Below are 57,671 nucleotides of genomic sequence, written 5' to 3' on the forward strand. Positions count from 1 at the left end.
GCAGTTTGTTGCGCCAGCCGCTGCCGTCCTGGGTCACCGGGTGGGCAACGACCGGTTGAGTGGTGAACGTTGCGCCCATGGCGATGGGCAAACAGAGCAGTACGAAAGCGGCGGCGCCGAGGAAAAACATGCTTGGGGTCAACAGGGGCGAGAGCAGGATCAACCCCGCCAGCAGGCTGCCCATGTTCATGGCGACGCGGTTGTAGGCCGCGCCCTCTTTGGTCTGAGCGGCTTCGCTCTTGATCAGGTAACCGGCAATGGCGATGCCGTAGGCAAACAACGCGGCGGCGAACATCACCATGCCCTGGTTGCTGGTGACCGCGAGCAGGACCAATCCGAGGGCGGCGCAGAGCAACGTGACACTCAGCGAACGCCGGCCCAACACCAACAAGGTCAACGGCAACAGCAACAGCAAGGCCCGATAACCGAGGGCGAGGATGCTGTTGGTGGCGGTGTCGAGCCAGACGTTGGCCTTGCCCAGCACGGCAAACAGCGACACGGCCGTGATGATTCGGATTGTGAACAGGCGAATGTTAATCACCGGTTTGGCGATGGCGACCGTTGTTTCTACACTCATGCAACACCTCTGGAACCAAGCGATTGCCAAGGCCACAGGCGCTGACAATCAAGAAAGTCTGTAAGGTGATGGTAGAGAGAGACGTTTGTTTTCATCAGAGCAAGTTCGTATAGAATCCAACGAACTTTACTGCCGGAGAGACCAGTAAAATGCAGGTTCAGCGTGCAGTGATCGCCGCCATCGAGTTCCAGCAGGGTGTACCGCTGGTTCAGCAGATCGTCGATCAGTTATCGGAGGCCATCAGCCACGGAGGCCTGCCTCACGGCTCCCGGCTGCCGCCGATTCGCGAACTCTCCGAGTTGATGAACGTGGGCAAATCCACGGTGGTGGATGCGCTGGACCGCTTACGGGCCAAGGGTTTGGTGGTTTCACGCCAGGGCTCGGGGCATTACGTGCACCGTTCCAGCACCTCGATCAAGACCGATGCCGGCCCGGACCTGCAACCTCAAGACACCCTCAGCGTGGTCCGCCGCGCGGTACTGCTGGACAATGGCGCGCTGCGCCCTGGGGCCGGTTTCCTGCCGTCCTCGTGGCTGCCGGCTGAAGAGTTGCTGAAAGCCGTGCGCGGCACGTTGCGCGCAACCTCCCTGCGCATGGGCGAATACGGCGTCGCCAGCGGTTATCTGCCGCTGCGCGAGGCGTTGCAAGTCAAGCTGGCGGCCTTGGGCATCGAAGTGCCGGTGGCCCAGATCATCACCACGGCCAACACCGTGCAGGCCATCGACATGCTGATGCGCCTGCTGGTCAAACCCGGCGACACCGTGCTGCTCGACGATCCGTGTTACTTCACCATGCACACCAATCTGGCGTTGCATGGTGTCAGGGTCATCACCATCCCTCGCGGGAGTGACGGCATGGACCTTGAGGCCTTCGAGCGACTGCTGATTGCCCATCGTCCCGTGCTCTACATGACCAACAATACCTTGCACAACCCGACCGGGCATTCATTCACCCCGGCGCAGGTTTATCGCTTGCTGGAGTTGAGTCACCGCTATGGTTTTCACATCGTCGAAGACGACTTGTATTGCGACTTGCAGCAACGAAGCACGCCGCGTCTGGCAGCGGGCGGGCTGGACAATGTCAGCTACGTGTCCGGTTTCTCCAAGACCCTGACGGCTAACAGCCGTGTCAGCTACGCGGTACTGTCACCGCAACTGGCTGCGCGGCTGGTTGCGCTCAAAATGGCCGCCGGTGGCATGACCTCGGAACTGGCGGAGCAGATTATCTGCACGATGCTCAGTGATGGCAGCTATGCCAAACATACCCGGCGCACGGTGGATCGGCTTTACGAGTCGAGCAGTCGGGTGACGAGTTGGCTGGAGGAGGCAGGTTGCTCGGTGTCTTCGCTGCCGGGGGAAGGGTTGTTTATCTGGACGCGTCTGCCCGAAGGGCTGGATGCCGAAACACTGGCCAGGAAAGGCCTGGAAATCGACCTTGTACTGGCGCCCGGCACCCTGCTCAGCAAAGCGCCGAGCGCCAGCCACTTCCTGCGTTTCAACGTGGCGCACAGCGATAACAGCCAGGTGCGGGAACGGTTCTTTCGGTTGCTAGACACACAAAGTAAATAACTACCCGACACCGTCCCTGTGGGAGCGGGCTTGCTCGCGAATGGGGCAACTCGGTCCACCAGAGCACACCCAATAAAAAGCCCCGCTCTTCTCTCGAAGGCGGGGCTTTTTGTGCAGCATCCGGATCTTAAGGCGCGTACGTCAGCAACAGCTCACTCGGCACTTTAAAGTCCAGCGACATCATCACACTCAACGCGGTAATGGTGAAGATCGAGAACACGAACAGCTTGCGTGCCCAGACCGTGTCATCCACTGCCTTGTAACCGGTCCAGGCCATGTACAACCAGTACATGCCCATGGCCGCGGCGACGGCGAGGTAGCTCATGCCGGCGTAGCCGCTGAAGGTCAGCATCAAGGTCGCCACGAGGAACGCCAGGATGTAGAGCAGGATGTGCTTCTTCGCCACTTCAATACCGCGCTTCACCGGCAACACCGGAATCGATGCAGCCAGGTAATCGTTGAAGCGAAAGATCGCGATGGCGTAGGAATGCGGCATCTGCCACAGGCTGAACATCACCAGCAACGTCAGTGCGGCCATGTCGAAGCTGTTCGTCACAGCGACGTAGCCAATCACCGGCGGCATGGCGCCCGACAGACTGCCCACCAGCGTGCCGTGAACCGACTTGCGCTTGAGGTACAGGCTGTAGAAGCCGACGTAGATGACAAAACCGATCACCGCGAACAAAGCGGCCAACGGGTTGGCCACTTTGTACAACAGTGCAACGCCGAAAACACCAAGGACGGTCGCAAACGCCAGGGCCAGTTTCAGGGAGATCAAGCCCTGGACCAGCGCCCGGTTTTTGGTGCGTTCCATCTTCAGGTCGATGTCGCGGTCGATGCAGTTGTTGAACACGCAACCGGAAGCCACCACCAGCGACGTGCCGATCATGGCGGCCAGGAAAATGGCCAGATCGACATGCCCTTTCGAGGCCAGGAAAAATCCGCCTGCCACAGAAAGCACGTTACCGAAAATGATCCCCGGTTTGGTGATTTGGATAAAGTGCTTAAAGGACATCCGGACTTTCCTCAGTGCGCCATCATGTTGGAGTGGATGCTGAACATGATCCACAGCGACAGGCCTACCAACAGGACGATGACCAGTGCAGCGAAGACAAACGCGATCACGTTGTTACGCTGGGCAGCGGAGCGGTCCAGGTGGAGGAAGTACACCAGGTGCACCAGCACCTGGATGACTGCGAAGGCCAGTACGATCCACAGGGTCAGGGCTTTCGGCAGCGATGGGTACATCACCAGGCCGAAAGGAATGACCGTCAGGATCACCGACAGAATGAAACCGATAGCGTAAGACTTGACGCTGCCGTGGCTGGCGTCGTGGCTATCGTGGGAATGAGCGTTAGCCATTTACATAGTCCCCATCAGATAAACAACGGTGAATACGCAGATCCACACCACGTCCAGGAAGTGCCAGAACAGGCTCAGGCAGCTCAGACGGGTCTTGTTGGTCGCCGTCAGGCCGTTTTTCTGCACCTGGTACATCATGATCGCCATCCAGATCAGACCGCTGGTCACGTGCAGACCGTGGGTGCCGACCAGGGTGAAGAACCCGGACAGGAAGCCGCTGCGGCTAGGACCGAAGCCCTCGGAGATCAGCATGTGGAACTCGTTGATCTCCATGCCGATGAAGCCGGCACCGAACAGGAAGGTCATGCCCAGCCAGCCCAGGACCTGGTTCTTCTTGCCCTTGAACAACGCCAGCATGGCGAAGCCGTAGGTGATCGAACTGAACAGCAGCAGAGCGGTTTCGCCCAGTACGTACGGCAGTTCGAAGATGTCGTGGCCCGACGGGCCACCTGCTACGTTGTTAACCAGTACCGCGTACGCTGCGAAGATCGATGCAAACAGAATGCAGTCGGTCATCAGGTAGAGCCAGAAACCGAATACGGTCATCTCGCCCGAGTCGTGGTGATGGTCGTCGTGCCCATGGTCCGTGCCATGGGCGTGTCCAGCAGTGGTCACTAAGTTCGACATGGTTTAAGCCTGTTCCAACGAGGTTTCAACACGGGTGGCGGTGGCTGGAACTTTCCCGGCCGCTACCAGACGCTTGTGCTGCTCGGCTTCGATGCGCTCGATCACGTCGACCGGCACCATGTAGCCTTGATCATCACGTGCAGCGTGGATCACGAAGTAGCCCACGGTGCCAACCAGGCCAACGATGGCCAACCACCAGATGTGCCAGATCATCGCGAAACCGAACACGGTCAACAGAGCGCCCATGACCACACCGGTCGCGGTGTTGTTTGGCATGTGGATCGGTTCGTAACGGGCCGGAGCCTTGTACGCGGTACCGTTTTCCTTGGCTTCGGTGAACGGATCGATGGTGTCCGCTTTTGGCAGCACGGCAAAGTTGTAGAACGGTGGTGGCGACGAGGTCGACCATTCCAGCGTGTGGGCATTCCACGGGTCACCGTGGTCGCACATGTTTTCTGGCTTGTTGCGATCACGCACGCTGACGTACAGCTGGATCAGCTGGCAGGCGATACCGACCGCGATCATCACCGCACCGAACATGGCGACGTACAGGTACGGCACCCACTCAGGGTTGGTGGTGGCGTTCAGGCGACGGGTCATGCCCATGAAGCCCAGTGCATAGAGCGGCATGAACGCGACGAAGAAGCCCGAGATCCAGAACCAGAACGCTGCCTTGCCCCAACCTTCGTGCAGCTTGAAGCCGAACGCTTTAGGGAAGTAGAAGCCGAAGCCTGCGATGTAGCCGAATACCGCGCCGCCGATGATCACGTTGTGGAAGTGAGCGATCACGAACAGGCTGTTGTGCAGGACGAAGTCCGCACCCGGGATGGCCAGCAGTACGCCGGTCATGCCGCCGATGGCGAAGGTCACCATGAAGCCCAGGGTCCACAGAACCTGGCTGGTGAAACGCAGACGCCCTTGATAAATGGTGAACAGCCAGTTGAATAGCTTCACCCCCGTCGGGATCGAAATCAGCATCGTCGCCAGACCGAAGAAGGCGTTGACGCTGGCACCCGAACCCATGGTGAAGAAGTGGTGCAGCCAGACCATGAAGCCCAGGATCGAGATCGCGCCCGATGCGTAGACCATCGAGTGGTGGCCGAACAGACGCTTGCCAGTGAAGGTCGAGATGACTTCGGAGAAGATCCCGAACGCCGGCAGAATCAGGATGTAAACCTCGGGGTGACCCCAGGCCCAGAACAGGTTGACGTACATCATCGGATTGCCACCAAGTTCATTGGTGAAAATGTGGAAATCCATGTAACGGTCAAGCGTCAGCAGTGCCAGGGTAGCGGTCAGGATCGGGAACGAGGCCACGATCAGGACGTTGGCCCAGGTGCAGGTCCAGGTGAAGATCGGCATGTCCATCAGCTTCATGCCCGGGGTACGCATTTTCAGCACGGTAGCCAGGAAGTTGACCCCCGTCAGCGTCGTACCTAACCCGGATAGCTGTAGCGCCCAGATGTAGTAATCCATCCCCACGCCCGGGCTGTATTGCAGGCCCGACAGCGGCGGATAGGCAACCCAACCGGTCTTGGCGAATTCGCCGACGCCCAGGGACAGGTTGATCAGCACCACACCCGACACCAGCAGCCAGAAGCTCAGGGAGTTCAGGAACGGGAAGGCAACGTCACGCGCGCCGATCTGCAGCGGCACTGCAAGGTTCATCAGGCCGGTGAAGAATGGCATCGCCATGAAGATGATCATGATCACACCGTGAGCGGTGAAGATCTGGTCATAGTGTTCAGGCGGCAGGTAGCCAGGCGAACCCTCGGTGGCCATGGCCAACTGGGTACGCATCATGATGGCGTCGGCAAAACCGCGCAGCAGCATGACCATGGCAACGATGATGTACATCACGCCGATTTTCTTGTGGTCGACCGAGGTCAGCCACTCGGACCACAGGTAGGTCCACTTCTTGAAATAGGTGATTGCAGCGAACAGCGCCAGACCACCGAGCGCGATCATGGCGATGGTTATCATCACGATCGGTTCGTGGAACGGGACCGCTTCCCAACTTAATTTACCAAACATCGTTTACTCCTCTGCCCCGGCAGCTGAATGCGAACTCATGTCCATCCCTTCCATGGCGGCCATTTCGTGCTCTTTCTTCTCGTGGTGCATCGGCTTGCCCGGATTCATACCTTCGTACTTGTCGACGATGATCTGGAACAGGTTTGGCGTGACCGAGGAGTAGAGCTCGACTGGGTTGTTCTGGCTTGGCTTGGAAAGGGCTTCGTATTCAGCTTTTTCAAGCTGTTTAGGTGCCTTTTTGACTTCGCTGACCCAGGCGTCGAAATCTTCCTGAGAGGTGGCGATAGCTTTGAATTTCATGCCGGTGAAACCAGCGCCGCTGTAGTTGGCGGAGATACCGTCCATTTCAGCGTTCTGGTTGGCGATCAGGTGCAGTTTGGTCTGCATGCCGGCCATCGCGTAGATCTGGCCGCCCAGCGCCGGGATGAAGAACGAGTTCATCACGGAGTCCGAAGTTACCTTGAAGTTGATCGGCGTGTGCGCCGGGAACACGATCTTGTTGACGGTGGCGATGCCTTGCTCTGGATAGATGAACATCCATTTCCAGTCCAGCGCGACGACTTCAATGGTGATCGGCTTGACGTCGGACTCCAGCGGCTTGTAAGGATCCAGCGCGTGGGTCGACTTGTAGGTGACATAACCCAGGGCAATGATGATCAGCACTGGAACAGCCCACACCGCGATTTCAATCTTGGTGGAGTGCGACCATTTCGGCGTGTAGACGGCGTCGGTGTTGGACGCGCGGTATTTCCAGGCGAACAGGAAGGTCATGACGATGACCGGAACCACGACCAACAGCATCAGCAGCGTTGCGGTGATGATCAGGTTTCGCTCGTCCAGGCCGACCTGGCCCTTGGGATCGAGCAAGGTCATGTTGCAGCCTGACAGCAACAACGTGCCGATCAGCGGCAATAAGCCTAGTAGTCTGGGGTACCTGTTTTTACTCATCTCACGACCTCTAAAGCAGCTTGCGCAATGCAGTTGGGTTTTGATCGCCAACACTTCACCCTGCCAAGGGTTGGCATTTTTCTTGGATTGAATAAGTGGCTGCCCGTCGCGCGTCAGACGCTGTTCGACAAATCCTGGGCCAGCGTTGAGTTCTTATTCGAATTCGTGGTCAAAGGCCTTGTTACAGACCAATTCCATTTGGTGCGGATAGTTGGAAGGCACCGACACCTGGGAGTCGCATGAAGCCAATTGGCCTCTCGACGCCCTATTCCTGCTCAGGGATGAGCAGTGCCGGGAATTCAGTGCGGGCGATTGTAGATATGTAACGTTTTATAAACCATGTCTCATCCCGAAATAATTTTTATCCATTCCAGCAACAATCATTAACGGTATTTGCAAAAGTGCGCCATGGTATCGAAATTCATTCTCAACAAAAACACCAAAAATTGTAGGTCTACCTCAGGTAGTTCAGACAGTATCGAAGGCTCTGCGCCCTCCTTCGATCCTGCCAAGGCCCCCATGTGACAAGGGCTTCGCCGATTCGCCAGGGCCTGTTAAAACTGCCTGTTCCGGATTATTCGGGCTGAAGTTACCAGACGCTAAAACAGGCCAATTTTGTTGCGTAGTCATGTACCAATCCGGCACCCTGAAATGCCTTGCGACACTCCCGCTGTGACAACATGTCGCACACGTGCCACACCCAGACTTATCGCGCATCAAGGTCATTTTACCTGTGTCCTGAAATGCAAAACGCCCCGGCCCCCTCAACGAGGGCCGGGGCGTTTTTTTGTGTGGCAGCGATGGCGGCGGATGACTTCAGCGCAGTGCTTTGCGGTTACGCGAAGTGAGCAGCGGCACCAGCACCACGATCAGCACAAAGGCTAGCAGCGCCCACTGTGCAAGCGACAGACCGAGGATCGGCGGGTACGGCGTGGAGCAGAAGCCGTCGACCTGGAAGCCCAGCGGGAAGATCTTCGCCAGTGGCAAACCGTCGACAATCGGTTGCAGTACATCGATACCGCAACTGACCGCCGGATAGAACTGGGTATAGACGTGATGCCCGGCCACTCCGACGCCTGCCAGGGCGCAGATCACCACCAGGGTTTCAAATACGGTGATGCTGCGACGGGTGCGCATGGCCGCGCCGATGAACGCGAAGAGCGCGATCAGCAGCAACGCATAACGTTGCAGGATGCACAGCGGGCATGGCGCCTCGCCCAGAACAATTTGCATGTACAGCGCGCCACCGATCAGCGCCAGGCAAATGATGCCCAGCAACACCAGATAGCGCCGTTCACGGCCCAACCGCATCGTTTCCTCGCTCATTGCGTTTCCCTTCTAAATATCGATTGCCCGGAAGTCTACACGCTGGCCCTGACCTTTGAGAGTCCGGCGCGCACAGCGGGGTATCGGGGAATAGACGACAAGCCGGTTAAGAAGGGATTAAATCTCAAGCCATCTGGAGCAGGCGAACTAATGCTTAACGCTAATTCATTGTAGGAGCGAGCCTGCTCGCGAAAAACGCCTGAACAACGCGTTCATTCAGACAGCCCGCGTTATCGTTGACGTCCATCGCGAGCAGGCTCGCTCCTACAGGGGGAAGCGTGCTTGATCAGTCGCCGTAGATATCAGACTTGAAGTACTTCTCTGAAATCTTCTGGTACTCGCCACTGGCGCGAATGCCGTCGATGGCCGTGTTCAGCTCGGAGACCAACTCGGTGTTGCCCTTGCGCACCGCAATCCCGGCGCCCTCGCCCACGTATTTCGGATCCTTGAGCTCCGGCCCGACAAAGGCATAACCCTTGCCACGAGGCATCATCAGGAAGTCATTCAGCGGGATGGTGTCGGCAAAAATGGCATCGAGGCGACCGGCAGCCAGGTCCATGTAGATCTCTTCGTTGTTGCCGTAACGCTTGACGTTGATACCCTTCGGTTCAAAAACCTCAGTGGCATAACGGTCGGTGGTGGTTGCACGCTGCACACCGACCGTCTTGCCCTTGAGGCTGGCGTATTGGTCATCCACGACTGCGCCTTCCTTCATCACCAGACGCGATGAAGTGAAGTAGTACTTGTGGGTGAAATCCACCGACTTCTTGCGGTCTTCGTTGATGGTCATGGACGACAGCGCCATGTCGATTTTCTTCACTTTAAGCGAAGGAATCAGACCGTCGAACTCACCTTCGACCCAGACGCACTTGACCTTCATCTGCGCGCACAGGGCATTGCCGATGTCGTAGTCGAACCCGACAATCTCACCTTTATCGGTTTTGGACGCGAACGGTGGATAAGCTGCTTCGATGCCGACACGCAGGGTTTTATCGGCGGCGAACAGGCTGCTGCACGCCAACAGGCTCAGGGCCAGACCGGTGATGAGGGGGAATCTCTTCATGTTCGTTCTCTCGCGGGTTGTTGTTGGTTTGGCAAGACAGAAGAAAGAGCAGAAACGGGGAAGCGCTTTTTTGTACTTATAAATCCATACTGGACTTTTATGTATTGATCGTCAATCAGGACGCCAGCAGTTCTGCCAGCCGATGGTCGGGAGGGGAATTCAGGGGGAATTGATCGCTCCCACGCAGGAGCATGGGAACGATCTTTATCGGCTACTTACTGCTTCCAGCGATCCGCCGCCGCATGATCACTGTCGCGCCCTTCAACCCAACGCGCCCCGTCAGGGGTGCTTTCTTTCTTCCAGAACGGTGCGCGGGTTTTCAGGTAGTCCATGACAAAGGCGCAGGCATCGAACGCCGCTTGGCGGTGGGCGCTGGCAGCGCCGACGAAGACGATCGGCTCCCCCGGTTCCAGGGCGCCGATGCGATGCAGCACTTCAAGTTTGAGCAGCGGCCAGCGTTGCTCGGCCTCTGTGGCGATCTTGGCGAGGGCTTTTTCGGTCATGCCCGGGTAGTGCTCAAGGAACATCCCGGCGACGTCGAGTCCGTCATTGAAGTCGCGAACATAGCCGACAAAACTCACCACCGCCCCCACGCCCACATTGGCGGCATGCATGGCGTTGACTTCAGCACCCGGATCAAACGCCGTGGATTGCACGCGAATCGCCATGGCTCAGCCTCCGGTCACGGTCGGGAAAAAGGCCACTTCATCGCCATCGCTCACCGGCTCATCGAGCTGGCACAGGTCTTCGTTGCGAGCACACATCAGGTTCTGCTCGCTCAACACTTCGGCACCCTCTCGCTGGGCCAGCAGCGCTCGCACATCGTCGACGGTGGCAAAGCTGCCTTCAACCTTCACCGAATCCACGCCGAGCGCTTCACGGTAACGGGCAAAAAACTTCACGGTGACGTTCATGGTTGATCCGCCTGAAAATGGCCGCTCTTGCCGCCGAGTTTCTCCAGCAGCCGCACGCTTTCAATAGTCATGCCGCGATCCACGGCTTTGCACATGTCGTAGATGGTCAGCGCCGCGACGCTGGCGGCGGTCAGGGCTTCCATCTCCACGCCGGTTTGTCCGGACAACTTGCAGCGCGCCACGATGCGCACGGTGTCGTCGCCTTCGGCACTGAGCTCGACCTTGACGCCGGTGAGCAGCAGCGGGTGGCACAGAGGGATCAGATCGCTGGTTTTCTTCGCGGCCTGAATGCCGGCGATACGCGCCACGGCGAACACATCACCCTTGGGGTGACCGCCGCTGACGATCATCTGCAGGGTTTCGGGCAGCATGCGCACCAGCGCTTGGGCCGTTGCTTCACGGAACGTCACGGCTTTTTCAGTGACGTCGACCATATTGGCGCGACCTTGGGAATCGAGATGAGTCAGCACAGGGATACTCCTGATCAGGAGCACCGATTGTAAACCTGTGGGTCAAAATTCCGCACGTTTGATTATCGGATCACCACTAAACCCTGTGGGAGCGAGCTTGGTCCGGGCGGCGTTCCGACGATGACGGTGTATCAGTCAACATCAATACTGAATGTCAGACCTCTATCGTCGGAACGCCGCCCGGACCAAGCTCGCTCCCACAGGGGTTATGTGTCAGGCATAAAAAAACCGGGCGGCCTGTGAGGTCGCCCGGTTTTGGTGAAGGTTACAAATGCGATTCGGCGTATTCGGCCAGAATCGAACGTGGCACCCCTTGCAGGGTGATGTGCACACCGTTGGGGAAATCCTTGAAGCGTTCTGTCAGGTACGTCAGCCCGGAACTGGTCGCGGACAGGTAAGGGGTGTCGATCTGCGCCAGGTTGCCCAGGCACACTACTTTGGAACCGGCGCCGGCACGGGTGATGATGGTTTTCATCTGGTGCGGCGTGAGGTTCTGGCATTCATCGATCAGGATCAGACTCTGCTGGAAGCTGCGGCCTCGAATGTAGTTGAGGGATTTGAACTGCAACGGCACTTTGCTGAGGATGTAATCGACGCTGCCATGGGTGTTTTCGTCATCCATGTGCAAGGCTTCGAGGTTGTCGGTGATGGCGCCCAGCCAAGGCTCCATTTTTTCTGCTTCGGTGCCGGGCAGGAAACCGATCTCCTGATCCAGGCCCTGCACGCTACGGGTCGCGATGATCCGGCGATAGCGCTTGCTGACCATGGTCTGCTCGATCGCAGCCGCCAGTGCGAGGATGGTTTTACCCGAACCTGCTGCCCCGGTCAGGTTGACCAGGTGGATATCCGGGTCGAGCAAGGCGTACAGCGCCAGGCTTTGATAGATGTCACGCGGTTTCAGGCCCCAGGCTTCCTGGTGCAACAGGGGTTCCTGATGCAGGTCGAGAATCAGCAGCTTGTCTTCCTCGATCTCCTTGATCCAGCCGACAAAGCCCTGTTCATCGATGATGAACTCGTTGACGTGTACCGCCGGCAGGTTGTCGATCAACTGCACCTGGTGCCAGGTGCGGCCATGGTCCTGACGGGTGTCGACATTCCTCACACGGTCCCAGAAGGAGCCGGTCATGTTGTGATAACCGTTGGGCAGCAGCGACACGTCGTCGACCAGTTGGTCGGTGCTGTAATCCTCGGCCGCGATCCCGCAAGCCCGGGCCTTGAGGCGCATGTTGATGTCTTTGGTGACCAGCACCACGGGCAGCTTTGGTTCACGCGCGTGCAGGTCGATCAACTGGTTGATGATGATGTTGTCGTTCAGGTGCTCGGGCAGAATGAGGTTCGGTTCCGCACGCTTGCTCATCAGAATTGACAGCAAGCCCTTGGGACCGCTTTTACCACGCTGGATCGGAACGCCGAGCTCGACGTCTTCAGGACTGGCATCGCCCAGGGTCTTGTCGATCAGGCGAATCGCCTGACGGCATTCCGCAGCCACGCTGTGATGCCCGCTCTTGAGCTTGTCGAGCTCCTCAAGCACGGTCATCGGGATGGCGACGTGGTGTTCTTCGAAGTTAAGCAGGGCGTTTGGATCGTGAATCAATACGTTGGTATCGAGTACATAAAGGATTGGCTGGTTGGAGGAAGAACTACGTCCGTGATCATCCATACTCGGTCACCTTTGTGGGAGCCAGTCGACGCAATACCGTGACAGTGCTGCGCCTCGAAGTGGCCACCGAATTCACCTGCGAGGACTCAAGTGAACTGCACACAAATGGGGGTCTTGGAAGACGCCACCTGTCTGCAGGTTTCGGCGGTCTGTCTTCGTAATACTCCAAAACCTGTGACAGAAAAAAGTACTTTGACGTTTTTTTGAAGTTTATTTTTCAGAGTGACCAATAGCACTAGGCGGATTGCCATCACCCCGTTAAAGTCGGAAGTCCGCCTGCATCGAATTCTCGCCCAAAATCACCCTTCGCCCAATGTTTACGGCCTTTCACCGTTTTCAGCGAAACGCGTCCTGACAGTCTTCCCAGCCGATTCCGCTTTGCGCCGTTTGCGTGATGAGCCAGGGCATCGCCGTTTTCAGCGCATCCTGCTTCACGTTGAAGTTGATCACCCCGTGGCGCCACAACAACATCAGGCTCAACACCCGTTGCGCGCTCTGATTGGCTTTCAGCTTGCCGGCACCATCCTGGGCATCGATATCCCACAGCGCCACCTGCAAACCCTGGGATTCGAAGAATCCTTCAGCGTCAGACCGACGCTGGCCATCGGGCGGCCGAAACAATGGCACGTAGTTCTCGGGCAGTTTGCTTTTGACCAGTTCGACGCTGCGTCGCACCGAGTCCTGCCAGTCCTGCCAGTGACTGTGGGAGCGAAATTCCCAGCCTTGCGCGCCAATGCATTGTTTGGAGTACGTCGCTTGCAGGCTGGCTACCGAACGATCGGCCAGACGGGCCTGGATGTCCTTGCCGAGGACGAAGAACGTGCCGGTCATGTTCGACTTGCGCAGGTATTCCGTGGCCCAGGCGGTGTTATCCGGCGTGGCATTGGCGGCACTGTCGAAGGTCAGCAAAAACAGCCGGTCATGCATCTGATCGCCGTTGCGCTCATAGTCGCCAAAACGATCGACTTCGCTACTGGTTTGCGGAAACAGCGCAGCCTTGCGCAATTGCTCGTCCAGGTACTGGGCGTGGAACAGTCGGCTCGGCTCGGCCCACTTTATGTAGTAGCTCTCATCGCTGATCTGAAACTTGGCGGCTTGCTGACGCAGGGTGTCCATGTCCTCGACCAGGAAACAGAAGGAGGCATCCTGATCGCAGCTCTGCTGGGCGTAGTTGTAGTTGGTCAGCAGCCGCTGCCACATGCGCTGGCGCAGGTTGTTGATCGATTCCAGATTGACCGTGCGCAACCCCAGGCGCTGGGCCAGACTCACTTCATCCAGGGATTCGCTGGCCAACAAGACGCGAGAAAACATGAGGATCTCGGCCCGAGACGCCACATCAAACAGGGTCGGGCTGTTGAGTTGTTCAGGCCAGGTGCTGCGATCAAGCGTCGCCACATCGCCCGGCGCCGCCATGGCACCGAAGCTCAACAGCCAGGCCGAGAATAGAAAAACGATACGCAATGGGATGTCTCCATAACAAAACCCGCGCGGCACTATAGCTGATCCAGCCCCAACTCCCGCAGAAGCACCTAAATCCCTGTGGCGAGGGAGCTTGCTCCCGCTGGGCTGCGAAGCAGCCCCCAACCTGCAACCTCATTCCTTCAGCTAAAACCAGTGCACCATTTTTGCGACCGCTTCGCGCTCGAGCGGGAGCAAGCTCCCTCGCCACAAAAGCCGCCCCTAGCAAAAACCACGTTCCGCCGCCGATCACCTATGGACTTGATAGCTGGAGTCAACACGGACAACCCCCTAGAATCGCCCCCACGATTAAAGGAGACGACTTCATGCTGATGGTGATTTCCCCCGCCAAGACCCTCGATTACGAAACACCGCCGGCGACCCAACGCTTCACCCAGCCGCAATACCTCGACCATTCCCAGGAGCTGATCCTGCAATTGCGCGAGCTGGCCCCTGCGCAGATCAGCGAGTTGATGCACGTCTCCGACAAGATCGGCGGGCTCAACGCCGCGCGTTTCGGCAGCTGGACGCCTGCGTTCACTCCGGAAAACGCCAAACAGGCACTGCTGGCATTCAAGGGCGACGTCTACACCGGGTTGAATGCTCAAACCTTCAGCGAGGCCGATTTCGATTACGCCCAGCAGCACTTGCGCATGTTATCCGGCCTGTACGGCCTGCTGCGCCCACTGGACCTGATGCAGCCGTATCGACTGGAGATGGGCACCAAACTGGCGAATGCCCGGGGCAAGGACCTGTATGCCTTCTGGGGCACACGGATCAGCGAATGGCTGAACGAAGCCCTGGCCGATCAAGGCGATGATGTGCTGCTGAACCTGGCCTCCAACGAGTACTTCTCGGCAGTCAAACGCAACGCCTTGAACGCGCGCATCATCAATACGGAATTCAAGGATCTGAAGAACGGCCAGTACAAGATCATCAGCTTCTACGCGAAAAAGGCCCGCGGCATGATGAGTCGCTTCGTCATTGAAGAGCGCATCAACGACCCGCAAGCCCTCAAGCAGTTCGATGTACAAGGTTATCGCTACAGCGCCGAACAGTCTAAACCGGACAATCTGGTGTTCCTGCGCGATCACGCGCCCGAGTAAACATCCACTTGGCGCACACCTCATTAACGGGGCGTGCGCCATGTCCAATCGTCCAACAATTCCCCGCCCCATTCGTCACTTTGCTGACGCCAATAATCAATCACTCTATTTTCTAACTTTAGTTTCACTCGACATCGCTGATTTTTTTCAGTAGTGGCACTTAATTTTTTTATCGGTAGTGGCACATGACCATCTAACCCGACAATAACCTTATGTATCAAGGGCGAAACAGGTGTTGCTATCAATATGAAGGCAGTGCCATCTTTTTCAATATTTCAAGAAATTTCAGAATTCGCGATGGGCGGACTGGAACTATGTCCAGATGCGTCGTTCATACCATCGGTAACCATTCTCCCTGAGCTTGTACGAGATAACTTACGCAGAGAAGAGACTCACATAGCAAAGTTGTCACATTAACTTCTGCTTACTGATCCCTGATTTGGGCAACACATGAAGGATAGGAGATAAGCATCATAAGTATCCCCTACAAGGCCAAGGCAGCGCCCCTATAAACGTGCTCACCTGAGCACCCAACCGCTTGATTTACGGGCTTATGGCCTGGCATTGAGCGCGCAAGACCTTTGCACGAATGTCTTCTGACTGGAAGATCTGCTGCATAACAGGGCACGCCATAACAATAAAAGCCTAGTTGCGCACCTTTTGAGTGAACTTATTTAGACACTCGGAACTTATATGCCTGCACGCGGCATCGTGACGCCTTTAAGGCGCACTTCCGAGTGCACTACAACCGCTGAACACCATTAACTCCGGCCATGTGATGGCTTGATAAACACAGAGGTAATTGCGATGCGCATCAGCATATTTGGTTTAGGTTACGTCGGCGCAGTATGTGCCGGTTGCCTGTCTGCACGGGGCCATGACGTCGTTGGCGTCGATGTTGCCAAGGACAAAATCGATATGATCAACGCCGGTAAATCGCCGATCGTTGAGCCGGGTCTGGGCGAGCTTCTGCAGAAGGGTATCGAGACGGGCAAACTGCGCGGCACGACCAACTTCGCCGAGGCGATTCGTGACACCGACCTGTCGATGATCTGCGTCGGCACGCCGAGCAAGAAGAACGGCGATCTGGAACTGAACTACATCGAAGCTGTGTGCCGCGAGATCGGTTTTGTCCTGCGTGACAAGACCACCCGTCACACCATCGTGGTTCGCAGCACCGTACTGCCAGGCACTGTGGCAAACGTAGTGATCCCGATCCTCGAAGACTGCTCCGGCAAGAAAGCCGGCGTCGACTTCGGCGTTGCAGTGAACCCTGAGTTCCTGCGTGAAAGCACCGCGATCGCCGACTACGACCTGCCGCCTATGACTGTTATCGGCGAGTTCGACAAGGCTTCCGGCGACGTTCTGCAATCGCTGTACGAAGAACTCGACGCTCCGATCATCCGCAAGGACATCGCAGTGGCCGAGATGATCAAGTACACCTGCAACGTGTGGCACGCCACCAAGGTGACCTTCGCCAACGAGATCGGCAACATCGCCAAGGCCGTCGGCGTCGATGGTCGCGAAGTGATGGAAGTGGTCTGCCAGGACAAGACGCTGAACCTGTCCCAGTACTACATGCGCCCTGGTTTCGCGTTCGGCGGTTCCTGCCTGCCGAAGGACGTTCGCGCCCTGACCTACCGCGCCGGTTCCCTGGACGTGGAAGCACCGCTGCTGAACTCGCTGATGCGCAGTAACGAGTCCCAGGTGCAGAACGCCTTCGACATCGTCACCAGCCACGGCAAACGCAAAGTCGCCCTGCTGGGTCTGAGCTTCAAGGCCGGTACTGACGACCTGCGCGAAAGTCCACTGGTTGATCTGGCAGAAATGCTGATCGGCAAGGGCTACGACCTGAGCATCTACGACACCAACGTCGAATACGCCCGTGTCCACGGTGCGAACAAGGATTACATCGAGTCGAAGATCCCTCACGTCTCGTCCTTGCTCAACGCTGACTTCGACGACGTGATCAACAAGTCCGACGTGATCATCCTCGGCAACCGTGACGAGAAGTTCCGCGCCCTGGCGCAGAACGCTCCACACGGCAAGCAAGTGATCGATCTGGTTGGTTTCATGTCCCAAGCCACCAGCGTGAGTGGCCGGACTGAAGGCATCTGCTGGTAACAAGCGGCATCGGGAGGGTTTGCGGGGCTCACAAAGCCCGCAACCCTCCCGGCTTTTTCGCCTGCCTTAACCCCATCGGGCCACCCCACAGGCTCGCCCGAGATAGAGACGGATGCAGATTATGCACAGGCTAAAGCACGGCCTACTTCAGGTCGCCGGTTGGCTGTTTTACCTAAGTTTATTGATGGGCATCGCCATGGCGTTGCCTGCGTCCACGTTCGACTCCGAGTCGAAGGACTTCATCTTCCTGATCGGTATCGTCGGTATCTGGCGCTACTCGATGGGTGCTACGCACTTTCTGCGCGGCATGCTGTTTCTGTACGTGGTCTACCCGCACCTGCGGCGCAAAGTGCGCAAGCTGGGTAAAGCGGCAGACCCGTCCCATGTGTTTCTGATGGTCACCAGTTTTCGTATCGACGCGCTGACCACCGCCCAGGTCTACGCCTCGGTGATTCGCGAAGCGATCGACTGCGGACTGCCGACCACCATGGTCTGCTCCATCGTGGAAATGTCCGATGAGAAGCTGGTGAAAAGCCTTTGGGCCAAAATGAATCCACCGGCTCGCGTCAAGCTCGACTTCGTGCGCATTCCTGGCACCGGCAAGCGCGACGGCCTGGCCTACGGTTTCCGCGCCATCTCCCGCCACCTGCCGGATGATCGCGCAGTGGTTGCAGTGATCGATGGCGACACCGTGCTCGCTGAAGGCGTCGTGCTCAAGACCGTGCCGTGGTTCCAGCTGTTCGGCAATGTCGGCGGCCTGACCACCAACGAGTTCTGCGAAGTGCGCGGCGGCTACATCATGAGCGAGTGGCACAAACTGCGCTTCGCCCAGCGCCACATCAACATGTGCTCGATGGCCCTGTCCAAGCGCGTGCTGACCATGACCGGGCGGATGTCGGTATTCCGCGCCACCGTGGTGACCAACCCGGACTTCATCGCCGACGTGGAAAGCGACTCGCTGCAACACTGGCGCCTGGGTCGCTTCAAGTTCCTCACCGGTGATGACAAGTCGAGCTGGTTCAGCTTGATGCGCCTGGGCTATGACACGTTTTATGTACCGGACGCCGCGATTCACACCGTGGAACACCCGCCGGAAAAAAGCTTCATCAAGGCCAGTCGCAAACTGATGTTCCGCTGGTACGGCAACAACCTGCGGCAGAACTCCCGCGCCTTGGGCCTGGGGATGAAACGTCTCGGCCTGTTCACTTCGGTGGTGCTGTTCGATCAGCGCGTGTCGATGTGGACGTCGTTGCTGGGCCTGACCGTCGCGCTCATCGCCACCTTCAAGTACGGCGCCGCGTTCATCCTGGTTTACCTGCTGTGGATCGGCATTACCCGCCTGATCCTGACCGTGCTGTTGTCTTTGTCCGGTCACACGATCGGCCCGGCCTACCCTGCGATTCTCTATTACAACCAGATCGTCGGTGCGCTGGTGAAGATCTACGTGTTCTTCCGCCTCGACCAACAGTCCTGGACTCGCCAGCCCACTTCCCTGACCCGTGATCTCGCCAGCTTTCAAGGTTGGTTCAACACTTGGTCGTCTCGGACCATGACCTTCTCCGCCGGCAGCATTTTTGTTGCTGTGCTGCTGATGATGGTCTGACCGAACTCGCCTGAATTAACTAGGAAATCGCCCATATGAATACCGCCGTCAACGCCAACGTAGTGCATGAATCAGAAGCCCAGCGCCAGCACGCCCGGGTAAAAATCCCGGCCAAGCTGCGCTTCTTCGGTCCTGACCGGACCCCGGTAGAAGCTCGGGTCCTCGACCTCTCCGCTGGCGGCCTGGCTTTCAACGCCGGTCAGCTGCCATTGAAGATCGGCGACGTGTACAAGGCTCGCCTGCAGTTCGTCATCGATAACCTCGGCCTGGCCATGGACGTCGAATTACTGGTGCGCTCCCACGACCGCGAAACCGGTCGTACCGGTTGCCAGTTCCAGAACCTCGAATCCCAGGACATTTCCACCCTGCGCCACCTGATCACTTCTCACCTGGCCGGCGACATCGTCACCATGGGTGAAGTGTTGGCCACCCTGCAACGCGACAACTTCACCAAGGCGCGCAAGGCCAAAGATGGCGGCCACGGCATGACCCCGTTCGGTCGTCTGCGTGCAGTGACCTTCAGCTTCGCGATTTTCCTCGTCGGTCTGACGGCATTCGGCTTCATCTTCAAGTCGGTGTACGGCATGTACTTCGTCAGCCACGCCCAGGCCGGTCTGGTCAGCGTAGCAGGCATGAACATCACCATGCCGCGCGACGGCACGGTGAAGAGCCTGATCAAAACCGACGGTATCGCCGCCAAAGGCGCCCCGCTGGCGACGTTCAGCACCAGCATGCTCGACGTACTCAAGGGCCATCTGGACGAAGACCAGCTGCAACCGGCCAAGGTTGAAGAACTGTTCGGCAAGCAAATGACCGGCACCCTGACGTCGCCGTGCGATTGCACCGTAGCGCAGCAAATGGTCGCCGACGGTCAGTACGCCAGCAAAGGCGACGTGATCTTCCAACTGGTGCCGCGTAACAGCGAAGCCAACGTTGAAGCGCGCTTCTCCTATCGCCAGTTCGGCGACGTACTGCCAGGCAGCACGGTCAGCTTCCAGATCGCCGGCGAAGACAAAACCCGCTCCGGCACGATCATCAGCAGCACCAGCCTGAAAAGCGCCGACCTGTCGTCCGACATTCGCGTGCAGATCAAGCCTGACGAGCCGCTGGACAGCAAGTTCGCCGGTCGCCCGGTTGAAGTCAACGCCACCCGTGGTCCGAACCTGAACTGGCTGATCGACAAAGCCATGGCCGCCGGTCGTTAAAAACAAGAGGACATGCCCGTGACTAGCCCACTCAGAATCCTGCCAGTCCCGCTGACTCTGGCCATGGCAATCGCCCTGGCCGGATGCGCCGGCCTGCCCGACCAGCGTCTGGCCAACGAAGCCCTCAAGCGCGGTGATACCACGCTGGCGGCGCAGAATTACCAGCAACTGGCAGACCTGGGCTACAGCGAAGCACAGGTTGGCCTCGCCGATATCCAGGTCGACAGCCGTGACCCGGCGCAGATCAAGAAAGCCGAGGCGACTTATCGCGCTGCAGCCAGTGTCTCGCCGCGAGCTCAGGCTCGCCTGGGTCGTCTGCTGGTGGCCAAACCCGGCTCCACCGAAGCCGAACAGCACGAAGCTGAAGGCCTGTTGAAGAAAGCCACTGCCGCAGGCGAAGGCAACACCCTGATCCCGCTGGCGATGCTGTACCTGCAATACCCGCACAGTTTCCCGAACGTCAACGCGCAACAGCAGATCAGCCAATGGCGTGCCGAAGGCAAGCCGGAAGCGGGCCTGGCCCAAGTGCTGCTCTATCGCACCCAGGGCACTTACGACCAGCATCTGGACGAAGTGGAAACGATCTGCAAAGCCGCGTTGAACACCACCGACATCTGTTACGTCGAACTGGCCACGGTCTATCAGAAAAAAGCCCAGCCAGAGAAACAGGCCGAGCTGATCAAGCAAATGCAAGCCGCTCAGGCTCGCGGCGCAGTTTCCGCCCAGCGGGTGGACAGCGTGGCCCGTGTATTGGGCGATGCATCCCTGGGCAAGACCGACGAGAAAACCGCCCAGTCGCTGCTCGAAAGCATCGCACCTGGCTACCCCGCTTCCTGGGTCAGCCTGGCGCAACTGCTCTACGACTTCCCGGAACTGGGTGACGTCGACACGATGATGAAGTACCTGGACAACGGCCGCGCCGCCGACCAGCCGCGCGCCGAGCTGTTGCTGGGCAAGCTCTACTACGAAGGCAAAATGGTACCGGTTGACGCGAAAGTCGCCGAAGAACACTTCAAGAAAGCCGTCGACAGAGAAGTGGCCGCCGATTACTACCTCGGCCAGATTTACCGTCGCGGTTATCTGGGCAAGGTCTATCCGCAAAAAGCGCTGGACCACCTGCTCAAGGCTGCGCGTAACGGCCAGAGCAGCGCCGACTTCGCCATTGCCCAACTGTTCTCCCAAGGCAAGGGCACCCGGCCCGACCCGCTTAACGCTTATGTCTTCAGCCAATTGGCCAAGGCCCAGAACACCCCGCAAGCCACCGAGCTTGCGCAAACACTCGAAACCCAACTGCCGCCTGCCCAGCTCGCCGAGGCCCAACGTCTGTTGAAACAAGAACAGGCCGTTCGTGGTGCCTTGAGTCAGAACACGCTGGAACTGCATGCCCTGGAAGAAGAAGACGGCGAGGAATCCCTATGAAGTTGAATCCATTTGTGAAGGCCGGTATCGGCCTGTCGTTCGCCCTCTTGTGGTCGTGCCCGACCCTGGCGGCCCTGACTGAAAGCAAGAACTACGGCCTGGACGTGAAAGTTACCGCCCAGTCCGAAGACGACACTGACCTCGGTACGGCGAGCGGCGGCGACGTCAATGGCGTCGGCCTTGACCTGCGTCCATGGATCTACGGCGAGAGCGGCGCGTGGAGCGGCTACGCCATGGGTCAGGCCGTGACGTCCACCGACATCATCGAGACGGACACCCTGCAACAGTCCGACAGCGACGGCACCCAGGCCACCGACAGCGGTGATCGCAAGAGCAAGAAAAACTACCTGGCGATGCGCGAGTTCTGGGTCGGTTACAGCGGCCTTACGCCCTACCCCGGCGAGATACTCAAACTCGGTCGCCAGCGTCTGCGCAATGACGATGGCCAATGGCGCGACACCAACATCGAAGCCCTGAACTGGACCTTCGACACCACCCTGTTGCGCGCCAACGCCGGTGTTGCCGAACGCTTCAGCGAATACCGCACCGACCTCACTGAGCTCGCGCCCAAGGACAAGGATCGCCTGCACGCTTACGCCGATGCGGCGTATCAGTGGACCCCGGGCAACTGGGTCGGCATTCGTGGTCACCACACTCACGATGACGGCAAGCTCGATACCGCGCAGCCAGGTGTTCCCGCCGATTCTCTGGACAAGAAAGAGAACGGCGATATCAGCTGGATCGGCCTTACCGCCGACAGCGATGCCTACAACTGGCGCAACACCAACACCGTCAATTACTGGGGCAGCGTCACGGGCATGAGCGGCGACCGCGACAAGGTCAACCCGCTCAACGCCGATGGCACCGCTCCGGCACAAGCCAAAACCAGTGGCAATATTGATGGCTGGGCCACTGACCTGGGCGTGCGTCTGCGCCTCGATCCGCAATGGCAAGTCGGTGCAGCCTATGCCCGTGCCAGTGCCGATTACGAACAGAACGGCCTGCAAAGCAACCGTTCGAACTACACCGGTACTCGCTCGCGGGTTCACCGTTTCGGCGAAGCCTTCCGTGGCGAAACGAGCAACATGCAGAGCGCTACCTTGTTCGGTTCGTGGATGCTCAACGACGAATACGACGCCAGTGTGATCTACCACAAATTCTGGCGCGTCGACGGCAACAAGCCGGTCGGCAGCAACGGCATCAACGCCGTCCAGAACGACACCGACGACGTGACCGGCGCGATTCTTTCCAGCACGTCCCTGCCGCTGGACGATGGCAACAAAGACCTCGGCCAGGAAATGGACGTGGTCGTCACCAAGTACTTCAAGCAAGGCCTGCTGCCTGCCTCCTTGAGCCAATCGATCGATGAGCCTTCGGCCCTGGTGCGGTTGCGTGGCGGTGTGTTCAAACCCGGCGATGCGTATGGCAAAGGCGTCGACTCGTACATGCACCGCGCGTTTATCGACGTGATCTGGCGCTTCTGATGCGAACCGCTAAGGGAGTTCCTGACATGAACAGTCCGAAGAGAGGCTCGATAACCTTGCTGGCCGGCGCGATGTTGCTGGCCAGCACGGCGGTCTTCGCCACTGTGGAGCCGGCCTCGCCCGTTCACAAAGGCCAGCCGGCGACCCTTGCCAAGGGATTGCAACAGGCCAAGACCTACACCGTCAGCAGCGCACCGACCGCGCCGCTGGAGTTGGCCACGCCGAAACTGCCGGACACCTCCGGCTACACCGCCGAAGCCATCGCCGCGAAAATCGTGCGCACCAAGGCCGGCAAAATCAGCGTGCGCCGGATGATGCAGGAAAACGCCCTGAAGGACTTCATCGGCGGCGATAACAAGATGGCCGAATGGGTCGTGCGTCAGCACGGTATCCCACAGGCGATTTTCATCGACGACGGCTACATGAACCTCAAGGATCTGGCCAACAAAGTACCCAAGCAGTACTTCAGCGAAACCTCGCCAGGTGTATTCCTGGCGAAGTTGCCGATCGTGGTGGGTCAGAAAGGCATCCTGGAAATCGACAAGCAGACCCAGGAACTGCGCCTCTCCCAAGAGTCCGGTTCGTTCCTGGTCAATGACGGCCAGCTGTTTGTGCGTGATACCAAAATCACTGGCTGGAGCGAGAAGGCAAACGGTCCGGCGGCCTTCAAGTCGCCGAAGGAATTCCGTCCGTTCCTGCTGTCCTGGGGCGGTACCGAGACTTACATCGCCAACAGCAAGATCGCCAGTTTCGGCTACGCCAACAGTAAGTCCTATGGCGTGAGTATTTCCCAATACACGCCGAACATGGCCAAGGTGCTCAAGCGCCCTGAACCGACCGGCTGGATCGTCGGCTCCGAGTTCTCGGACATGTGGTACGGCTTCTACTGCTACGAAGCCCGCGACTTTGTGGTCAAGGGCAACACCTACAAAGACAACATCGTCTACGGCATTGACCCGCATGACCGTTCCCACGGTCTGATCATCGCCGACAACACAGTGTTTGGTACCAAGAAGAAGCACGGAATCATTATTTCCCGTGAAGTGAACGACAGCTTCATCTTCAACAACCGCAGCTACGACAACAAGTTGTCGGGCCTGGTGATCGACCGTAACAGCGTCAACAACCTGATTGCCTACAACGAGATCTACAAGAACCACACCGACGGCATCACCCTCTACGAGAGTGGCGACAACCTGCTGTGGGGCAACAAAGTGATCAGCAACAAGCGCCACGGCATCCGGATTCGTAACAGCGTAAACATCCGCCTTTACGAAAACCTGTCCATGGCCAACGGCCTGACCGGCGTCTACGGCCACATCAAGGACCTGAGCGACACCGACCGTGACATCAAGCTCGACCCGTTCGATGCCCAGGTGTCCCTGATCGTGGTCGGCGGCGAACTGGCCGGCAACGGCAGCGGACCGCTGTCCATCGACTCGCCGCTGAGCGTCGAGTTGTATCGCGTGTCCATGCTCGCACCGACCAAAACCGTTGGCATCAGCTTCTCGGGGATTCTCGGCGAGCGCCAGGATGAAATTCTCGACCTGCTGGTGCGCCAGCAGAAAGCCGTGCTGATCGACCCTGTCGAACGCCAGACCGAAATGCGGGACTGAGGATAATTTTATGCACTCACACTTGATCAAATTACTCAGCTTGTCGGCCCTGACCGCCGGCATTCTCGCGGCCAGCGGCGGTGTTCGCGCGGACGAAGTCCAGGCACCAAAATTTTCCGCCGAACCGTGCTGCAGCTTGTGCCCGGCAGCCCACGACCCGAAAAACTACACCACGCGTTACCAGCAGAACTTCACCACGCTGGTGCAGGCTCAGGGCGATTGGCTGTTCCGTACGCAAGAAGACTTGCGCACCGAGTTCGACACCACCCCCGTCGGCTACAAACGCATGAAAGAACTGCACGATGCGTTCAAGAGCAAAGGCATTGAACTGGTCATCGTTTACCAGCCGACCCGTGGTCTGGTGAACCGCAACAAGCTCAATCCGGAAGAAAAGGCCAAGTACGATTTCGACAAGGCCTTGAGGAACTACAAGACCATGCTGGGGCGTTTCGCCGCCATGGGCTACACCGTGCCGGACCTGTCGCCGCTGACCAACGAGTCGCTGCCTGACACCCTGCCGGCCCACGACTTCTACTTCCAGGGCGACCAACACTGGACGCCGTATGGCGCCCAGCGCACGGCGAAAATCGTCGGTGAGCAAATCAAGAAAATGCCGGCCTTTGCCGACGTGCCGAAACGCGAATTCGAGAGCCATAAGTCGGGTCGCATGGGTAAGACCGGAACGTTACACAACATGGCTGGTCAACTCTGTGGCACCAGCTACGCGATCCAGTACATGGATCAATTCACCACCGAGCCGAAAGGCGAAGCAGCTGATGGCGATCTGTTCAGTGACTCCGGCAATCCGGAAGTCACCCTGGTCGGCACCAGCCACAGTGGCAAGAATTACAACTTCGCCGGTTTCCTCGAAGAGGCCATCGGCGCCGACATCCTCAACGTGGCGTTCCCTGGCGGTGGCCTGGAAGGTTCGATGCTGCAGTACCTGGGCAGCGAAGAGTTCCAGACCAAGCCGCCGAAGATTCTGATCTGGGAATTCTCGCCGCTTTATCGCCTTGACCAGGAAACCATCTACCGCCAGATGATGGCGCTGCTGGACAACGGTTGCGAAGGAAAGGATGCACAGATGACCGGCAGTGCCACGTTGAAACCGGGCAAGAACGAATTGATGGTCAACAGCAAGAACCTGAATCTGCAAAACAGCAGCCACCAGGTTGATATCCGCTTCGCCGATCCGTCGGTGAAAGTTCTGCAAGCCACCCTCTGGTACATGAACGGTCGCCACGAGGACATCAAGATCGAAAAACCGGAAACCTCCGATACCGACGGGCGTTTCGCCTTTGAGTTGCGCACGGACGAAGATTGGGCCTCGCAGAATCTGCTGGCCGTCGAAGTCCAGGGCCCTGAAGCAGGTGCCGCGCCACAGAAAGTCGAAGCGAAAATCTGCAAACGCAACGTGTTCTCTGGCGCTGGGCAGCGTACCGCTCAGGCCGGGCAATGAGGCAACTATGCAAACCCGAACTTTGAAAAGATTGATCGCACCGTCCCTGTTGAGCCTGGCCATGTTTGCCGGTGCGACACAGGCCGCCGCGCCACTGCGTCCGCCACAGGGATACTTTGCGCCGATTGAAAAAGTCAAAACCGGCGACAAGAGCGAAGGCTGTGATGCGATGCCGACGCCGTACACCGGCTCGCTGCAATTTCGCAGCAAATACGAAGGTTCCGACAAGGCCCGTTCGACCCTGAACGAGGTATCGGAAAAAGCCTTCCGCGACACCACGGCTGACATCACCAAGATTGAGCGCGGCACCAGCAAGCGCGTGATGCAGTACATGCGTGACGGTCGTCCGGAACAGCTCGAATGCACCCTGAACTGGTTGACCGCATGGGCCAAGGCCGATGCGTTGATGTCCAAGGATTTCAACCACACCGGCAAGTCCATGCGCAAATGGGCGTTGGGCAGCATGGCGTCGTCCTATATCCGCCTGAAGTTCTCCGACTCGCATCCGTTGGCGAACCACCCGCAAGAGTCGCAGTTGATTGAAGCCTGGTTCAGCAAAATGGCTGATCAGGTGGTCAGCGATTGGGACAACCTGCCGCTGGATAAAACCAACAACCACTCGTACTGGGCTGCCTGGTCGGTGATGGCGACGTCGGTCGCCACCAACCGCCGCGACCTGTTCGACTGGTCGGTGAAGGAATTCAAGGTCGGCGCCAATCAAATCGACGCCGAGGGTTACCTGCCTAACGAGCTCAAGCGCGAGCAACGCGCCCTCGCCTACCACAACTACGCCCTGCCGCCACTCGCGATGATCGCCAGTTTCGCTCAGGTCAACGGTGTGGACTTGCGTCAGGAAAACAATGGCGCATTGAAACGCCTGGGTGATCGAGTGCTCGCGGGTGTCAAAGACCCGGAAGAATTCGAGAACAAGAACGGCAAGGAACAGGACATGACCGACCTGAAAATCGACTCGAAATTCGCCTGGCTCGAACCGTTCTGCACGCTCTACACCTGCTCGCCGGATGTGCTTGAGAAAAAGCACGAGATGCAGCCGTTCAAGACTTTCCGCCTCGGTGGTGACCTGACCAAGGTCTACGACCCGGCAAATGAGAAAGGCAAAAAAGGCTCCTAGAGCCAAACGCAAAACCCTGTAGGAGCGAGCCTGCTCGCGAAGCGGTGTATCAGTCGACATCAACGTTGAATGTCAGACCGCAATCGCGAGCAGGCTCACTCCCACAGGTTCTGTGTCAGGTGTGAGTTTTTGTGTGTTACGCCCTCCGGTTTTTGGTGGGGGGTTTGGGGGGGCTGCGGCCCTTGACTGTTGGTTAAACATGGAGAGACCGGGATGGTATTTTCATCCAACGTGTTCCTGTTTTTGTTCCTGCCGATCTTTCTCGGCATGTACTACTTAAGCGGAATACGCTATCGCAACCTGCTGCTGCTGATCGCCAGCTACGTGTTCTATGCCTGGTGGCGTGTGGACTTCCTTGCGCTGTTCGCAGCCGTCACCTTGTGGAACTACTGGATCGGCCTCAAAGTCGGTGCCGCAGGCGTTCGGACCAAACCGGCACAACGCTGGTTGCTCCTGGGCGTGGCCGTCGACCTGTGCATTCTCGGCTACTTCAAGTACGCCAACTTCGGTGTCGACAGCATCAACGCGATGATGACCTCCGTCGGTCTGTCGCCGTTTATCCTGACCCACGTGCTGTTGCCGATCGGGATCTCGTTCTACATCTTCGAGTCCATCAGCTACATCATCGACGTCTACCGTGGTGACACGCCGGCGACCCGCAACCTGATCGACTTTGCCGCTTTCGTGGCGATCTTCCCGCACCTGATCGCCGGTCCGGTGTTGCGTTTCCGCGACCTCGCCGACCAGTTCAACAACCGCACCCACACCCTCGACAAGTTCTCCGAGGGCTGCACGCGGTTCATGCAGGGTTTCATCAAGAAGGTTTTCATCGCCGATACCCTGGCGGTCGTGGCCGACCATTGCTTCGCCTTGCAGAACCCGACCACGGGCGATGCCTGGCTCGGCGCGCTGGCCTACACCGCGCAACTGTATTTCGACTTCTCCGGTTACAGCGACATGGCCATCGGTCTGGGCTTGATGATGGGTTTCCGCTTCATGGAAAACTTCAAACAGCCGTATATCAGCCAGTCGATCACCGAGTTCTGGCGTCGCTGGCACATCAGCCTGTCCACCTGGTTGCGTGACTACCTGTACATCACGCTGGGCGGTAACCGTAAAGGTACGCTGATGACCTATCGCAACCTGTTCCTGACCATGCTGCTCGGTGGTCTGTGGCACGGCGCGAACATCACGTACATCGTCTGGGGGGCCTGGCACGGCATGTGGCTGGCGATCGAAAAAGCCCTCGGCCTGAATACCTCGCCGCGCAGCATCAACCCGATTCGCTGGGCGCTGACCTTCCTGCTCGTGGTCATGGGCTGGGTGATCTTCCGCTCGGAAAACCTGCACGTCGCCGGCCGTATGTACGGCGCGATGTTCAGCTTCGGCGAATGGTCACTGTCGGAACTCAATGCGGCCAGCCTCACCGGCCTGCAAGTGGCGACTCTGGTGGTGGCTTACGTGACCCTGGCGTTCTTCGGCATTCGTGACTTCTACAGCAACCTGCCGCCTGAAAAGACCAAGCCTGTTGTGAACGTCGCGGCCGATGGCCCGGCTGCCGCTACGCCTGGAATGATCAAAGCCGTACCGGGCGACAACCCTGGCAGCATCCACGAGCCTGGCTACACCGTCGGCGTTGAAGCGACTGTGCAACCGGCCTACTGGACGGCGGACTGGTCTCGTTACGTGATGCGCACGCTGGTACTGGTGCTGTTCATCGCCTCGATTTTCAAACTCTCGGCGCAAAGCTTTTCGCCGTTCCTTTACTTCCAGTTCTGAGGGATCTGACTATGACCCGCTCATTACGCATCCTCTACATCGCCCTGTTCATGGTGACGCTGTTGGTCCTGGGCCTGTGGTCCACGCGCAGTTTCTTCGGCTTTAGTACCTCTGCCGAAACGACAGTGCTCAACGGCCGCTGGACCAAGGCTGTGGAAACACATTACGACGACGAGTTTCCGATCAAGCGCCTGGGCACCAACCTTTGGGCTGCGCTGGATTTCAAACTGTTCAACGAAGGTCGTCCGGGCGTCGTGCTCGGCCGCGATCAGTGGTTGTACAGCGATGAAGAATTCAATCCGATCGTCAACGAAGAGTTGAACCTACAAGGCAACTACGCACTCGTAGAAGGCGTACGTCAGGAATTGAAAGCCAAGGGCGTGAAACTGGTCATGGCGATCGTGCCGGCCAAGACTCGCCTGTACCCGGAACACCTGGGTGAAGTGAAGCCTTCGAGCATCCACGCCAACCTCTATGAGGACTTCCACGCTCATGTGGCGGCCAACAAAGTACTCGCGCCCGACCTGTTCGGCCCGATGCTGAAAGCCAAGCTGGACGGTCAGCAAGTATTCCTGCGCACCGACACCCACTGGACCCCGGAAGGCGCACAAATCGCCGCCGAGACCCTGGCGAAATCCATTACCGATAAATACCCGCTGAGCGGCGAGCCGCAACACTTCGTCACTGAACCTGCGGAGAAGGTGACGCACAAGGGCGACCTGCGGTTGTTCCTGCCGCTGGACCCGCTGTTCGAAAACATGATGCCAAAGACAGAGCCGTTGCAGAAGCGCAACACCGTGGCAGCACAAGACCAGTCGGCCGGTGATGACGCCCTGTTCGCCAACACCGAAGTACCGGTGGCCCTGATCGGCACCAGCTACAGCGCCAACCCCAACTGGAACTTCGTTGGTGCGCTGAAACAAGCGCTGAACAGCGACGTGGTCAATTACGCCGAAGACGGCCACGGCCCGATTCTGCCAATGCTCAGCTATCTGAAAAGTGATGCTTTCAAGAACAGCCCGCCACAGGTGCTGATCTGGGAGTTTCCTGAACGTTATCTGCCTGTGAACAACGAAATCGGTGACGCCGACCCACAGTGGGTCGCAGAGCTCAAAGAAGCCGGCGCTCGCCAACAAAACGTAGCAGCAAACACTAAATCCGAGACGCCCGACCGGGCGCAAAACTGAAAGAGAGGTACACCATGACTTTCACTACTACTCCTCGCCGTCTCGCCAAGACTTTCGCTCTCGTTGCTGGCATGAGCGTGCTGTCGATGTCCGCCTTCGCTGGCGACGCAGCACTCTACGGCCCGACTGCACCGAAAGGTTCGAGCTTCGTGCGTGTCTACAACGCCGGTAACGCTGAAGTCAGCGCCACCGTCGGCACCACCAACCTGGCCGACGTCGCGCCACTGTCCAGCACTGACTTCAGCTTCATGCCGGGCGGCGACTACAGCGCCAAGGTCGGTAGCCAGTCCCTGCCAGTGAAACTGGCCGGTGATCACTATTACACCCTGGTCAACAACGCCAGCGGCGCACCGCAACTGATCGAAGAGCCGCCGTTCAAGAACAAGCAGAAATCCCTGGTTCGCGTGCAGAACCTCAGCGACAAGGCCCTGACCTTGAAAACTGCTGACGGCAAGACCGAAGTGGTCCCGACCGTGGCCGCCAAGGGCCGTGGCGAGCGTGAAATCAACCCGGTTAAAGTCAGCCTGGCGCTATACGATGGCGACAAGAAAGTCGGCGACGTAAAACCGGTTGCCCTGGAACGTGGTGAAGCCGCCGTGCTGTACGTGACCGGCAGCGGCAGCAGCCTGGCGCCAGTCTGGGTAAAACGCCCGGTTTCGACGCGTTAATCATTTTGTCGGGTAGCCCACGGGCTACCCGGACACGGAATAAGAACAAGAGTGAAACGACAGAACGCAGTAGCTCTGACCCATACGATTTTCGAGGAGTAACAACATGATTCCGGTGATCTTGTCAGGTGGTAGTGGCTCACGTCTTTGGCCGCTTTCGCGCAAGCAATTCCCTAAGCAATTCCTCGCCCTGACCGGCGAACAAACATTGTTCCAGCAAACCCTGGAACGCCTGGTGTTCGAAGGCATGGACACCCCGATCGTGGTCTGCAACAAGGAACACCGTTTCATCGTCAACGAGCAGCTGGCCGCCCGAAAACTGGACGTGCAGCGCATCCTGATGGAACCGTTCGGCCGCAACACCGCGCCAGCCGTGGCCTTGACCGCGCTGATGCTGGTCAACGAAGGTCGCGACGAGTTGATGCTGGTGCTGCCAGCCGACCACGTGCTGGAAGATCAGAAAGCCCTGCAACGCGCGCTGGCCCTGGCCACCGTCGCTGCAGAAAACGGCGAAATGGTGCTGTTCGGCGTACCGGCCACCAAACCGGAAACCGGCTACGGCTACATCAAGTCGGCTAACGATTCGCTGCTGCCCGAAGGTGTCAGCCGCGTCTCGCACTTCGTCGAAAAACCGGACGTGAAACGCGCCACCGAGTTCGTCGAGTCCGGCGGTTATTTCTGGAACAGCGGCATGTTCCTGTTCCGTGCCAGCCGTTTCCTCGAAGAGCTGAAAAAACACGATCCGGACATCTACGACACCTGCGTGCTGACCCTGGAACGTAGCGAGCAGGATGCCGACACGGTCGACATCGACTCCGCCACCTTCGCTTGCTGCCCGGACAATTCCATCGACTACTCGGTGATGGAAAAAACCCAACGTGCTTGCGTTGTACCCCTCACTGCGGGCTGGAGCGATGTCGGCTGCTGGGCGTCGCTGTGGGAAGTGAACGAAAAAGACGCCAACGGTAACGTCACCAAAGGCGACGTGGTCATTCAGGACAGCAAAAACTGCATGATCCACGGCAACGGCAAACTGGTGTCGGTGATCGGCCTGGAAAACATCGTGGTCGTCGAAACCAAGGACGCCATGATGATCGCCCACAAGGACTCGGTCCAAGGCGTGAAACAGATGGTCAACACCCTCAATGAGCTGGGCCGCAGCGAAACCCAGACCCACTGCGAAGTCTATCGTCCGTGGGGTTCCTACGACTCGGTGGACATGGGCGGCCGCTTCCAGGTCAAGCGCATCTCGGTCAAACCGGGCGCTTGCCTGTCGCTGCAGATGCACCACCACCGCGCCGAACACTGGATCGTGGTCAGCGGCACTGCTGAAGTGACCTGCGACGAAAACGTGTTCCTGCTCACTGAAAACCAGTCGACCTACATCCCGATCGCCTCGGTCCACCGCTTGCGCAACCCGGGCAAGATCTCGCTGGAAATCATCGAAGTGCAATCGGGCAGCTACCTGGGCGAAGACGATATCGAGCGGTTTGAAGATATCTACGGTCGTTCCAACCCGATCGAACGCGGCGTGTCGGTGAAAACCATCGCGCAGTGATTGATCTGTAACACAAGAAGCCCCCGTCCAACCCGCTGCGTTTCCCCATCCGCAGCGGGTTGGGTGGGGGCTTTTTTCTTGCATCAGCCTTTTGACATTTGCCGAACGGGGGCTGTCCTGGACACTCAATTCAGTGATTGTCGTCTTCCGGCATAAGGCTTGGGCGCGACAAGTTCAATGAAATCCTGGTGTCGGTTCAACGTCTGAACCACCTGCTGCGTCTGCGTCGAGAGCTCGGTGATACGCTCGAAGGTTTCCGGATCTGCACCACCGGAAACGGCGAATTCAGTTTTGATTGCCTGCATTCTGAACTCCAGCATATCGATCACTGCTGGCGTATCGTCGTAAGCCTCACTAAGTGATGCCGCGCTCAGTCCTTGCGTTGCCTGGTAAAACTCCCGACCTGTCTTGATCAGCCCTGGCGCCTCCGATCCCAGCTTATTGGCGACCTTTTCGATCCCCTTATCAACCACCGCTGTGGTGACTTTTTTCCTTAATTGCTTTCGCCCTTCACTCGTCCGCGGGTCAATCGCCGACAGCTCAAGTTTTACCGTTGCAAGACTGAGTTTCTCTTTGGGCTCAACGCGTTCAATGAATGCTTTAGGGTTCATTTCGTTACCCTTGAAGTTGATCGGACGATCCAGTTGGTAGGTGTCCACCACCTTGGAAATCAAAGCATCTGCTGCCTTGGAGCCGGCTTTCGCCCCGACCTTTGCCCCCAGCATTGCGCCCCCCGGACCTATCAACCCACCCAAGGCACCGCCTGCCGCAGTACCTGCCGACGTAGCGGCAGTACTTACAGCACTGCTAACAAGCTGGGTAGCGACTCGCCTGCCCAATGCTTTGAACCGATGCTGCGCATAGGCGTGGTTAAGCATTGAATTTTTGAGATCAGAAACGGTTCCTCCAACCGATGAGACCAAGGCTTGTTGCTTGTCCAGGCTTTGGCTCAACTCTGAAGCTTCGGTCTTTCCACCACCGTCGCTATCGACATAATTCATCGGCGAGTTACCAACCATCTGATACAGGTTCGGCCCATCGATGAACCCCTTTGGATCGGGGTTCAGCCAGCGCTGCAACCACGGCACGTAATAACGCAGGCCGTAGTAGTAAAGCCCGGTGGCGTCCCGTTCCTTGCCCGAGTAACGAATGACTTTATAACCGACCTCAATCACACCATCCCCGGCAAACCAGGCCGTTGCGCCAAACGGGTAATAGGTTTCCCGGCTGATGATTCGCGCGTCATCCGCAAGCTCCACGGTGCACGAACTCAAATGGTCGACGAGGCTGTAACGGTACTGATCGTTGCTTATGCCGTGCGGTGAGTCGGTCTCCCAGTGCAGCACTCGCACGCTGTTGAGACCCGCCTGGGCGGTGATCACCTGCAATTTCTCCCCGGCCCCGTCATCGGCGCGCAGTTCAAGTCCCGGCAAGTAACGCACTTCAGCCACTACGGTTCGGGCATTGGTCTGCAACGAGCGAATCTTGCGCACTCGCTGACCACCGCCATCGTAGACATAGGACTCCCGGTCATTGAGGCCGGAAGCGCGCTCCACCGGACTGACCGACTGCAACTGGTTACGCAGGTCCCACCTCAGGGACCGTCCCTGATCCAGCTCCCGCAAATTGCCCCGAGTGTCGAACGCAACGGCGATTGCTTCCTCGGTGGGCGGTACGCCGTCGCGCCAGGGCAGACAGCGATTGCTGTCACGCGCTGCCTTCAAATCACGTCCAGGTCCCTGCGCGCCAACATGCGTCAGCTTTAGCAAATTGCCGCTCCCGTCATAGCGGTAGGTCTGGTGATAATTGCTGAGCGCTGCCGGATCAACCCGCCCCACCGATGCCGGTCCCTGATTGGCGCTGCCCGCCTCCCAACCGAACGCCTCGATCAATTGGTAAAGGCTGTCATAGATAAAGCGACTGACCGGATCGATACGCTGGTTGGCGAAGTAACGCACTGGCAGTGCCTTGTCCTCAATGCTCAGGACATTGCCCATCCGGTCATAGTCGTAGATCAGATGCTGCAACGGCCCGGAATGCTCGCTGTACGCCCGTCGCTCCATCAGGCGCCCGTTTTCAGGGCAATACTTGAGGGTCGTTTGTACAGCGTTACCCGCCACTTCCCGTTCAACCTTTCCCTCGGCGTTGTACTGGATATCGCTGACCAGCGTTTGCCAGGTGGTCAGTCCCTGAAGTTGCAGACGCGTCTCACGCAAGCAACCGTCAAGCGTCAGGTTGAAGGCCTGGCGGTTTCCCCTGGCATCGATCTGTTCCAGCACATCATTCAGCGGACCGAAATTCCACATTGAAACGGCCCCCTCCCCCGGCTCAAGCAGCCGCTGGCGATCGGCTTCCAACGCCGGCCAGTCAGGTGCAACAGGGTCCAGGGTGAAGTGACGCACTTGCTTCACGCACCGGCCAGTGATTGAAAACGCCTCGGACAGCACCGTCCCGGCGGGGTCGTCATGACGGATCAACTGCCCGGATTGATTCTGCTCGTCATGGTCCGGACCGCCATAGGTCATGCGTTCAACAGCTCTTCGCGGTTCAGTCACGCCCTGCTCGAACACTGCCACGGGGCGAAGCAAGTCGTCGTACTCAACCTCACGGCGCGTACCTCGGCTGTCCCATCCCAGCAACACCTCGTTGCCCAGACCTGACAGGTTGAGCTGCCAACCCGCATCGACGCTGTCAGTGAACAGCGCGTTACCCGACAGCGAAAACACCGTCGTAAGGTTGGCACGCCTCAACGGATCTTCTTTTGGCAGCGCCCAAAGCCGAGGATCCCACTGTTCAACCGCTCCTCCTGCGGCATCAAAAAAGGTGCGGTTGATGCGTGCTTGAGTGGGGTCGTTTTCGTCAGCACGCCAGTAATCAATCGAACGGATCGGCAGACCACGCGGGTCGACAACGGACAATCCGGGTGTTTTGTGGTGCATTCCCATCGTCAAGGCCTGCATGCCGGTCGCGCCCCTGTTTGCCAGCAGTCATCTAACCGTTCGTGGGCAGGCCAGGCTACTGTCAGAAATTACAGTGCCGACCAACGGCAACAGACCTTGATCGACGAATGTCCATTCCTTCGGCCCTTCGGTAGGATGGTGGTCATGAGTTCAAGGAGCGTTCAAACATGTTCATCGGCGTCCTGCTGGTCATCACCTGGCTGATTTTGTTGCTGCGCTACCCGGCCAAGGCGTTGCCGGTCTCCGTGGCGGCTGCCATCGGATTGGGTGTGGTGGCAACATGGGTGATCTGGATGGACAACCGCGAGGTCAAGCAACTGGCGCGCCTGGAGTTGCGCATCACTTACGCGCCAGAACAGTGCCCGGCCGATCGCCCGTTGCAACTGAAAATGAACAACGGCAACGACGTGCCGCTGACCGAACTGCGCTGGCGCATCGCGGCCTATGCGCCGGGCGACACGGTCAATCTGGCCGACAATCAATACGCCGCCCCGCGCTATCGCGGCCCTGGCGAACTGCAGGCCGGCGCAAACTGGGAAGACTGTTTGCCGATGCCGCCGCTGCGCCCTGGCTATCGCCCGCAAACGCTGGAGTTTCGCGCCGAGCATTTGCAAGGTAGTTTCTCCGATTGATCTTCCCTTCCTCTTTTTGCACAAGGACCGCGCCATGCCTGTTGCGTTGATTACCGGTTGTTCCAGCGGCATTGGCCGCGCCCTCGCCGAGGTGTTCAAAAGTGCCGGATACGAAGTCTGGGCCAGCGCCCGCAAAGATGAAGACGTGGCGGCGCTGGCCGCTGCCGGTTTCACCGCCGTGCAACTGGACGTCAACGACGGCGCGGCACTGGAACACTTGAGCGAACGCATCAACCAGCAACATGGCGGCCTCGACGTGCTGATCAACAATGCCGGTTATGGCGCCATGGGGCCGTTGCTCGACGGCGGCGTGCCGGCCATGCAGCGACAATTCGAAACCAACGTGTTCGCCATCGTCGGCGTCACCCGCGCCCTGTTCCCGGTGCTGCGTCGCGCCAAGGGTCTGGTGGTGAACATCGGCAGCGTGTCCGGGGTTTTGGTCACGCCGTTTGCTGGCGCCTACTGCGCCTCGAAAGCGGCGGTACATGCCTTGACCGATGCGTTGCGCATGGAACTGGCGCCGTTTGGCGTACGGGTCATGGAAGTCCAGCCGGGCGCCATCGCCTCCAGTTTTGCCAAGAATGCCGGTCATGAGGCGGAGCAGTTGATTACCGAACAATCGCCGTGGTTTCCGCTGCGTGAAGGCATTCGTGCACGGGCCAAGGCCTCCCAGGACAACCCGACCCCGGCCAGTGAATTTGCCAGCGGTTTGCTCAAGGCCGTGCAGCAGAGCAAACCACCACGATTGATTCGTCTGGGAAATGGCAGTCGGGCGTTACCGTTGCTGGCGGGGTTGTTGCCTAAAGGGCTGCTGGAGGCGGGGTTGATGAAGCGGTTCGGGCTGAGGGGCCAACTTCCATGACCGATTACACCGAATACTTTGACGAAGTGATCCGGGCCCACGTCGCCATCGAGCAATGGTTGGCCGAGGATCAAGACGAGCCGGCGCTTGAGCAGTTGCTGGCGCGTTTTTCACCGCAGTTTTCCATGGTCTCGCCGTTGGGCCGGGTGTTGGATTTCGACGCGTTAAGCGAATTGTTTTTGATGGCGGGCGGGAAGAAACTCGGGTTCAGAATCGAGCTCAGCGAGTTGCGCGGCATCGCTTTGTACGACGGCGGTGCAGTGGTGAGTTATCGCGAGCAGCAGACCGATGCGACGGGGCTGCACTCTGATCGGCGGTCGACGGTGGTGTTTGAGAAGCAAACGTCTGGCCAAGTGGTTTGGCGGCATTTGCATGAGACGTTTTGCAAAGGCTGATGCGGTCGCTTTTTGTGGCGAGGGAGCTTGCTCCCTCGCCACAGGGTTACCCGTTAGCCGCGGGATTTACTACCACCGTGCACGTAATCCCCGCCGCCAAGAGCACACCCTCCGGCACTTCATCAATGTGAATCCGCACCGGCACCCGCTGCGCCAAGCGCACCCAGTTAAAGGTCGGGTTCACATCTGCAATCAGCTCGCGACTCTCCGGGTTATCACGGTCGTAGATGCCGCGAGAAATGCTTTCCACATGCCCCTTCAACACTTCCCCACTCATCAACTGCATGTCGGCTTTATCGCCGATCCGCACGTGGGGCAGTTTGGTTTCTTCGAAGAAGCCGTAGACCCAGAACGAGTTCATGTCGACCACCGCCATTTTCGCCTCACCGATGCGCGCGTAGTCACCGCGATGCACATTGAGGTTGGTCACGTACCCGTCCACCGCTGCGCGAACTTCGGTGCGTTTGAGGTTCAGTTCGGCGGCTTCGAGCTGTGCCTGAGCGTGCTGGTAATCCGCCAGGGCCGAGTCGGCGATGTTGCTGGCGTCGTCGCGGTTTTCCCTGGAGATCACCAGATTGTCCATGTCGGCGCGGCGACGGGCGTTGACCTTGCGCATCTCCCACGTCGACTTGCGCGAGGCCACCAGCGCCTGCGCCTGTTTGACCGCAATGCGGTAGTGCTCGGGGTCGATCCGCATCAGCAAATCACCCTTCTTCACCTGTTGATTGTCACGCACCGGCACGTCCACCACTTCCCCGGTGACGTCGGCGGCGACGTTGATGATGTCGGCGCGTACCCGGCCGTCGCGGGTCCACGGCGTGTCCATGTAATGCACCCACAGGGTCCGGCCGATCCACATCGCAAGGGCCAGCACCAACAGGGTGGCGAGCAGGCTGAAAAGCTTTTTCATCAGGGCCTTCTTCAGTGATAGAGAGTCAACGGTAGACAGTCAGCGCCAGGGCGCCGAACAAACAGGTAAACAGGCTCAGGCGCAGCAGCGCCGGGTGCCAGAAGAAGCGGTACAGATCGAACCCGGACAGGAACCGGTCAAGTGCCCAGGCCAGCGCCGCCGCGATGAAAAACATCAGGGTCATGGTCGGCATGTACACGCCGTGGAAGGCGATTTCACGAGGCATGTTCAACTCCTTGGGGCTTGGCAATTGCGTAGGCGGCCAGCGGTGATTGCGGGTCCAGCAACGAAGTGCGGATGAAGTGCAGGTAGCTCTTCACCCGGCGCAGGGCCGAGGTGTCGAAGTGCGGCGCGAAAGGTTCGTCGGTGGCTTGCACGCGGCTGATCGCGTGATCGACGGCGATCAGTCCACGCTCCAGATTGCTCTGGCTCGGTTGCAGAAACAGCCGCACCAGCGAGCGCCCCATCACCCGGATCGCCTGACGCCACGGCTGGGATTCGGCATAGGCCGGATGCACCGGCAGGATCGCCTGTTCCTTGCGCAACTCGATGATCGCGTGGCCGACTTCCAGCACCACGAACATCCAGCGCAGCAAGTCCCGTTGCACCTGCGGCTGCCCTGCCGCGAGACCGTAGGCCTGATGCAGCAGGTCGCGGGTGCTGCTTTCGAAACTCGACGCCAACCCCTTGAGTTTGCCGCTGATGGCGTACACCACCTGGCCACGCAAATCCTGCTCCAGCCGACGCCACAACCAGCGACTGTTGGGCGGCAGGATGATCGCCCCGGCCGCCGCGCAGACCAGCATGCCGAGCACCATGGCGATGTAGTCGTTAATAAAGGCGTAAGGGTTGTAAACGGTGAGGTTGTCCGGCACCGAACCGGTGCTGAAGAAGATCAGCAAACCAAGCCCTACGCCCGCATATTGCGGCCGGGAAGTGAGGAACGAACCGAGCACGATCACCGGTGCGAGCATCACGCAGAGCAACGGAAAACCGTCGATCCAGGGGAAGATGAAAAACATCTCGACGAAGCCGATCAGGGCCCCGAGAAATGTCCCGCAAGCCATCTGAAACGCCATGCGTTTTGGATTCGGTGTCGCCGCCGAGAGCCCCACGGTCGCGGCGGCAATCAGGGTCATCGTCGCACCGCTCGGCCACGCCGTTGCGACCCAATAGCTGCCCAAAACCACCAGAATGAACGCCGCGCGAATCCCCGAGGCGGCCGACGCCATCCAGTTGGTTTGCGGGGTGAACGGCTCATCCCATTGCTCGCGCGCATGGCTGTGATCGGCCAGCGACGCGTGGGTCTGTGCATAACTGTGCAAATCGTCGACGAAGCGATAAAGCAGTTCATACGCGGTATGAAAATCCAGCTGCTCGGCGTCGCTCGGATTGCTCTCTTGAAAAACCGCTCGCAAGCTGCGAACGCGTGTTGGCAGACCTTCTTTATAGGCGCTCAGCGCGATGACCAGACGGCCCGCATCGGCGTTGGTCAGCGCACGGCCGCTGAAGCCGTCGAGCAGTTCGGCGAGGTCCTGCAAACCCGGTTTGATCGCCGCCACCACATGATCGGTGCCGCTGCTGCGCAAGCGTTCGAGCAACTGGTGCAAGGCATTGAACCGCGTGGTGATGCCCATGAATTCGCTGTTCAAGCGACTCAGCCGACCGTTGCGCCGACGCATGTGCGGGTCTTCAAACACGGTGACGCTGCGCAGTCCTTCCAGCCCCACAGCCTCGGCGATGAAGCGCACGTTGCTCGCCTCAAAAGCGTCCCGTTTGCTGCGACCGCGCAAGCCGTCGGTGACGAACAAGGCGAACACGCCGAAGCGCTGGTACAAGGCGTTGCGCATCGCGGCGCTGGCGGTTTGCGGCAGGATCGCGGCGCTGACCACGGTGGCACAGAGAATCCCCAGGGAAATCTCCAGCACCCGCCAGACCGCCGCCATAAACGCGCCATCCGGGTGCGCCAAGGCCGGCAAACCGACCATCGCCGCGGTGTACCCGGCGAGCACAAAACCATAGGCGCGGAAGTTGCGATAACGCGCAGCACCGGCCGAACAGATACCGACCCAGATCGCCAGCGAACCGAGGAACAGCTCGGTGTTCTGCGCAAACAAGGCAATCAGCGCGACCATCACCGCCGACCCGGCCAACGTGCCCAGAAAGCGATAAAAACTCTTGGCGAACACGTGACCGCTTTGCGGCTGCATGACGATGAACACAGTGATCATCGCCGTGCGCGGCTGCGGCAACTCCAGGCGCATGGCCAGCCACAGGGTCAGGAACGCGGCGAACAGCACCTTGAAAATGTACACCCAGGTCACGCCATCGCTGCGCGCCCAGTCGAAGAAACCCCGGCGCCATTCAAGGGAATACAGCCAGCGCAAAGGTGCGGGCAAGGGAGTCATGGAATCCTGTTCATCGATATTCAGTCAGGTGAGGTTTTGTGTTCACTTAAGAAGCATCGGGGTTTTCGGTACGGCGGTCTGGCTGTCTTTCGGCACGTCGTTACCCGCGCCCAATCCACCGCCCAATGCCGTTACCAATTCCGCATGAGCACTCAGTCGCGCCGCCTGAACCTGTTGCTGGACCTGCTGCTGTTTGAACAACAAGGTCTGGGCATTGAGCACGTTGAGGTAGTCGGTGAGCCCGCGCTGGTAGGCGATCATCGCGATGTCGTACGTCTTCTGGGCCGTGGCCACCGACTCGGCGGCGAAGGTTTGCTGCTTGTCCATGGATTCGCGGCGGATCAACTGGTCGGAGATGTTTTTCAGCGCGTTGACCAGCGTCTGGTTGTACTTGGCCACGGCGATGTCATAACCGGCCGAGGCTTCGCCCAGCTCCGAGCGCAAACGGCCGCCGTCGAAGATCGGCAACGAGATGGCCGGGCCGACGCTGTAGTTGAGCTTCTTGCTGGTCAAAAACTCCAGCGCCCCGCCGCCGGTGGCCATGTAGCCGAGACTGCCGACCAGATCTACGTTGGGGTAGAACCCGGCATGCGCAACATCTATACCCCGCGCCTGCGCTGCCACTTGCCAGCGACTGGCGACCACGTCCGGCCGTTGACCGAGCAGTTGCACGGGCAAGGTCGATGGCAACTTCAGTGCCGCGCCCAATGACAACGTTGGCCGCTGCAACTGCGCGCCCTCCCCCGGACCTTTGCCCGCAAGTGCTGCGAGCTGGTTGCGGCTCAGGGCGATTTCTTCGTCCAGTGCATCGATCTGACGGTGGGTTTCCGGCAGCGGCGTTTCAGCCTGACTGACTTCAAAATGGGTGCCGATGCCACCGTTCAGGCGCTTTTGCGCGAGGTCGAGGATTTGCTGCTGCTGCTTCAGGGTCGCGGCGACGATGTCCCGTTGCGCGTAATGCAACGACAGCTCGATGTAAGCGCGCACGATGTTGTTCTGCAATTCGAGCTGGGCCAGACGCGCTTCGGCGGCTGTCATGTGAGCCATGTCCACGGCGCGCTCGGTAGCGTTGCTTTCGCGGCCCCAAAGGTCGAGGGCATAGCTGAAGCCCAGCGCAGCGTTGTTGTCCCACGTGGTGGTGTTGGCCAATTCGCCCGGCCCGTAGAACTGATCGGTGGGCCAGTTGTGGCGTTTGAGCGTGGATTCGCCATTGATCTGCAGCGACTCCGCGGACTCGGCAATCCCGGCCATGGATTTGGCCTGACGCACTCGCGCCGCCGCCATGGCCATGGTCGGGCTGCCTTGCAGGGCGAGGTCGATCCAGCGATTCAATTGCGGGTCGCCATAGGCCTGCCACCATTGGGCGGTAGGCCAGTGAGCGTCCTGTGCAGCGTTCTGGATGGCTTCGTCGGTGGCCAATGAATCGGCCTCCAGTGCCTTGCCCTGCGGGGCAATACCTCCGGTACCGATGCAGCCGCTGATTGCCAGGGTTAAAGCCAAAACACTGAGCGTCTGAAGCGCTCTGTTGATGCGACGCGGCACTGCTGCGATTTCCTGAGGTGGGGAGTTGTTCCTGAGGTGCACAATTCTAGGGGTCGGCTTTGTTGGCGATAAGCTGGGAATCCTGTGAATCTTTGTTACCGTTAACGCGATAATCCGTTGGTCGGGGTCTCAGCCCCCGTAACTTCGTGTCACAATTTGCCATCGCCTCCGAGAGCACCCCATGGACACTTTGCAAAACATGCGCGCCTTCAGTTACGTGGCCGAGGCCGGCAGCTTCACCGCCGCCGCCGTACAACTCGACACCACGACGGCCAACGTTTCGCGCGCGGTCTCCAACCTGGAAGCCCACCTGCAAACCCGCCTGCTCAACCGCACCACCCGACGCATCGCCCTGACCGAAGCAGGCAAACGCTATCTATTGCGCTGCGAGCAGATCCTGGCCTACGTCGAAGAAGCCGAAGCCGAAGCCAGCGACGCCCACGCCCGCCCGGCCGGGCAACTCAAGGTGCACACTATGACCGGCATCGGTCAGCACTTCGTGATCGACGCCATCGCCCGCTACCGCAAGACCCACCCCGACGTCACCTTCGACCTGACCATGGCCAACCGCGTACCGGACCTGCTGGACGAGGGCTACGACGTGTCCATCGTCCTCGCCAGCGAACTGCCAGACTCGGGCTTCGTCTCCCAGCGTTTGGGCATCACCTACAGCATCGTCTGTGCTTCGCCCGCTTACGTGAAAGCCAACGGCTGCGCGCAGAAGCCCAGCGATCTGCTGAACCACGCGTGCCTGCGTTTGGTAAGCCCAGTGATTCCGCTGGAGAAATGGACCTTCGACGGCCCGGAAGGCCAGGAAATGGTCACCATTAATAGCTCGCCGTTTCTGGTGAACTCTGCTGACGCCATGAAGACGGCAATCACCAGCGGCATGGGGGTTGGCGTGTTGCCGGTGTATGCAGCGATTGAAGGGTTGCGCAACGGGACGCTGGTGCGGGTGATGCCGAACTACCGGTCGCAGGAATTGAATCTGTATGCGATCTATCCGTCGCGGCAGTATCTGGATGCGAAGATCAAGACGTGGGTCGAGTACTTGCGCGGGTCGTTGCCGGAAATCTTGGCGGCGCATCAGGCGGAGTTGGTGGCGTATGAATTGAGCGGGAGCATGGGCGGGGTTCGGGTGGCGAACTGATTTCACGGTCGATAGCGGTCTAACATTCAACATTGATGGCGATTGACACTCCGTCATCGCGAGCAGGCTCGCTCCTACAGTTGAATTGGGTACATCTGCAAGATAGTGATCGGCTGTCAGGCCGCCTTCGCGAGCAGGCTCGCTCCCACAAAAAGCAAAGCAGCGCATACCCGCCTTGCTTCTCACCACTCAACAGGCCGAGCGTTAGCTCGCCTGCAGCCCTTGATCTTGATCCACCCGCCCCCTCGGTAGGCTGAGTGGAGGTGTGCATCCGGGGAGTGGCGCACAGCGCCGTTCGACGCAGTCGAACACGCTGCATGTAGGTCGTCGCGCAGCAGACCGGAGGGCAGTGTCCCCGGATGGATACCGGAACGAAGGAACGCCGAGCCTAAGCGAGGGGCCGGACGCTCGGGGCGAAGACTTTTGGTTACTTTTTGTCGTTTGAAAAAGTGACTCGCCGTAAGGGCGAAACCCTAAGCCGCCGTTACCGCAGCAACGGATATGTACACCATCAACCCAGAACATGGTCGGCCCAAAGGCCGCCAAGGACAAAAGCGCCCAACAACCTCGCCCAAATCCAAAGAAGAATGTTAGCGTGCTTGGCATTCTCCAAGCCCGACGAGCCCTCACCCCATGAAAAAGACCGTCCTCGCCTTCAGCCGCATCACCCCCGAAATGATCGAACGCCTGCAGCAAGACTTCGACGTCATCGTGCCAAACCCGAAAAACGGCGACATCAACGCCCAATTCAACGAAGCCCTGCCCCACGCCCACGGCCTGATCGGCGTCGGTCGCAAACTCGGTCGCGCACAACTGGAAAACGCCGCCAAACTGGAAGTCGTCTCCAGCGTCTCGGTCGGCTACGACAACTACGATGTCGCCTACTTCAACGAACGCGGGATCATGCTCACCAACACCCCCGACGTCCTCACTGAAAGCACCGCCGACCTGGCCTTCGCCCTGCTGATGAGCAGCGCCCGCCGCGTCGCCGAACTGGACGCCTGGACCAAAGCCGGCCAGTGGCAAGCCACCGTCGGCGCGCCATTGTTCGGCTGCGATATACACGGCAAAACCCTGGGCATCGTCGGCATGGGCAACATCGGCGCGGCCATCGCCCGACGTGGCCGACTGGGCTTCAACATGCCGATCCTCTACAGCGGCAACAGCCGCAAGACCGAGCTGGAGCAACAACTCGGCGCGCAGTTCCGCAGCCTTGATCAACTGCTGGCCGAAGCCGATTTTGTCTGCCTGGTAGTGCCACTCAGCGAAAAAACCAGACACCTGATCAGCCATCGTGAACTGGCATTGATGAAACCAAGCGCGATTCTGGTGAACATTGCCCGCGGCCCGGTGGTAGACGAACCTGCCCTGATCGAAGCGCTGCAAAACAACCGGATTCGCGGCGCCGGGCTGGACGTTTATGAGAAAGAACCGCTGGCCGAGTCCCCCTTGTTCCAACTGAAAAACGCGGTGACATTGCCGCACATTGGCTCGGCGACTCATGAAACCCGCGAAGCCATGGGCAACCGTGCCTTGGCTAACTTGCGCAGCGCCTTGCTGGGTGAGCGACCGCAAGATCTGGTGAACCCACAAGTCTGGAAAGGTTAACTAAAAACAGGCAGGCGTTTTAAACGCCTGCCGCCCCCATACACAACTTGAAATTCAGTCTACCAACGAAAACAAAATAGGCACTATAGACTCTCCACTACTTACCCGAACCACGGACTATTAGTTATGGAGAGCGACAACCTTGAACAACATTACAACCGACAAGATCATCAGATACAGCAAAGTCATACTGATGACCTATATAAGCTTCTTTGGCCTGCTAGTGATGTACAGCAACTTCACCGACTACGCTTCAAACTATGAATATGTCGGTCACGTCCTTAGCATGGACACCACCCGAGAAAACCTGAACCTGAGCTACAGGGCAATTACCTCACCCATGTTGCACCACCGAATCTACTGGATAATTATTACTCTTGAAGTCACCTATACTGCTTTCTGCTTACTAGGCGCTTATCATCTTCATAGAAACATAAATGCTTCTTCCGAAGACTTTCATGAGGCGAAGAAATTTGCAATTGTTGGATTATTGATCGCCCTATTTGTTTATTACATCTGCCTGCAAGTGGTCGGTGTTGAATGGTTCAACATGGATGAATCACAAATCTGGAACGCGAAAGACTGGGCTCGGCATATCGTCGATTTCATATTGCCTTTGCTGGTATTTATAGCCATCAGAACTGAGCGCTGAGTGGCCTCAACGCTCAACCATCATGCCTCTCAGGCCAGCTTGCCGTTCCCCTGCACCATCGCCGCCCTGGGCTTACGAAACACCAGCACATTGCCCAGCATCACCAACACCAAACCCATCAAGGCGGGCGCGGTCCATTGATAGCCTTCGGCAAACGCCGACACGTTCAGCGCCACGACGGGGAACAATACGGTGCAATAGGCTGCACGTTCCGGCCCCATCCGCCCGACCAACGTCAGGTAGGCAGTGAAACCGATCACCGAACCCGGAATCACCAGGTACAGCAGCGAGCCGATGTAGCGCGTGTTCCATTCCATGTCGAACGGAATGCCTTTGACCAGGCACCACGCCGACAGCATGGCCGCGCCATAGGCCATGCCCCAGGCGTTGGTGGTCAGCGGCTTGAGCCCGGCTTTCTGTTGCAGGCTCGATAGCATGTTGCCCGCTGAGAAGCACAGTGTCCCGAGCAATGCCAGGCCCAACCCGAGCAAGGTTTGCGGGCTCGCGGTGTGGCCCGCCACCTCAGGCCAGAACAACAGGCCAAGCCCAAGCAGCCCCAGCGCACCGCCCATCAGCACATTGCGAGCGACTTTCTGGCCGAAAAACACGCGTGCATTGAGTGCGTTCCACAACGTGGCGGTAGAAAACACCACCGCGACCAGACCACTGGGTATCCACTGGCTGGCAGTCAGGAAGCACATGAAGTTGATGCAGAACAGGCACAACCCTTGTGCCAGGCAAATCAGATGCCCGCGACGGTTCATCACTTGCAGGCGGCGACTCAGCAGCAGCACCACGAACAGCACCAACGCCGCGAGGCCGAAGCGATAGACGATCGACACCGGAATCGCCACCACGCCCAATTGCCATTTCAAGGCAATCCAGGTGGTGCCCCAGATCAGCACGGTCAGCAGATACAACGAAAGGTTCATGGCAAAGACTCCTGAATAGGCCTTCAGTGTCCTGCGCCAAGGGCTTTCGCACTTGCATAAACTTGCGCTTTTGTCCGGCCACAGGCTGGCAGCCGAACGGCTACGGAGTAGGATGCAAGGCGTCGGAGAGAAGCCATCATGCCCGCACTGGAAACCCTGCAAGTCTTTCAAGCCCTCAACCGCTCGCCCAATGCTCGCCTCGAGCACAGCGCCGAGCTCGGTGACGGCATGGCTGCAGCCTTGTGGAGCAACCATCACGACGCCCAGGATTACGAAGCGCCGAGCCATCACACCTTGTCCTGCTACATCGCCGGCGGCACCGGAACCTTTCGTCGCGACCAGCCTGACACCAAGGGTGGCCCCGACAAGCTGTGCATCCTGCCGGCCGAGCATCAATCGGGCTGGGTGATCAACGGTGACATTCGCCTGGCCCATGTGTATTTCAGCCCCGAACAATTTGCCCTCGGCTGCGTTACGTTGCTGGACCGAGAACCTCGCGAGCTGCAGTTGCGCGAAGCCACCTTTCTGGACGACCCGGCGCAAGCCCGGCGCTTTCGGCAAATGCTCACACTCAACTGGGACGAGCCCGGCGAACGCGTGCTCACCAGCAGCCTGGCCCATGAAATGCTCAGCCATGTACTGCTCGGCCAGGTTGGAATGCGTGAGGGCTTGCGGCTCAAAGGCGGATTGGCAGCGCATCAGCGGCGGCAGTTGGTGGAGTTCATCGACAACCAATTGGCCGAGGCCATCAGCCTGGGGCAGTTGGCTGCGTTGTGTGCGCTATCCGAATACCACTTTGCGCGGATGTTTCGCGAGAGCTTTGGGTTGCCGCCGCATCAGTATGTGTTGGCTCGCAGACTGAGCCGGGCGCGGGAGTTGTTGCGTTCGACGTCGCAGCCGTTGGGGGAAATTGCGTTGGCGTGTGGGTTTGCCAGTGCGAGTCATTTCACCAATCGGTTTCGTCAGGCATTAGGTGGAACGCCCGGCGAGTATCGGCAGGCGTTTTTGCGGTAGGTTTCTATGTTGGCGTGGTGTCATTTAGATCCACCCCTCACCCTAACCCTCTCCCCAGGGGGTAGAGGGGACTGACCGAGTTGTTTGTAGAGCTACATCGACCTGAAATATCGAGTCGAACTCAGGATTTGAAAGGCTTGGAGATCTGCTCCCTCTCCCCCGTGGGGAGAGGGATGGGCGGGCGGCGTTCCGATGAGGGGTCGATCTTAAACTCGTCCTAGAACTCCAACGTGCTCGACAACGAAATCTGCCGCGAATCCCCCATCGATACAAAAAACCGACTCGCCGCCGAGGTGTAGTAGGTGCGGTCAAACAGGTTCTTCACGTTGAGCTGGAACTTGACCTTCTGCCCTTCGACTTTGGTGTCGTACGTGGCGAACGCATCGGCCACGGTGTAGCTCGGCAAGTCGAAATCGTTCACGGCGTTCCCCGCTCGCTCACCGACATACCGCGCCCCCGCGCCAACCCGCAACTGATCACCACCGACGATGGTGCCAAAATCATATACCGCCGACAGTGAGCCGCTGTTCTTCGCGACGTTTTGCAGTTTTTTGCCTTTGTAGATCGGGTCTTCGGTGACTTCGGCATCGGTGTAGGCATAGCTGCCGATCATGCTCCAGCGATCACTCAGCTGACCGCTCAAGTCCACTTCCAGACCACGGGAACGCACTTCGCCGGCGGCGCTGTAGATCGTCACGGGGCCTTCGGAGTTGGCCACCAGCACGTTGCGTTTCTTGATGTCGAACAGCCCGACATTACCGGTGACGCGGCCCGGCATGTCAAGCCTGGCGCCGATTTCCCAGGACTTGGCTTCTTCCGGCGCGATGCTGCCGTCCAGCACGGTGCTGCTACCGCTCAATGGCGCAATGGTCGAGTTGGGTTTGAAGGATTCGGTGTAGCTGCCGTAGAACGACAGTTCATCGGTGTAGCGATACACCAGGCCGGCGCGAGGCACCCATTTCTGGCCGTTGCTGTCGGTGTTGGCCTTGAACGGCACGCCTTTGCCGGCGTACTGGTCGTATTCCTGGAAGCGCGCCCCTGCGACGAAAATCCATTGATCGGTCAGGTGGATCGAGTCTTGGAGGAATACCGAATCGCTGCGCAGTTCATCGGTCTGCGCGCTGTCCGCCGGGCTGACAGTGGTGCCAGCGACTTCACGGCCGTAGACCGGGTTGAGGTAGCTGAAGGTGCTCAGGCTTTTCTGGCGGATCAGGTCTTCGCGGTAGATCTTGCGGTACTCGTCATCGACGCCGAACACCAGGTCGTGCTTCATTCCCGCGAGCTGGACATTGCCTTCAAGGCTGGCGGTGGTGAAGCGGTCGGTGCTGATCGCGTTCTGAGTGCCGTCCATGCTGCGAGTCAAGGTGCCTTTCTTGGTGTCGATGGCGGTGATGCGCACCTGGCTGGCGTCGTAGGTTTCGCGGTTCCAGCTATAACCGAAGTGGGCTTTCCAATTGTCGTTGAGCTCGTGATCGGCCTCGAAGTGATAGAGGTCCGAGCGGCCCTCCATGTTGTTGAAGGGCTCGTCGAGGCGACGCTCGCGGGAGATGTCCAGCGGATGATTGTCACGCGGGTCGATGACCGTGCCACGGTCGAACGGGGTCAGAAACTCACGGTGTTCGTAGGAGAACAGCAGCTGGGTGCTTTCGCCGAACCAGGCCAGTGACGGCGCTACCAATGTCTCGCGGTGCGTGCCGAAGTTGCGCCAGTAATCTTCGTCTTCATGGTCCAGCACCATGCGATAGGCCAACCCGGAATCACCCAACGCGCCGGTGCTGTCGAGGCCGCCACCGCTGCCGTTTTTGCCCTCGCCGTAGGTCGAGCCACGCAGGGTCAGGGCGTTGTATTGCTCAAGCTCGGGCTTTTTGCTGACCATGTTGACCACACCGCCGGGGTCTTGAATGCCGTAAAGAAGCGAGGCCGGGCCCTTGAGCACTTCGACCCGGTCCACGGTCGCATTCATGCCACGGCCCTGCACGATCGGCATGCCGTCGCGCATGATCGAGCCGTTACGGTTGTCGCCAAAACCGCGAGTCATCACCGAGTCCTGAGTGCTCGCCAGTGTGTTGCCTTGAGTGATGCCGCTGACGTTGGCCAGCGCGTCATCCAGATTGCGCGGCGCTTGATCGCGAATGACCTGAGCCGGAACCACGTTGACGGTCTGAGGGGTTTCCTGAAGCAAGGCCGATGAGCGCATCACCGAACTGGTGGGCGGCGGCTGATAACTCATGGATTGATCAGCCACCGAGGTGATGGTGGTCGCGCCCAGGTTCAAGGCGCCATCGGTAGGTAACGGCTCCAGCACCCATGTGTGGCCGTCGGTGCGACGGAAGGTGAAACCCGAATCGCTGAGCAAACGCTGCATCGCCTGTTCGGCGCTCAACTGACCATTGATCGCCGGGGCGGTTAGACCGTACGGCGCCTCATCGGTGTAGACCACGCTGATGCCGGTGATCCGGCTGAAGTCGCTCAAGGCCTGGGGCAGCGGTTTGGCAGCCATTGCGAAGCTGAACGGCGCACTCTGTCGGGCACTGCCGGCCTCAGCCGCCACCGCCATACTCAACGGCAGCAGCGCCAACGCCGAAAAGCTCAAGGCACATGTACCCAACCATTGTTTGACCGAACCCGATTTCGCCCTGGACTTCATTGCTCATGACCTGTGTAGAACCGCTACGGATGCGAATGACTCGCAGTTTCAGTCACTACACGGATGGCGTCGGGGTTTACCTCACCAGAAAGTTGAAAATATTTTTACTCGGACCATGCGGCGTCAGTCGTCTCAACGAAGAATAATCAGATGCCCCAGAACCTTGTGCTGCTCAAACCCCAACACCCCTTGCAACGAACTCAACACCGCTTGCGGATCCTTGCTCGGAAAGCTGCCACTGACCCGCCGCGCCGCGAGTTCGTCGTTGAGCAGCACAATCCGTCCCGGGTAATAACGTCCCAGGTCTTGCACCACGTCGGCGAGTGTCGCCTTGTAGTAATTGAGCCAACCCTGACGCCACGCCAACTGCGCTTCGCTGTCGACGCTATGAAGTTTTTCCGCCGAACCCTCGCCATACGCCACTTGCTGGCCAGCGGTGAGGATTTGTTGCGCGGCGTTTTTGTCAGCCGTCACACCCACCCGCCCGGACAACACCGTGACCTGAGCGCCGTGCGGTTGCAGACGCACTTCGAACTGAGTCCCCAGTACCCGCGCCTGGCCTTTTTCAGCGTCCACCACAAACGGATCGCCGGTGTGGGTCACGCTGAAAAATCCAGCGCCGCGCCGCAGCTGAACGTGCCGCTCGCCACGACTGAAATCCACGGCAATTGCACTGTCGGCGTCCAAGGTGACTTGTGACTGATCCGCCAGCGTGACGGTGCGAATTTCCCCCGGCGCCGACACATAGTCCGCGCCCAGATCATCGATCCAGCGCGACGGCTGCCAGCCAGCACCGAAGCCGATCATCAGCACCAGACACGCGGCCATCGCCAAGGCACCAGACCAACGCCGAACGCGGGTACGGCGCGAGCGATTCATGGCGTTGAGGTAACCCTGCAAGGCAAACGCGTCTTCATCGGCCAACGTTCGGGCCGGTGTTTCGGTCAACTCCCACACCACTTGCGCCTGGGCGTAAGCCTCGGCATGGGCCGGGTCGGCCTGTAGCCAATGGCTGAAGGTGACCTGATCGCCGCTGCTCGGCTGGTCATGCAACAGACTCAGCCAGGCGAAGGCCGCCTGCTCCTGGGCGGGCGTCGGGGTGACGCGTTCTGTGTTGTTCACGGTGCTTTCCCTGGCGTGCGCGGTTCGGGTTCCCGCAGGCTGGCCTTGCAAGCCTCGAGGGCGCGCATCATATGTTTTTCCACGGCGCTTTGGGACAAACCCATGGCCTTGGCGATCTCGGCGTATTTGCGCCCGTGAATACGGTTCAGCAAAAAAATCTGCCGCGTGCGCTCAGGCAGCGCACGCAACGCCGCTTCGACGTGACGCAAGTCGTTGCCCGCCTCCAACGCCGCTTGCGGTTCGCTGCCGTGGCTGTCGGGTTGATCCGGCATCCAGCCCTCGTTGACCCGCACCCGCGTGCCTTCACTGCGCAAATGGTCGATGGCGATGTTGCCTGCGCAACGCAACAGGTAAGTGCTGAGCTCTTCGACCTGCACCAGCGGCCGACGCCAGAAACGCAGGAACAAGTCCTGCACCAGGTCCGCAGCCGTCGCCCGACACCCGACACGACGGCTCACCAGCGCTTCCATTTGCGAACGCTGGGAAAGGAACACCTGCAGGAAATGCGCACGCGCACCATGATGTTCATCGTCATGGGATTCCGGTGGACGGGTGATCATCAGGTCAGCCCTTTGCAAACACGGCGACGGGGCTGGCGAGCAGGCTCAAACCGGCCAACGCCAAGGCCAGGCGCGGGCGATACGGCATCAACCACACCAGCAGCAAAGCGCTGAGCATCAACACCGCAAACCACTCCACCAATCCAAGTCCCCAGCCCGTCGACGACACCGCAGCCCACAGCGATAACACCAGCAACAGCCAGCCACTGAGTTTCATTACTTGACGGCGACGAGCCGAGGGCTTGCGCCCCAGCAGTTCGGCGTGATGCCGATCCATCGATAAACAGAGCGCGGTGAAACCGCCGTAGCACAGCAACCAGGCCAGGAACATTCAGTGCGCCTCTTGCTCAAGCATGATCGATTTCGCCCGCAGGCGGGTGACGATTGCAGGCTGCCCCGCGCGCTGCATTTTCCACGCAGCCCACGCGAAAAACAGACCGCTGCCCAGGCACGTCAGATCGAAACCGGCCATGGCCCAATCGCCCTGAACCAGGGTGACGCCCAAGTGGTAAGGCGTGGTCAACGCGTTCAGCAGCGGCACTGCACAGAACAGCAACGCCGCCAGCATCAACTGTTCGACCCACGCGGCGCGACCACGGCGAACCATGGCGTGCAACACACCCAAGCCCCAGACGATGAAGAAGCTGTTCACTTCCCAATCCGCCCGCTCGGCCATTGCGACCGGCAACAATCGATTGGCCCAGAAGAACGCCGCCACCGCGACCATCAACCCCGACATGCTGGCGATGTTCAGGACTTCCACCAGTCGCAATTCAAACGGCATCACGCCGCTCTTCACATGTTTGAGCTGACGCTTGCCGAGCCAGATCACCAGCCCGGTACCGATCATCGCGGTGCCTGCCAAACCACAAATGAAGTACAGCCAGCGCAACACCGGACCGGCGAAATGGCCCATGTGCAAGCCATAGAAACTGCCGGCAATCGCCATGGGCAGTGCTTGCTTCGGCGTCGTGCTGAGCAACTGCCCGGTCACGCCGTTGAAGGTCAACGCGCTGCCAAAGTCGTGGACCACTCGGTCGGCGCCGTCACGCACGAGAATGACCGAGGCATTCCCATCGCCTGGATTGTTCACCGTCAACCGCCCGGCCTGCCCTCCCGACCATTGCTCGCGGGCTCGCTCCAGCAGCGGTGCCAACGCTGCCAACTGGCCCGGCTTGCGTGCCATTTCAGGCGTATTGGACGCCGGAAACACCTCATCGTAATACGCCTCGACATCACCGTTGTACGAGGCAAGGATGCTCGCCGGCATCACCATCGCCATGAAAATCACCAGGCTGCTGTAAGTGATCATCAAATGAAACGGCAACACCAGAACGCCCACCGCATTGTGCCCGTCGAGCCAGGAGCGCTGGCCCTTGCGCGGGCGGAAGGTGAAGAAGTCCTTGAAGATTTTCTTGTGGGTGATGATCCCGCTGATCAGCGCGACGAACATCACCATCGCTGCAATGGTCGACAGCCAGCGACCCCACGGATAGGGCATCTGCAACTGAAAGTGGAACCGGTAAAAGAACTCGCCACCGCGAGTGTCCCGGCCCTGCACTTCTGCGCCGGTTTGCGGATCGAGGAGTTTTTCGGTGAATTGACCGCGCGTACCAGGCTTGGCCGGTGCTTGCTGCCACCTCACCGACAGCCCGGGTTCGCGAGCATCCGGCAAATCGATGAGCCATCGCGAGGCACCCGCGGCGTGCTGCTCAAGGTAGTGCTGGGCCAGTGTCAGACTGGCTTCGGAGGACAGCGAACGGGCGGGAATTTCCGGCTGCATCCAGTGGCTGATCTCATCCTTGAAATAGGCGAGTGTGCCAGTCAGGAAAATTGCGAATAGCAGCCAGCCGAAGATCAACCCGGCCCAGGTGTGCAGCCAGGCCATGGCCTGCCGAAAGCCCTCTTTCATGAGTGGCCCATCCAGTAGGCCAACCCCGACACCGCCGCCAAAACCACGCTCGCCCCGATCAATCCGAACCAGGCTTGCCACGCACTGCGACAGGCAAAGCACCAGAGTACGGCGACCAGATAGACCAGAAACGAGGCCATCATCCCGGTGACCACCGCTTCGCCACGAGCCATCGGCAGCCACATCGTCAGGCTGACACTGGCCAATGCCGCGACGAGGTAACCCCCCAACACGGCCGCCAGCACTCGGGAAGTGATGGCCATTCGGTAGGCAACGGGGAGCTCGGTGATTTTGCCTTTCATGTTTCGACCTTGAAACGGGTGGGTAAGCCTCGTGAATGTCACGGAGCCAACAAGGTCGCAATATTAATGATAAATATTCTCATGTGCAAAAGAGATCCGACGGGATCGTTGTTACGGCAGTCCAAATGTCAGTCAGCACAAACAAAAACGGGCCTGCATAAGCAGACCCGTTTGTCAGTGGAAAGGAAAAAATCAGTCAGGCTTCAGCCGTTTTGCGCAGCCTGTTCGTTCTCGAGAAATTCGTCTTCCAGCAGCGCATCGGCTGCAACTCTCTCGAACGGCACGACAGCGGCACGTGGTTTGCCCCGCAGTTTGCCGAACAGGTGTTCAAGCGCATGTTCAAGTTTTTCGGCCGCACCGTCGATCGCCAGTTCCAGGTTTGCGGCTTTGTGGGTGACAGAAATCGGTTGGTGGCCTTTTGGCCGCGCTTCAAGCTGACAGCGCATGTCATGGGGACCGGGCTTGTCGCCGTTCTCGTCCCGCAGATGAACCTCGACGCGTGTCAGGTCCTCTTCATAACGTTCGAGCGTGCTCTCAATGGTAGTACGTACCCACTCCTCCAGTCGGATGCTGCTTTGAATATGGTTATCGCTGTTGACTTGGATTTGCATAGTTCATCCCTTATTTCAGCTAGCTCGCGAGAGGCACATCGGCTGGCCCTTGGGCGTCATCACCGTGACCTCTTACTTACACAATCGGTCTGCTCGCAGAACAATTCAACCCCTAAAAAAAGATAAATTTTGATTCGCAAAAAAAGCCGGACAAGGAACAAAAGCGCTGTTAAGGTCGGGAGTTGGGTCGCCGGACTCTTTTGTCACAATTGCTCACATCTGCCGCTCCGCCAGCGGGTGCAGGCTTCTAAATATCCCCGCCTCCTCCACCAGCCAGTCATGCACCGCACGCACACCCGGATGGCTCAGCGCCCCCGGCGCATAGAGCAGCACGTAACGCTTGTGATTGGGCACCGCCAGGCCAAACGGCACGATCAACGTCCCCCGCTCCAGTTCGTCATTGAGCAACGTTCGTCGCGCAATCGCCACGCCCATGCCGGCAATCGCCGCTTCGATGGTCAGGTGATTGCGATTGAAGGTGTGCCCGCGCCGCACGTCCGCGCCTTCGAAGCCGATGGCGTTGAGGTAGAACTCCCACTCCGCGTACTCGTAACTGCCGCGCCAGGCGGTAATGTCGTGCAGCAACGGGAAATGCATCAGGTCCGACGGGCCATGCAGCGGCGGCCGGCCGCGCAGCAGGCTTGGGGCGCAGACCGGAAATATCTGTTCGTCGAGCAAGGTTGTGGATAACAAACCGGGATAGCTCCCGTCATTCAGGTCGATGGCCAAATCGAAGTCGCCTTCGTGCAAGGGCACGCTGCTGTCCTCGGCCACCAGCCGTAATTGAATGTCCGGGAATCGCTGCTGCAAACGCGGCAACCTTGGGGTCAACCACTTGCTCAGGAACGATGGGATCGAGCGCACCCGCAAAATCCCGCTGATCATTCCGGCGTCCAGTCGTCGCAATTCCGCATCGATGCTGCCGTAAGCCTCGTTGACCGTGATGGCCAGTCGCTGGCCTTCGGCGCTCAGTTCCACACCGCGAGCGCGACGATGAAACAGGCGAAAGCCCAGCCGCTCTTCCAGCTGCCGGATTTGCTGACTGACCGCACCCGGCGTGATGTGCAGTTCTTCGGCGCATCGGGTGAACGACAAGTGCCGCGCGGCACAGGAAAACACGTGCAGCCAGACGTAAGTCTGGGCGTGCAATTGGCGACTCATTGTTTAGTCCTGCTAAAGGCTGTCTTAGGAAGTTTCGTTGGTCACGTAGGACCGAGGTAGGCAGTATCGCCGACATTGCGCTTGTCCTACAAAAATGGCAGCGATTTCTCTTCCATTGCTTGTATAGGCTTTAGCATGGCTATCAGTGTTTTCGATCTCTTCAAAGTCGGCATCGGTCCGTCCAGTTCCCACACCGTCGGCCCGATGCGCGCCGCCGCGACCTTCGCCCAAGCCCTGATTGACCAACAATTGCTGGCCGACGTACGGCGCGTAGAAATCCGACTTTATGGCTCGCTGTCGGCGACCGGCGTCGGTCACGCCACCGACCGCGCCTGCGTCATGGGCCTGATGGGCGAGTGGCCGGACAGCATCGACCCCACGTCCATCGACAGTCGAATCCAGTCGCTGCGCGAAACCGGTGAATTGTCTCTGGCCGGCAAAACCACCATCGCCTTCAACTGGCAACGCGACCTCCTGCTGCTCGACGAGAGTCTGCCCTACCACCCCAATGCGATGTCTCTGACAGCCTTTGGCGAAACTGGTGAATTGTCGGAGCAAACGTACTACTCGATCGGCGGCGGTTTCATCATCGAAGCGGCCGAAGCCGAGTCCGGCATCGCGCCAACCAGCGATGTGGTGCTGCCGTACGATTTCTCCAGCGCCGCCGAATTGCTGAGGCTCTGCAACCTGCACGGCCTGCGCGTTTCCGAGTTGATGATGGCCAACGAATTGGCCTGGCGCAGCGAAGCCGAAATCCGTCAGGGCCTACTGCACATTTGGTCGGTGATGCGCGAATGCGTCGAGCAAGGGCTGCGCCATGAAGGCATCCTGCCTGGCGGCCTGAATGTTCCGCGCCGCGCGGCGAAATTGCACCGCAGCCTGCTGGAAATCGGCAAGCCGAATGTCATCACCTCCACGCTGTCGGCCATGGAGTGGGTGAACCTGTTTGCCCTCGCCGTGAACGAAGAAAACGCAGCGGGCGGGCGCATGGTCACGGCGCCGACCAACGGCGCGGCGGGGATCATTCCGGCGGTGCTGCACTACTACATGAAATTCAACCCGGACGCGTCGGACGATGACGTGGTGGCGTTCTTCTTGGGCGCAGCCGCCGTGGGCATTCTCTGCAAGAAAAACGCGTCTATCTCCGGTGCCGAAGTTGGCTGCCAGGGCGAAGTCGGCTCCGCCTGCGCCATGGCCGCTGCCGGCCTTGCCGACGTGCTCGGCGCCACACCCGAGCAACTGGAAAACGCCGCCGAAATCGGTTTGGAACACAACCTCGGACTGACCTGCGATCCAGTCGGCGGCCTGGTGCAAGTGCCGTGCATCGAGCGCAATGCCATCGCCGCCGTGAAGGCGATCAACGCCACGCAAATGGCCCTGCGCGGCGACGGCAAACACTTCATTTCCCTGGACCGGGTGATCCGCACCATGCGCGATACCGGCGCCGACATGCATGACAAATACAAAGAGACTTCACGGGGCGGCCTGGCTGTTAGCTGGGTGGAGTGCTGAGGAGCACTCCCTGACCGTCCGCACGTGAGCCCGAGCAAGAACAATAACGAGGCCAAACGATGACCGATGTACGTACACCTGCTGCCGATAACCCAGCTGTAGAACTCAAACGCGACACAGCAACAGCCACCAAGGGCTGGAGTAAACACGACACCACCTGGATGCTCGGTCTTTACGGCACCGCCATCGGTGCCGGCACGCTGTTCCTGCCGATCAACGCCGGTGTAGGCGGTTTCTGGCCGCTGCTGATCCTGGCAATACTAGCCTTCCCGATGACCTTCTTCGCCCACCGAGGACTGACCCGCTTCGTGCTGTCCGGGCGCTCCGGGGACATCACCGAAGTGGTGGAAGAACACTTCGGCATCGGCGCCGGCAAGCTGATCACGCTCCTGTATTTCTTTGCGATCTTCCCGATTCTGCTGGTGTACAGCG

The 57,671-nt window shown here is 59.0% G+C and carries 50 protein-coding genes (2 of these 50 cut by a window edge); 23 read left to right on the forward strand and 27 right to left on the reverse strand.

Annotated features, from left to right (window positions below; all coding sequences use genetic code 11):
• Positions 1–577, reverse strand: partial view of an MFS transporter gene (locus QF010_RS05420; protein ID WP_033061060.1) — the 5' portion only. The gene continues 524 nt to the left of window position 1, outside the view; the window shows 577 of its 1,101 coding nt (coding positions 1–577); it begins with the start codon at positions 575–577; its stop codon lies beyond the left edge, outside the window.
• Between the two features lie 149 nt (positions 578–726).
• On the opposite strand from QF010_RS05420, the gene QF010_RS05425 reads away from it, so the two are divergent.
• A complete protein-coding gene (locus QF010_RS05425) occupies positions 727–2,145 on the forward strand; it encodes an aminotransferase-like domain-containing protein (RefSeq protein WP_429532559.1) in 1,419 nt (472 codons plus the stop codon).
• A gap of 127 nt (positions 2,146–2,272) precedes the next feature.
• Here QF010_RS05425 and cyoE read toward each other — a convergent pair whose 3' ends face one another.
• The 12 genes from cyoE to QF010_RS05485 form a co-directional block, all read right to left on the reverse strand.
• A complete protein-coding gene (gene cyoE / locus QF010_RS05430; protein WP_008147631.1) occupies positions 2,273–3,160 on the reverse strand; it encodes a heme o synthase in 888 nt (295 codons plus the stop codon).
• Positions 3,161–3,171: 11 nt separating this feature from the next.
• A complete protein-coding gene (gene cyoD / locus QF010_RS05435) occupies positions 3,172–3,507 on the reverse strand; it encodes a cytochrome o ubiquinol oxidase subunit IV (RefSeq protein ID WP_008147629.1) in 336 nt (111 codons plus the stop codon).
• Positions 3,508–4,134: a cytochrome o ubiquinol oxidase subunit III gene (locus QF010_RS05440; RefSeq protein WP_008147627.1), complete on the reverse strand. Its 627-nt coding sequence runs from the start codon at positions 4,132–4,134 to the stop codon at positions 3,508–3,510.
• A gap of 3 nt (positions 4,135–4,137) precedes the next feature.
• Entirely contained in the window at positions 4,138–6,168 is a 2,031-nt protein-coding gene (cyoB, locus tag QF010_RS05445) for a cytochrome o ubiquinol oxidase subunit I (RefSeq protein WP_033061035.1), read from the reverse strand.
• A gap of 3 nt (positions 6,169–6,171) precedes the next feature.
• On the reverse strand, positions 6,172–7,116 hold the full coding sequence (cyoA, locus tag QF010_RS05450; protein ID WP_008147621.1) for a ubiquinol oxidase subunit II: 945 nt from the start codon (positions 7,114–7,116) through the stop codon (positions 6,172–6,174).
• Positions 7,117–7,932: 816 nt separating this feature from the next.
• Positions 7,933–8,442 carry a disulfide bond formation protein B gene (locus tag QF010_RS05455; RefSeq protein ID WP_033061033.1) on the reverse strand — a complete coding sequence of 170 codons (510 nt, stop codon included), beginning with the start codon at positions 8,440–8,442 and terminating at the stop codon, positions 7,933–7,935.
• Positions 8,443–8,728: 286 nt separating this feature from the next.
• Entirely contained in the window at positions 8,729–9,505 is a 777-nt protein-coding gene (locus QF010_RS05460) for an ABC transporter substrate-binding protein (protein ID WP_033061032.1), read from the reverse strand.
• 215 nt (positions 9,506–9,720) lie between these two features.
• Positions 9,721–10,173: a molybdopterin synthase catalytic subunit MoaE gene (gene moaE, locus QF010_RS05465; protein ID WP_429532560.1), complete on the reverse strand. Its 453-nt coding sequence runs from the start codon at positions 10,171–10,173 to the stop codon at positions 9,721–9,723.
• 3 nt (positions 10,174–10,176) lie between these two features.
• Entirely contained in the window at positions 10,177–10,419 is a 243-nt protein-coding gene (gene moaD / locus QF010_RS05470; protein ID WP_429511051.1) for a molybdopterin converting factor subunit 1, read from the reverse strand.
• Positions 10,416–10,889 (reverse strand): cyclic pyranopterin monophosphate synthase MoaC, encoded by a 474-nt coding sequence (gene moaC / locus QF010_RS05475; RefSeq protein WP_033061025.1) that lies wholly within the window; start codon positions 10,887–10,889, stop codon positions 10,416–10,418. Before moaC ends, moaD begins: the two co-directional genes overlap by 4 nt.
• A 265-nt stretch (positions 10,890–11,154) precedes the next feature.
• The gene (locus tag QF010_RS05480; protein ID WP_008153474.1) at positions 11,155–12,549 is read right to left on the reverse strand and encodes a PhoH family protein; all 1,395 of its coding nucleotides are present in this window, start codon (positions 12,547–12,549) and stop codon (positions 11,155–11,157) included.
• Positions 12,550–12,885: 336 nt separating this feature from the next.
• Positions 12,886–14,010 (reverse strand): polysaccharide deacetylase family protein, encoded by a 1,125-nt coding sequence (locus tag QF010_RS05485; RefSeq protein WP_033061023.1) that lies wholly within the window; start codon positions 14,008–14,010, stop codon positions 12,886–12,888.
• Between the two features lie 323 nt (positions 14,011–14,333).
• Here QF010_RS05485 and yaaA point away from each other — a divergent pair, with 323 nt between their 5' ends.
• From yaaA to QF010_RS05550, 13 genes are all read left to right on the forward strand, one after another.
• Positions 14,334–15,113 (forward strand): peroxide stress protein YaaA, encoded by a 780-nt coding sequence (gene yaaA / locus QF010_RS05490; RefSeq protein WP_033061022.1) that lies wholly within the window; start codon positions 14,334–14,336, stop codon positions 15,111–15,113.
• A gap of 807 nt (positions 15,114–15,920) precedes the next feature.
• Positions 15,921–17,237, forward strand: a complete 1,317-nt coding sequence (locus QF010_RS05495) for a nucleotide sugar dehydrogenase (protein WP_033061020.1) — start codon at positions 15,921–15,923, stop codon at positions 17,235–17,237.
• A gap of 121 nt (positions 17,238–17,358) precedes the next feature.
• Complete coding sequence (gene alg8 / locus QF010_RS05500; RefSeq protein WP_419866204.1) at positions 17,359–18,840, forward strand: mannuronan synthase; 1,482 nt, start codon at positions 17,359–17,361, stop codon at positions 18,838–18,840.
• Positions 18,841–18,875: 35 nt separating this feature from the next.
• The gene (locus tag QF010_RS05505; RefSeq protein ID WP_033061017.1) at positions 18,876–20,045 is read left to right on the forward strand and encodes an alginate biosynthesis protein Alg44; all 1,170 of its coding nucleotides are present in this window, start codon (positions 18,876–18,878) and stop codon (positions 20,043–20,045) included.
• Between the two features lie 12 nt (positions 20,046–20,057).
• Positions 20,058–21,464: an alginate biosynthesis TPR repeat lipoprotein AlgK gene (algK, locus tag QF010_RS05510; RefSeq protein ID WP_429532561.1), complete on the forward strand. Its 1,407-nt coding sequence runs from the start codon at positions 20,058–20,060 to the stop codon at positions 21,462–21,464.
• Positions 21,461–22,948 carry an alginate export family protein gene (locus QF010_RS05515; protein ID WP_033061014.1) on the forward strand — a complete coding sequence of 496 codons (1,488 nt, stop codon included), beginning with the start codon at positions 21,461–21,463 and terminating at the stop codon, positions 22,946–22,948. Before algK ends, QF010_RS05515 begins: the two co-directional genes overlap by 4 nt.
• 26 nt (positions 22,949–22,974) lie before the next feature.
• Positions 22,975–24,564, forward strand: coding sequence for a mannuronan 5-epimerase AlgG (algG, locus tag QF010_RS05520; RefSeq protein WP_033061012.1), 1,590 nt, complete (start codon positions 22,975–22,977; stop codon positions 24,562–24,564).
• A 10-nt stretch (positions 24,565–24,574) separates the two neighbouring features.
• On the forward strand, positions 24,575–26,023 hold the full coding sequence (locus tag QF010_RS05525; RefSeq protein WP_033061009.1) for an alginate O-acetyltransferase: 1,449 nt from the start codon (positions 24,575–24,577) through the stop codon (positions 26,021–26,023).
• A 7-nt stretch (positions 26,024–26,030) separates the two neighbouring features.
• A complete protein-coding gene (locus QF010_RS05530) occupies positions 26,031–27,155 on the forward strand; it encodes a mannuronate-specific alginate lyase (RefSeq protein ID WP_033061008.1) in 1,125 nt (374 codons plus the stop codon).
• A 213-nt stretch (positions 27,156–27,368) separates the two neighbouring features.
• Positions 27,369–28,934, forward strand: coding sequence for an MBOAT family O-acyltransferase (locus QF010_RS05535; RefSeq protein ID WP_033061006.1), 1,566 nt, complete (start codon positions 27,369–27,371; stop codon positions 28,932–28,934).
• A gap of 11 nt (positions 28,935–28,945) precedes the next feature.
• Entirely contained in the window at positions 28,946–30,121 is a 1,176-nt protein-coding gene (locus QF010_RS05540; RefSeq protein ID WP_033061005.1) for an alginate O-acetyltransferase, read from the forward strand.
• A gap of 14 nt (positions 30,122–30,135) precedes the next feature.
• The gene (locus QF010_RS05545; RefSeq protein ID WP_033061003.1) at positions 30,136–30,789 is read left to right on the forward strand and encodes an alginate O-acetyltransferase AlgF; all 654 of its coding nucleotides are present in this window, start codon (positions 30,136–30,138) and stop codon (positions 30,787–30,789) included.
• 106 nt (positions 30,790–30,895) lie between these two features.
• Positions 30,896–32,347 carry a mannose-1-phosphate guanylyltransferase/mannose-6-phosphate isomerase gene (locus QF010_RS05550; protein WP_033061002.1) on the forward strand — a complete coding sequence of 484 codons (1,452 nt, stop codon included), beginning with the start codon at positions 30,896–30,898 and terminating at the stop codon, positions 32,345–32,347.
• A gap of 125 nt (positions 32,348–32,472) precedes the next feature.
• Here QF010_RS05550 and QF010_RS05555 read toward each other — a convergent pair whose 3' ends face one another.
• Positions 32,473–35,292, reverse strand: a complete 2,820-nt coding sequence (locus QF010_RS05555) for an RHS repeat domain-containing protein (RefSeq protein WP_429532631.1) — start codon at positions 35,290–35,292, stop codon at positions 32,473–32,475.
• Between the two features lie 182 nt (positions 35,293–35,474).
• On the opposite strand from QF010_RS05555, the gene QF010_RS05560 reads away from it, so the two are divergent.
• The 3 genes from QF010_RS05560 to QF010_RS05570 are packed head-to-tail and all read left to right on the forward strand — an operon-like array spanning position 35,475 to position 37,196.
• A complete protein-coding gene (locus QF010_RS05560) occupies positions 35,475–35,939 on the forward strand; it encodes a hypothetical protein (RefSeq protein ID WP_033061000.1) in 465 nt (154 codons plus the stop codon).
• A gap of 34 nt (positions 35,940–35,973) precedes the next feature.
• Entirely contained in the window at positions 35,974–36,801 is an 828-nt protein-coding gene (locus tag QF010_RS05565) for an SDR family oxidoreductase (RefSeq protein ID WP_429532562.1), read from the forward strand.
• Positions 36,798–37,196, forward strand: a complete 399-nt coding sequence (locus QF010_RS05570; protein WP_429532563.1) for a DUF4440 domain-containing protein — start codon at positions 36,798–36,800, stop codon at positions 37,194–37,196. Before QF010_RS05565 ends, QF010_RS05570 begins: the two co-directional genes overlap by 4 nt.
• Positions 37,197–37,242: 46 nt before the next feature.
• On the opposite strand, the gene QF010_RS05575 is transcribed toward QF010_RS05570, so the two are convergent.
• Genes QF010_RS05575 through QF010_RS05590 form a run of 4 tightly spaced genes read right to left on the reverse strand, consistent with a single transcriptional unit; the run spans position 37,243 to position 42,056 of the window.
• Complete coding sequence (locus QF010_RS05575) at positions 37,243–38,106, reverse strand: efflux RND transporter periplasmic adaptor subunit (RefSeq protein ID WP_429532564.1); 864 nt, start codon at positions 38,104–38,106, stop codon at positions 37,243–37,245.
• Positions 38,107–38,131: 25 nt separating this feature from the next.
• Positions 38,132–38,332, reverse strand: a complete 201-nt coding sequence (locus QF010_RS05580) for a DUF1656 domain-containing protein (protein WP_007896379.1) — start codon at positions 38,330–38,332, stop codon at positions 38,132–38,134.
• Positions 38,322–40,514, reverse strand: a complete 2,193-nt coding sequence (locus QF010_RS05585; RefSeq protein ID WP_033060993.1) for an FUSC family protein — start codon at positions 40,512–40,514, stop codon at positions 38,322–38,324. Before QF010_RS05585 ends, QF010_RS05580 begins: the two co-directional genes overlap by 11 nt.
• 42 nt (positions 40,515–40,556) lie before the next feature.
• Complete coding sequence (locus QF010_RS05590) at positions 40,557–42,056, reverse strand: efflux transporter outer membrane subunit (protein WP_429532565.1); 1,500 nt, start codon at positions 42,054–42,056, stop codon at positions 40,557–40,559.
• Positions 42,057–42,237: 181 nt separating this feature from the next.
• Here QF010_RS05590 and QF010_RS05595 point away from each other — a divergent pair, with 181 nt between their 5' ends.
• The 3 genes from QF010_RS05595 (at position 42,238) to QF010_RS05605 (ending at position 45,466) form a co-directional block, all read left to right on the forward strand.
• Positions 42,238–43,206, forward strand: a complete 969-nt coding sequence (locus tag QF010_RS05595; RefSeq protein WP_008150590.1) for a LysR family transcriptional regulator — start codon at positions 42,238–42,240, stop codon at positions 43,204–43,206.
• Between the two features lie 633 nt (positions 43,207–43,839).
• Positions 43,840–44,814: a 2-hydroxyacid dehydrogenase gene (locus QF010_RS05600; RefSeq protein ID WP_429532566.1), complete on the forward strand. Its 975-nt coding sequence runs from the start codon at positions 43,840–43,842 to the stop codon at positions 44,812–44,814.
• Positions 44,815–44,956: 142 nt separating this feature from the next.
• Positions 44,957–45,466, forward strand: a complete 510-nt coding sequence (locus QF010_RS05605; RefSeq protein ID WP_429532567.1) for a DUF2165 family protein — start codon at positions 44,957–44,959, stop codon at positions 45,464–45,466.
• A gap of 29 nt (positions 45,467–45,495) precedes the next feature.
• On the opposite strand, the gene QF010_RS05610 is transcribed toward QF010_RS05605, so the two are convergent.
• Positions 45,496–46,398: a DMT family transporter gene (locus QF010_RS05610; RefSeq protein ID WP_429532568.1), complete on the reverse strand. Its 903-nt coding sequence runs from the start codon at positions 46,396–46,398 to the stop codon at positions 45,496–45,498.
• A 138-nt stretch (positions 46,399–46,536) separates the two neighbouring features.
• Here QF010_RS05610 and QF010_RS05615 point away from each other — a divergent pair, with 138 nt between their 5' ends.
• On the forward strand, positions 46,537–47,412 hold the full coding sequence (locus QF010_RS05615) for a helix-turn-helix domain-containing protein (protein ID WP_429511059.1): 876 nt from the start codon (positions 46,537–46,539) through the stop codon (positions 47,410–47,412).
• A 217-nt stretch (positions 47,413–47,629) separates the two neighbouring features.
• Here QF010_RS05615 and QF010_RS05620 read toward each other — a convergent pair whose 3' ends face one another.
• The 8 genes from QF010_RS05620 to QF010_RS05655 form a co-directional block, all read right to left on the reverse strand.
• Positions 47,630–50,059, reverse strand: coding sequence for a TonB-dependent siderophore receptor (locus QF010_RS05620; protein ID WP_429532569.1), 2,430 nt, complete (start codon positions 50,057–50,059; stop codon positions 47,630–47,632).
• A 132-nt stretch (positions 50,060–50,191) separates the two neighbouring features.
• On the reverse strand, positions 50,192–51,181 hold the full coding sequence (locus QF010_RS05625; protein WP_429532570.1) for a FecR family protein: 990 nt from the start codon (positions 51,179–51,181) through the stop codon (positions 50,192–50,194).
• A complete protein-coding gene (locus QF010_RS05630) occupies positions 51,178–51,741 on the reverse strand; it encodes an RNA polymerase sigma factor (protein ID WP_429532571.1) in 564 nt (187 codons plus the stop codon). Before QF010_RS05630 ends, QF010_RS05625 begins: the two co-directional genes overlap by 4 nt.
• Before the next feature lie 4 nt (positions 51,742–51,745).
• Positions 51,746–52,072 (reverse strand): DUF3325 domain-containing protein, encoded by a 327-nt coding sequence (locus QF010_RS05635; RefSeq protein WP_033057820.1) that lies wholly within the window; start codon positions 52,070–52,072, stop codon positions 51,746–51,748.
• Positions 52,073–53,653 (reverse strand): PepSY-associated TM helix domain-containing protein, encoded by a 1,581-nt coding sequence (locus QF010_RS05640; RefSeq protein WP_429532572.1) that lies wholly within the window; start codon positions 53,651–53,653, stop codon positions 52,073–52,075. It abuts the gene before it with no gap.
• Positions 53,650–53,955, reverse strand: a complete 306-nt coding sequence (locus QF010_RS05645; protein ID WP_429532573.1) for a DUF3649 domain-containing protein — start codon at positions 53,953–53,955, stop codon at positions 53,650–53,652. The genes QF010_RS05640 and QF010_RS05645 overlap by 4 nt, the downstream gene beginning before the upstream one ends.
• Before the next feature lie 203 nt (positions 53,956–54,158).
• Positions 54,159–54,566 carry an HPF/RaiA family ribosome-associated protein gene (locus tag QF010_RS05650; protein ID WP_008150614.1) on the reverse strand — a complete coding sequence of 136 codons (408 nt, stop codon included), beginning with the start codon at positions 54,564–54,566 and terminating at the stop codon, positions 54,159–54,161.
• A gap of 213 nt (positions 54,567–54,779) precedes the next feature.
• Positions 54,780–55,727 carry a LysR substrate-binding domain-containing protein gene (locus tag QF010_RS05655; RefSeq protein WP_046053185.1) on the reverse strand — a complete coding sequence of 316 codons (948 nt, stop codon included), beginning with the start codon at positions 55,725–55,727 and terminating at the stop codon, positions 54,780–54,782.
• 135 nt (positions 55,728–55,862) lie between these two features.
• Between QF010_RS05655 and QF010_RS05660 the strand changes: the two genes are divergently transcribed.
• Both QF010_RS05660 and QF010_RS05665 read left to right on the forward strand, forming a co-directional pair.
• On the forward strand, positions 55,863–57,239 hold the full coding sequence (locus QF010_RS05660) for an L-serine ammonia-lyase (RefSeq protein WP_429511063.1): 1,377 nt from the start codon (positions 55,863–55,865) through the stop codon (positions 57,237–57,239).
• Between the two features lie 59 nt (positions 57,240–57,298).
• Positions 57,299–57,671, forward strand: the 5' end (the start) of a protein-coding gene (locus tag QF010_RS05665) for a serine/threonine transporter (protein ID WP_429511065.1). The gene runs 929 nt beyond the window's last position; the window shows 373 of its 1,302 coding nt (coding positions 1–373); it begins with the start codon at positions 57,299–57,301; its stop codon lies beyond the right edge, outside the window.

This window comes from Pseudomonas silensiensis, assembly GCF_050434865.1.
GTDB classification, from domain to species: Bacteria; Pseudomonadota; Gammaproteobacteria; order Pseudomonadales; family Pseudomonadaceae; genus Aquipseudomonas; species Aquipseudomonas fluorescens_W.

What these genes read in the sequence shown, in the direction of transcription:
- QF010_RS05530 (WP_033061008.1), top strand. Translation starts at nt 26,031, where the DNA reads ATGCAAACCCGAACTTTGAAAAGATTGATCGCACCGTCCCTGTTGAGC.
- QF010_RS05610 (WP_429532568.1), bottom strand. Translation starts at nt 46,398, where the DNA reads ATGAACCTTTCGTTGTATCTGCTGACCGTGCTGATCTGGGGCACCACC.
- QF010_RS05580 (WP_007896379.1), bottom strand. Translation starts at nt 38,332, where the DNA reads ATGCCTCGTGAAATCGCCTTCCACGGCGTGTACATGCCGACCATGACC.
- QF010_RS05425 (WP_429532559.1), top strand. Translation starts at nt 727, where the DNA reads ATGCAGGTTCAGCGTGCAGTGATCGCCGCCATCGAGTTCCAGCAGGGT.
- QF010_RS05620 (WP_429532569.1), bottom strand. Translation starts at nt 50,059, where the DNA reads ATGAAGTCCAGGGCGAAATCGGGTTCGGTCAAACAATGGTTGGGTACA.
- QF010_RS05655 (WP_046053185.1), bottom strand. Translation starts at nt 55,727, where the DNA reads ATGAGTCGCCAATTGCACGCCCAGACTTACGTCTGGCTGCACGTGTTT.
- QF010_RS05615 (WP_429511059.1), top strand. Translation starts at nt 46,537, where the DNA reads ATGCCCGCACTGGAAACCCTGCAAGTCTTTCAAGCCCTCAACCGCTCG.
- QF010_RS05575 (WP_429532564.1), bottom strand. Translation starts at nt 38,106, where the DNA reads ATGAAAAAGCTTTTCAGCCTGCTCGCCACCCTGTTGGTGCTGGCCCTT.
- alg8 (WP_419866204.1), top strand. Translation starts at nt 17,359, where the DNA reads ATGCACAGGCTAAAGCACGGCCTACTTCAGGTCGCCGGTTGGCTGTTT.
- QF010_RS05640 (WP_429532572.1), bottom strand. Translation starts at nt 53,653, where the DNA reads ATGAAAGAGGGCTTTCGGCAGGCCATGGCCTGGCTGCACACCTGGGCC.
- QF010_RS05460 (WP_033061032.1), bottom strand. Translation starts at nt 9,505, where the DNA reads ATGAAGAGATTCCCCCTCATCACCGGTCTGGCCCTGAGCCTGTTGGCG.
- cyoE (WP_008147631.1), bottom strand. Translation starts at nt 3,160, where the DNA reads ATGTCCTTTAAGCACTTTATCCAAATCACCAAACCGGGGATCATTTTC.
- QF010_RS05635 (WP_033057820.1), bottom strand. Translation starts at nt 52,072, where the DNA reads ATGTTCCTGGCCTGGTTGCTGTGCTACGGCGGTTTCACCGCGCTCTGT.
- QF010_RS05480 (WP_008153474.1), bottom strand. Translation starts at nt 12,549, where the DNA reads ATGGATGATCACGGACGTAGTTCTTCCTCCAACCAGCCAATCCTTTAT.
- QF010_RS05525 (WP_033061009.1), top strand. Translation starts at nt 24,575, where the DNA reads ATGCACTCACACTTGATCAAATTACTCAGCTTGTCGGCCCTGACCGCC.
- QF010_RS05585 (WP_033060993.1), bottom strand. Translation starts at nt 40,514, where the DNA reads ATGACTCCCTTGCCCGCACCTTTGCGCTGGCTGTATTCCCTTGAATGG.
- QF010_RS05545 (WP_033061003.1), top strand. Translation starts at nt 30,136, where the DNA reads ATGACTTTCACTACTACTCCTCGCCGTCTCGCCAAGACTTTCGCTCTC.
- QF010_RS05645 (WP_429532573.1), bottom strand. Translation starts at nt 53,955, where the DNA reads ATGAAAGGCAAAATCACCGAGCTCCCCGTTGCCTACCGAATGGCCATC.
- QF010_RS05505 (WP_033061017.1), top strand. Translation starts at nt 18,876, where the DNA reads ATGAATACCGCCGTCAACGCCAACGTAGTGCATGAATCAGAAGCCCAG.
- QF010_RS05650 (WP_008150614.1), bottom strand. Translation starts at nt 54,566, where the DNA reads ATGCAAATCCAAGTCAACAGCGATAACCATATTCAAAGCAGCATCCGA.
- QF010_RS05555 (WP_429532631.1), bottom strand. Translation starts at nt 35,292, where the DNA reads ATGGGAATGCACCACAAAACACCCGGATTGTCCGTTGTCGACCCGCGT.
- QF010_RS05515 (WP_033061014.1), top strand. Translation starts at nt 21,461, where the DNA reads ATGAAGTTGAATCCATTTGTGAAGGCCGGTATCGGCCTGTCGTTCGCC.
- QF010_RS05540 (WP_033061005.1), top strand. Translation starts at nt 28,946, where the DNA reads ATGACCCGCTCATTACGCATCCTCTACATCGCCCTGTTCATGGTGACG.
- cyoA (WP_008147621.1), bottom strand. Translation starts at nt 7,116, where the DNA reads ATGAGTAAAAACAGGTACCCCAGACTACTAGGCTTATTGCCGCTGATC.
- algK (WP_429532561.1), top strand. Translation starts at nt 20,058, where the DNA reads ATGCCCGTGACTAGCCCACTCAGAATCCTGCCAGTCCCGCTGACTCTG.
- QF010_RS05440 (WP_008147627.1), bottom strand. Translation starts at nt 4,134, where the DNA reads ATGTCGAACTTAGTGACCACTGCTGGACACGCCCATGGCACGGACCAT.
- cyoD (WP_008147629.1), bottom strand. Translation starts at nt 3,507, where the DNA reads ATGGCTAACGCTCATTCCCACGATAGCCACGACGCCAGCCACGGCAGC.
- QF010_RS05560 (WP_033061000.1), top strand. Translation starts at nt 35,475, where the DNA reads ATGTTCATCGGCGTCCTGCTGGTCATCACCTGGCTGATTTTGTTGCTG.
- QF010_RS05535 (WP_033061006.1), top strand. Translation starts at nt 27,369, where the DNA reads ATGGTATTTTCATCCAACGTGTTCCTGTTTTTGTTCCTGCCGATCTTT.
- QF010_RS05595 (WP_008150590.1), top strand. Translation starts at nt 42,238, where the DNA reads ATGGACACTTTGCAAAACATGCGCGCCTTCAGTTACGTGGCCGAGGCC.
- QF010_RS05600 (WP_429532566.1), top strand. Translation starts at nt 43,840, where the DNA reads ATGAAAAAGACCGTCCTCGCCTTCAGCCGCATCACCCCCGAAATGATC.
- QF010_RS05455 (WP_033061033.1), bottom strand. Translation starts at nt 8,442, where the DNA reads ATGAGCGAGGAAACGATGCGGTTGGGCCGTGAACGGCGCTATCTGGTG.
- QF010_RS05565 (WP_429532562.1), top strand. Translation starts at nt 35,974, where the DNA reads ATGCCTGTTGCGTTGATTACCGGTTGTTCCAGCGGCATTGGCCGCGCC.
- QF010_RS05570 (WP_429532563.1), top strand. Translation starts at nt 36,798, where the DNA reads ATGACCGATTACACCGAATACTTTGACGAAGTGATCCGGGCCCACGTC.
- moaE (WP_429532560.1), bottom strand. Translation starts at nt 10,173, where the DNA reads ATGGCGATTCGCGTGCAATCCACGGCGTTTGATCCGGGTGCTGAAGTC.
- yaaA (WP_033061022.1), top strand. Translation starts at nt 14,334, where the DNA reads ATGCTGATGGTGATTTCCCCCGCCAAGACCCTCGATTACGAAACACCG.
- algG (WP_033061012.1), top strand. Translation starts at nt 22,975, where the DNA reads ATGAACAGTCCGAAGAGAGGCTCGATAACCTTGCTGGCCGGCGCGATG.
- QF010_RS05630 (WP_429532571.1), bottom strand. Translation starts at nt 51,741, where the DNA reads ATGATCACCCGTCCACCGGAATCCCATGACGATGAACATCATGGTGCG.
- QF010_RS05660 (WP_429511063.1), top strand. Translation starts at nt 55,863, where the DNA reads ATGGCTATCAGTGTTTTCGATCTCTTCAAAGTCGGCATCGGTCCGTCC.
- QF010_RS05550 (WP_033061002.1), top strand. Translation starts at nt 30,896, where the DNA reads ATGATTCCGGTGATCTTGTCAGGTGGTAGTGGCTCACGTCTTTGGCCG.
- cyoB (WP_033061035.1), bottom strand. Translation starts at nt 6,168, where the DNA reads ATGTTTGGTAAATTAAGTTGGGAAGCGGTCCCGTTCCACGAACCGATC.
- QF010_RS05495 (WP_033061020.1), top strand. Translation starts at nt 15,921, where the DNA reads ATGCGCATCAGCATATTTGGTTTAGGTTACGTCGGCGCAGTATGTGCC.
- moaD (WP_429511051.1), bottom strand. Translation starts at nt 10,419, where the DNA reads ATGAACGTCACCGTGAAGTTTTTTGCCCGTTACCGTGAAGCGCTCGGC.